Consider the following 57237-nt stretch of genomic DNA (forward strand, 5'->3'; position numbering starts at 1 on the left):
TAAAGATGCTGTCAATTTTTGTTTTGATATCACAAGCGGTGCTTTAACGCGTCAAGAAGGCAGTGGGGATGCGGTGGTATTGGCTGAGGGGCTACAAACTGGTAGCGACTTCTCGCTCGACACAGAATCACTCTCGCGCTCTAACATGTTGAGGATTCACTATCGCTTTGCTCAAGGTAATGAAGTGTCCGTTTACAACCAGCATATTCAGGTGATGAATGCGCCCTAACTTTCATCCTTCACCCCATGCACAGCGCGGAAGTATGCTCATTATTGCGGTGTTCGCAATGACGGCGATGGCTGCGCTGGGAGCTGCCCTGATGCAAATTAACTGGTCGCAAAAAGACACGACGACGCGCGAAGTATTGGGGACGCGTGCATGGTTTGCCGCCAACAGTGGTACAGAGTATGCGATGACAAAGTTGTTTCCGCTTGCCACAGACCCAGCGGCTACCGATACCGAAGCGGTTGTCGCCCGGCAAGCATGTAATACGCTGACGGTTGCAGGAAAGCCCATTAACTTTTCGGCTGCTGGACTGAATGGTTGCTCCGCGACCGTCGGTTGTGACGTGGTTGCGGGCGATGTTGAGCAATACTTGATCACCAGCAAAGGCCAATGTGGTAGTGCGCAATTCGGCGTGGTTCGTGTTCAGGAAAGTTGGGCAAAAGGAGTCGAGTGAAAATGAAAAAGTATCTTGTACTGCTTTTGGCTCTTATGTCTTTTTATACTGCGGCGAATAAAGTCGACAACCTTTTCCCCGGGCCTGTGCAGGCCCCGAAAGGTATGAGTAAAACACAATTTTCGTTTCACGGTTCGAATGCTAGCGTAGAGTGGTTTGGCCAAAATAAAATTAACGTTGGCTTCGAGGGCTATCACAACTCTATATGGGCAAACAATTTATGTACTGATGGGTTTAGTAAATTCATTTGTACACATGAACCGAACCATCGAGCCACTAATTTAGAATTAAAGCTTCTCAGTTCAAAAGAATATGGGAAAGTGTCGGGCTCTTGTCAGGCTGAAACGAAGTGTACGCTTGGTCCATCAAGTAATAAATTTTCGAGTTATAGGGTTAATAATCGGTCGACACTTATTCTTGAAGCGGGAACATATTACTTTGGGTCTTTAGACTTAAATAGCCAAGCAAATATCGTTGTAAATGGTGTGGTTAATATTCATCTAAACCAGTTTTCAGCATGGGGTGACAACGATGTGAATGCGAATGGCCAGCCTAGAAACTTGGTCTTTTATCATCACAATCAAAAAATTGAAGAGAACTATGACCCTTATGCTGCGCCAACCGTTCCTAAAGAGGACAAGTTTACCTTTAATACGACATCAAATATAAAGACATATATTTACTCTTCAGGTGTGGTTGAAATCCCCTTCGGTGGACGGTTGTTTGGCTCGGTTACTGCTCGACAGCTATTCATGCTGGGAGAATCGGAAATAATATATTCAGGGGAGTTGTATGGAGAGCAGCTTCATATTTCACCTGAAACCTATGCGGCTTCTGCTTGCGAAAAAATCGCAATTTCTTTTAGCGTCAAAGACAGTAATGGGAATTTAAATTCGCAGGCTGAAGGGCTGCTCAGTGTGGCTATTTCTTCTAAAAATGATGATGCATGTTGGATTAATCCCAATGACGCCAGTGATACCTGTCATCCTAAAAGAATAGACAACGTAATGCTGAAAGACGGTCAGGCAAGCTTGCTTCTCGCTGGTATGGGAGGAAGTATTGATGTTGTTGGTTCTTTTGTTCCTTCCTCGATTAACGTCAAAGAATTGATCGGCTCTGCGGGTCCATACTCTTTTTCTCCCTCCGGTTATACGGTTAATAACGGCCGTCCGATTGAAATTATTGCGGGTAAAGGTGCCTCTGCACCAATAAAGGCAGTGAAATCAGTGGGAGCTGGACTTTGCGAAACGGAAGACAGCATTCAAGGCAAAATCTTCTTCACCACGACAACGAATTATGAACGCCCAAAGAGCGGGACTAAAAAGGCTCTTGTTAATGGTAATGAAACAGATGATCCAAATGGTGTGACGGGGGTTGACTTTAAAAATGGCGAAGGCCAGTTAGAGGTCAACTACTTTGATGCTGGACATGTCAGTGTCGACTTAGAGGTTGCCTTATCCCCAAATGCGGATGATGCATTAGATGCAGAAAATCAGCGTCGACCTAAGCCTGAAACCCCACCAGAAAAAGGACGAGCCAATATTTATGCGCGCCCATATACATTGGCGATTTGCAATGCGGGTACAGTGCTTCCCGACGAGGAAGATATCGGCTTAGAACGTCCATTTTTGAGAGCAGGAGAACGTTTCAATCTTGCTCTTAGGCCTATCATTTGGAGTAAAGACCATATGGTAGGCCCTAAAGCGGCGAGCATCATTCCATGGCGAAGTGAGCACTGTTTGGTTAATAAATGGGCAGACACACCGAATTTTTGGAAGAGTGATGCACCGCCAACGACAGTCGCACTCAGCCCTACTGCTGCCATTAGCTCTCCACCCGGAGGGGAGAGTGTGACAATTGGTGAATTTTCAAAAGCGCATACGGAAGCCGTGAATGGCCGATATAAATTTACCGGTATTGCGGTTGACGATGTTGGCACCTATCGGTTCTATTCCAAGCTAGGTTCGACGTATTTGGGAATGGAAGTGACGCCAAGTGAACGCGAAGTTGGCCGATTTTATCCTTCGCACTTTGGCATCGCATCCGAGTTCAAACGTGGTGTTGACGCAGCGTATGATGAAGACGGTAATGGCTTCACCTACCTAGATCAGCCCTTCTCGGGTGAGTTCAGCATTCACGCCATGGATATTAACGATAAGCCTGTCAGTAATTATCACCGCTATACTGGGGCAACGGATAAAGCTAAGTTTGAAGACTGGGTGATTGACTCAGTTGAACACTACCCTTACGACGGGACAGATCTTAGTTCGCGTTGGGATGGTGCCCGTTTAAACAGCGCGCGATGGGCTGCGGGTACGGGTGGGGTCAGCGAGGTGAAAGTTTCTGGCAACATGATGATACGAAAGGGCAATAGGGAAGATGGACCCTTTGCGCCACTGCGCTTTGCTGTGGGCGTTGCGACGAACGACAGAGATAATACGGCATTTGAACTATGTGCCAACGACAGTGATTTAGGCTGTTCGAAATCAGTAATAAAACCCGGTGAAACCACATTTGGAGCACAAATCGCAGAAGGCCCATTTTTCTTCGGCAGGATGCGAATTGGTGGTTTTACCGAAACGCAGGATTTTTCTGGGGAACAAATGCTGCCTGTTATCGTCGAATACTGGAACGGTAGCCATTTTGAGACCAATGTGAGAGACAATGCTTCTTTTGTCCATCTTGCTGGTAGTCTCCGAGATCAACTGGTCAGCAACAGCAAAAACATTGAAACTCAAATCCAGTGGCAAAATGGCTCAACGGCAGAAGGCAAAGAGTCTGTATCACAAGGTGTATATAACCTTAAAGTCGTGCCACAGCAGGGCAATAAGGCGGTCCCATTTCGGGAGCAGTTCCGATTCTGGCAATGTCTGGCCGTTGGCTGTGAAGTGGATGAAACCCCAATATCCGGTTTTATCGAGCAACCTTGGCTGCAATATGGCTGGGAAAGTGCCACTGAATTGAAAAAAACCTCTGGCTTGGTAACGTACGGGCATTATCGAGGAAGTGATCGACTTATCTATAAAGGTGAAAAAAGCATCACTTTGACAGGGGAATGAAAAAAAAAACTGATCTCATTCAGGTTTGTAGATCATCACCTTGCCGCGCCCCGTCTGCGTTGGTACATTTAGCGGAATTTGAAGAATTTTATAGCTTGCAGGATTAACCGAAGACTATGTTCAAGAAACTTCGTGGCATGTTCTCTAACGATCTGTCTATTGATCTAGGAACAGCAAACACGCTTATCTATGTTAAAGGGCAAGGGATCGTTCTTGACGAACCGTCTGTTGTCGCAATTCGCCAAGATCGTGCAGGCTCTCCAAAAAGCGTTGCGGCAGTCGGTCATGAAGCAAAGCAAATGCTGGGCCGTACGCCGGGTAATATTGCTGCTATTCGTCCGATGAAAGATGGCGTAATCGCTGACTTTTACGTGACTGAGAAAATGCTGCAGCATTTTATCAAAACCGTTCACGACCACAGTTTTATGCGTCCTAGCCCTCGTGTGCTGGTAGCTGTTCCTTGCGGCTCTACGCAAGTTGAGCGTCGCGCAATTCGTGAATCAGCACTGGGTGCTGGTGCACGTGAAGTGTATTTGATTGATGAGCCAATGGCGGCAGCAATCGGTGCAGGTCTGCCTGTGTCTGAAGCGACGGGTTCGATGGTGGTAGATATCGGTGGTGGTACCACTGAAGTTGCTGTTATCTCGCTGAACGGCGTTGTGTACTCTTCATCTGTTCGTATCGGTGGTGACCGCTTTGATGAGTCCATCATCAACTACGTGCGTCGTAACTACGGCAGCTTGATTGGTGAAGCAACGGCAGAGCGTATTAAACACGAAATCGGTTCTGCGTACCCAGGTGATGAAGTGCGTGAAATCGAAGTGCGCGGCCGTAACCTGGCTGAAGGCGTTCCACGTAGCTTTACCCTGAATTCAAATGAAATTCTGGAAGCTTTGCAAGAGCCTCTAACAGGTATCGTTTCTGCTGTGATGGTTGCCCTTGAGCAATGTCCACCAGAGCTGGCGTCAGACATTTCTGAGCGCGGTATGGTTCTGACCGGCGGTGGTGCACTGCTGCGTGATTTGGACCGCCTACTGACTGAAGAAACAGGCATTCCAGTTGTTGTTGCAGAAGAGCCGCTAACGTGTGTTGCACGTGGTGGTGGTAAAGCGTTGGAAATGATCGACATGCACGGTGGCGATCTGTTCAGCGAAGATTAATATCTTCTTGCAAGGTGTCTTGGTGCCCACCATGAATAATGGGGTACCAACTCGCCCAATTACAGGTTGTAACTGAATGAAACCAATATTTGGCCGTGGGCCATCTCTACAATTACGCCTGTTGTTTGCTCTTTTGGTATCAGCCAGCTTAATGCTGGCTGATAGCCGTCTAGGTGCGTTTACAAACTTCCGTTATGTACTGAACTCCGTGGTCGCTCCGCTGCAATACGCATCGAATGTACCGCGAGATATGCTGGACAATCTGTTCCGACAATTCACGTCACATCAGCAACTTCTTATCGATAACGCCAAACTGAAAGAGGAAGTGTTAACGCTTCGCTCTGGCCAGCTGTTGTTTGATCAAATTGAGCAGGAAAATCAGCGTCTAAGAGAGTTGCTGGGTTCGCCATTTGTTCGCGACGAACGCAAAATGGTGGCGGAGGTGATGGCGGTAGACTCCGACCCTTACAAACACCAAGTCATGATCGATAAAGGTCGCACAAACGGTGTGTATGAAGGCCAGCCCGTGATCAATGAGCGGGGGATCGTCGGACAAGTTTCTTACGTCGGGGCACACAACAGCCGTGTTTTGCTGATCACTGATCCAACGCATGCGATCCCTGTTCAAGTGGTCAGGAATGATGTGCGGGTTATCGCAGCAGGACGTGGACAGACAGATAACATTCAACTCGAAAACATACCAAGCAGTGCGGACATAGAGCCGGGTGACATGTTGGTGACATCCGGATTGGGAGGCGTCTTCCCTGAAGGCTATCCCGTCGCCAAAGTGACATCGTTTTCGTTTGATAACCGTCGACCTTTTGCACAAGTTGATGCAAAGCCTGAAGTGCAGTTTGACCGCCTACGATACCTGTTGCTGGTTTGGCCGACCAATGTGGATAAAACAGAAGCCCCAGAGGCTGATGTCCCACAGCAAAATGCACCGAGTAACGCCGAACCCGTAGAACAACAAGAGAAGACAGATGGCTAATTCAACATTGCGTGGCCACGCACTTATTTGGCTATCGTTTATTGTCGCTCTTATTCTACAGGCGGCACCCTGGCCGGGAGAACTCGCGCCATTTAGACCGTCATGGGTTTTGCTTGTGGCTTTTTATTGGGTGCTGGCACTCCCGCATCGAGTGAATGTAGGTACCGCACTGGTATTAGGCTTATTGTGGGATCTGATGCTGGGTTCCACCTTGGGCGTGCGCGGACTGATGATGTCTGTGCTGGTGTATATCGTTGCTCTGAACTTTCAAATGCTGCGCAATATGTCACTGTGGCAGCAAGCTGCGATTTTGTCGCTGCTGACGTTGGCGGGCAAAGTCCTCGAATTTTGGGCGGAATATTTAGTTTCAGATGTGAAGTTTGATCCGACGCTTCTTTGGTCCGGTGTGCTTAACTTCTTACTGTGGCCTTGGTTATTTTTACTGTTACGGCGGGTACGTCGTCAGTTTTCGATTAAATAAAGTGGTGAGCCAATGGCCGATCTTCAACTTTATCTCGCATCTGCCTCTCCCCGCAGGAAGGCATTGCTGGAACAATTGAATCTTCGTTTCGAAGTATTGCGGGTCGATGTTGAAGAGCAACGCCAAGCTCAAGAAGAAGCGGTGGACTATGTCCGCCGTTTGTCCTTTGATAAGGCCATGGCGGGTGTTCATGTATCACCTCTCAATCTTCCTGTTCTGGGCTCTGACACCATCGTTGTGTGCGATGGTCAGGTCATGGAAAAACCAGAAAACATCGAACATTCTCATCAAATGCTGTCGTTATTATCGGGACGTAAACATCAGGTAATGACCGCAGTTACGCTGGCCGACAGGAACCAATCCCTGACTACGCTTGTCACAACAGATGTATGGTTTAAGTCGCTGTCTTTAGAAGAGATAGATGCTTATTGGGAAAGCGGAGAACCTTGTGACAAGGCTGGAAGCTACGCTATTCAAGGTCTCGGAGGCCGTTTCGTTACTCGCATTGAAGGTAGCTACCATGCAGTGGTTGGTTTGCCTCTTTATGAAACAGACGCTCTGTTTAACGAATTTAAAAAATTAAGCGGTGAAAACCTATGAATACAGAGTTGCTAATTAATGTAACGCCGACAGAAACGCGTGTCGCCATGATTGAAGGTGGCAATCTTCAAGAAGTGCATATCGAACGAGAAGCCAAACGTGGGATCGTGGGCAATATTTACAAAGGCAAAGTCAGTCGAGTCTTGCCAGGAATGCAAGCTGCGTTTGTTGATATTGGCCTGGATAAAGCCGCGTTCTTGCATGCCTCCGATATTGTTCCTCATACTGAATGTGTGGCAGAAAACGAAAAACAGCAGTTTCAAGTTCGTGATATATCAGAGCTTGTTCGCCAAGGTCAGGATATTGTCGTTCAAGTTGTTAAGGATCCATTGGGCACGAAAGGTGCACGCTTAACCACTGACATTACCTTGCCATCACGTTATCTGGTCTTTATGCCAGGGGCCTCTCACGTGGGTGTCTCTCAGCGAATAGAGAGTGAAAAAGAGCGTGATCGTCTGAAAAAAATCGTGGGCGAATACTGTGATGACTTAGGCGGGTTTATTATCCGTACCGCTGCAGAAGGCGCGTCGGATGAAGAGATGTCGCATGATGCAGCATTTCTTAAACGCCTTTGGAATAAGGTGATTGAGCGCCGCTCTAAGCGACCTTCGAAGTCCATGCTCTATGGTGAGCTGGGTTTGGCACAGCGTATTCTGCGTGACTTTGTGGGTACAGAGCTCAATATCATTCGTATTGATTCAAGAACCGGTATGGAAGCACTGCGCGAGTTTACCGAAGAGTTTGTGCCTGAATTAAGCGATCGCATTGAGCTCTACACAGGTGAACAGCCGATCTTCGATATGTACGACACCGAGAACGAAATTCAGCGTTCATTGGATCGTAAAGTTGAGCTCAAATCGGGTGGTTACCTCATCATCGATCAAACTGAGGCGATGACGACCATTGACATCAACACGGGGGCATTTGTTGGCCGTCGTAACCTCGAAGAAACGATTTTCAATACCAACATTGAAGCGACACGTGCCATTGCTCGTCAGCTTCGCCTGCGTAATCTTGGCGGCATTATCATTATCGACTTCATTGATATGAGTGCAGATGAGCACCGTCAGCGTGTTATTCAGTCTTTAGAATTGGCATTGGCGCGCGATCGCGTCAAAACCAACATCAACGGCTTCACACAGTTAGGTCTGGTAGAAATGACGCGCAAGCGCACCAGAGAGAGCATCGAGCATGTACTTTGTGGTCAATGCCCAAGCTGTGAAGGCCGAGGTACGGTGAAAACGATTGAGACCGTATGCTACGAAATTCTGCGCGAAATCACCCGTGTTAACCGCGCCTATGATGCTGATAAATTTGTGGTTTATGCATCACCTGCGGTTGGCGAGGCGTTGGAAGGTGAAGAATCTCATGCTGTTGCGGAGCTTGAGGTGTTTATCGGAAAGCAAGTGAAAGTGCATGTCGAGCCGCTCTATGCACAAGAGCAGTTTGACGTCGTGATGATGTAATGAGTAGCAGCTGTTGATGGTGAGATTTGCCCGTCGGATAGCGACATCAATCAAGTGGGTGTTGGTAAGTATGCTGGTGCTTACCGCAATAGTGACAGGCGCAATGCGCCTGCTTTTACCTCACTTGGATACTGCCAAAGCACCGATGCAAAAATGGGCGAATGAGGTCAGCGGTTTTTCCGTAGACTTTAGCTCGTTCAAAGGCCATTGGCGGAACCTTGTCCCTTCTTTAACGCTTCATGATCTGTCGTTGTCGACAGCGTCTCGTCATCACACGGTATTAACGGCTGACAGCATTGATATTCAGATTGACCTCTGGGGATCGCTGACGACGTGGGAACCGACATTTTCTACCGTAAGCATTGATGGCTTGCGCCTTGATTTAACCCAATTACCTGCTCGAAACGACAAAGAAGAAACTGGGCTTAAAAAACAGTTAGAGCAACTGTTTTTAGTCGGACTAGGACATTTTTCGGTTCATGACGCCCGGTTGATAGTGATGTCGCCCTCTGAGGAGCGACAAACGATTGCCATAGAATCTCTGCTTTGGGATAACCAATCCGGTAAACATCACGTTCAAGGCGTGGTAAGTGTCGAAGGAACATCGCTCAATCAGGTTGATATTCGGGGGGTATTCACTGAAAACCGAGGTCTGACTTCGCTTGATGGTGAGTTTTATGTCAAGGCCGAGGACGTTTCACTCCAAGAGTGGGTCAGTAACTACATCAACCCAGAGTTTAAGCTTTTCAGCGCGACGGTCGGGGGAGAGGTATGGCTGACCGTCGAGCAGGGATTACCCCAAAAAGCCCTGTTGAACATAGCTGAGACAGCGATGGCATGGGGTCCGAAATCAACAGCGATTGAATCTCAAGGACGCACTCGAAGTTTGTCTATCGCCCAAGGTCAGGTTTTTCTCTCCAGCACCAGTGAGAATGAATGGCAGCTTGCAACACATGGTTTTGCAATCAAATCGGGTGAAAGCCTTTGGCCTGATCCGCAAGTGAAATTAAACGTTAGCCGTGATAACTGGCGACTGAATGTCGGCGAGGCGGACATTCAGCTTCTTACGCCATTGACTGAAATCGTGGCATTACCTGAAGGCGTCGAGAATGCGCTGCAGTGGCTTGCGCCAGCCGGGCATGTTCGTGATATACGTGTCGCGCAAAAACAGGGTGAAGATGTCTCGTACTCGGCGTCTGTTAGCAAGCTAGCCTTTAATCGTTGGAGCTACCTGCCTGAAGTGCATAAATTGGATATGGACATTCTCGGCGTTGGCACCAAAGGTAAAGCGGTGTTGTCGATGAAAGATGACATCCTGCCTTATGGAAACTTCTTCCAAGCGCCATTGAATATCAAACACGGTGACGTATCGATTTATTGGGACTACAACGATTCGCGGACGGTGATTTGGTCTGATCATGTGGCAGTTGCGGCCCCCCATATTAACGTCCTCGGCGAGTTTCGTTTGGATCTCCCTCATAGCGGTGAACCATGGTTGGCATTTTACGCCGAGGCTAACGCCAATGATGCGGGTGAAACCTGGCGATATTTACCGACGTTGGCACTGGGCTTTGAGCTGACAGATTATCTTTCATCCGCGATTCGTGGCGGGCAAGCAGATCATGCAAAACTGGTGTGGTTTGGTGACTTCGAGACCTTTCCATATTTAAAAAATGAAGGTGTTTTCCAAGCGTATGTGCCGATCAATAATGGCCAGTTCAGCTTCGATACCCAGTGGCCGACGCTTACCGACTTACGCTTAGATCTTCTTTTCCAGAATGACTCAATGTTCTTGGATGCCTCCAATGTTCGCTTGATGAAAGCGCGTGGATATAACGTGAAAGGCGAAATACCATCATTCAGTGAAGATTACTCAAAACTGCTCATTAACGCCGATATTCAGGCGACAGGTGATGAGCTGCATAAGTATATGCTTGCAACTCCATTGGTGGACTCTGTAGGCGCTGCATTGACCCAAATTCAGGTAGGTGGGGAGGTCACTGGCAGCATCGATCTCAATATTCCGCTTAACGGTGATGATGTCGATGTGAAAGGCTCTGCGCAGTTGAATAACAATGTCGTATCGATTGTCAGCCCTGAGATGACACTGAACAAGGTCAACGGCACTATCGCGTTTCATAACGATGTTGTCTGGTCAAAAGGCTTTGACGCCATCTTATTGGAGCAGCCAATTCACGTTGGCTTTAACGGTGAAACAGAGTCAGACAACTACCTGATTGATATTGATATTAAAGGGAATTGGCAGGCGGACAAGTTGAAGTCTGCGTTAACACTGCCCGATTTGGATCTGGTAGAAGGTGAATCCTCATGGGACTTGGATGTCGGTGTTGCTCTTAAGGATATCGGTTTCACGTATGACGTTAAGCTGGATGCTGATCTGGCTAAAATGCGCATCGATTTGCCGGCGCCACTTGATAAGATTGCTTTGCAAAACAGCAAAGGAACGTTAAGAGCATCGGGGAATGGAGAGCGTTTGGTTGGTCAAGTGACGCTGCCAAATGTGAAATATCAGGCCGATGTGGATATTCAAGGGGCGTTGCCGGAAGTTTTACGCAGCCGCTTAGTAGTTGGTGATGGAGAACTGTCTTTACACCCTTTGCTGGGTAACGCAGTAAGCATTGATGTCTCGACCTTGGATCTCGCGTCTTGGAAAACGGTCTTATCACGGCTTCAAGAGGCTGAAAGTCAGAGTGACAAATCGTTTCCTGTTATTGTCCCAGAGCCCTCTCGCGTGAATGTTAAAGCGAAGAAATTACTTGCTGGGGAGTTGACCCTGAACAAGTTCTCAATGGCGGCTCGCGAGAAAAGTGACGGCTTCCATATTTTGGTTGGTAGTGAAGAGTTGGCGGGTGATGCATGGTGGGACGGTAAAGAGCGACTTACGGTCTCTATCGAGCACCTTTTCTTGAATGTTGATTTAGAAAAGGGAGCCGAAGAGGATAGTGATGCTACCCGAAAAACCAGCTTTGCCAGCAACACTGACAGAGCCATCATGGCGAAGATTCCCTCAACCGATCTCGTGATTGACGAGCTCTGGGTTCAAGGTTATCGCTTGGGGCGTGTTGAAGCCCAATTGTTGAAATCAGATAAAACGCTGACACTTTCTAAAATGTCGATTGGCAGTGGAGATACGCGACTCACAGCAAACGGGAAGTGGCATATCTCGGAGAAAGGACTTAACGAGAGCCAGATTAAGTTTGATATCAAAGACGCTAATAGTAGCGACTTGATGGGGCGCTTTGCTGTGTCTGGCGGGATCCAAGATGCCAGCTTTATGACAAAGTCTAACCTGAGCTTTAACGGTACGCCGTGGTCCATAAATTTATCAACCCTAGATGGCAGTGTAGAAACGAAGCTGGAAAATGGTTATGTCAGTGGTGTCGGCGGTGCAGGACGCTTGCTAGGCCTATTCAGCCTTGATTCGATTTTGAGAAAAATGCAGCTTGATTTTTCTGGGGTATTTGAAGACGGTCTTGCTTTTGATGAGATAAGTGGCAGTGCAGCAATCACGAACGGGGTCGTGGTCACTGATAATATTCAGATGAATGCGCTGGCAGGTGATATGTTTATTAAAGGGATAGCAAATTTGGTGGAAAATCAGGTAAATGCTGATGTCCGCTTTGTCCCGGATTTAACATCTGGCATTCCTGTGTTCACCGCTTTTGCTGTTACGCCACAAACCGCACTCTATGTACTTGCAGTTACTACCGTGATTTCGCCAGTCGTAGATGCGTTTACCCAAGTCAGGTATCAGGTAACCGGGTCAATTGATGATCCCGTCGTCAGGGAACTGTCTCGTATTACGGGAGAGGTGACGTTACCTGAGCAGGCTACTGAACGTCTGCGAACCGAACAGCAAGGGAGCAAACCATAATGACCAAATTTGGCGTTGTACAAATGAACTCGGGCGCGATTGCGGAAGACAACTTCGATGTATTGGAGGGGCAGTTAAAGCAATTACGCGCGCAAGGCGCACGCCTTGTCGTCACACCTGAAAACACGCTGGTATTCGGAAAAAAGGAAGACTACGAGAAATACGCGGAGCACCTTGGCCATGGCCCGCTTCAAAAGAAGCTTTCTCAGCTCGCGTTTGAGCTCGGTATCTGGTTGGTTATCGGGTCTTTCCCCATTCGCAATAATGACGGAACGCTCAGTACGACGTGCTTGGTCTACGATGCGGCCGGAAACTTGCGTGCTTCTTATGAGAAGCTGCATATGTTCGACGTTGATATCGCTGATAATCATCGCAGCTATCGTGAATCAGACACCTTCAAACCCGGTCAAGAAATGGCGCTTGTAGACACGCCTTTTGGCACATTGGGCCTGTCTATTTGCTATGACATCCGCTTTCCTCAGTTGTATACCGCATTGCGTCAGCGTGGCGCAGACATCATTGTCGTTCCTGCCGCATTTACCAAAGTGACCGGAAATGCACATTGGGAAGTATTGCTTCGTGCTCGTGCCATTGAAACGCAATGCTGGGTGCTGGCAGCCGCACAGTGTGGTGCGCATGAAGGTGGGCGTGAAACCTACGGACATTCGATGATTGTCGATCCTTGGGGGCAGGTTTCATGCTCGCTGAACGACCATATCGGTACCGCGTGGGCCGACGTCGACCTTGCGACCAACAGTGCGATTCGCAGCAAAATGCCTCTATTGCAGCATGCTAGGTTGCAATGCGCGATGAAATAGCGCAGTCTCGAAACATCTATATCCCTGCCACTTTATTTGTTGCAGGGCATCCTATTTTCAGTGCTAAAGAGCAGTTAATTCATGAGTCTGGAACACGTCGAAGAAACGATGCTGCACCTTTCAGGTATCAGCAAAAGTCAAATTAGCCAAACGTTGGAGCATTTGGCTGCACGAAATATCGATTACGGTGATGTGTATTTCCAGTCATGCTGGCATGAGTCGCTCGTATTGGAAGATAGCATCATCAAAGATGGGTCGTTTAATATCGATCGTGGTGTGGGTGTTCGCGCTATTACGGGTGAGAAAACGGGCTTTGCTTACTCGGACCAAATTAATGCCGATGCGTTGATGCAAAGCGCAACAGCTGCGCGTGGTATCGCCGATAAGGGCGGAAAACTTAACGTTTCTGCTTTCTCGACGAGACAGTATCCAGAAATATATCAAGCGATTGATCCTCTACATAGCATGTCAAAGCAGGAAAAAATCGCCCTGCTTAAAGAAGTGGATGTATATATCCGTGCAAAGGAGCCGCTGATCCAGGAAGTGTCTGCGAGCATTAGTGGTGTTTACGAGCAAGTGCTGATTGCGGCAACCGACGGTACATATGCCGCGGATATTCGCCCGCTTGTCCGCCTTTCTGTCAGCGTATTGGTAGAAAAAGATGGCAAGCGTGAACGTGGTGCTGCGGGTGGCGGTGGCCGTTTTGGTTACGAGTACTTTGTCAGTGATGAAGATGGAAAAACCGTTGCGATGCATTATGCCGATGAGGCGGTGCGACAAGCGCTGATTAATCTGCATGCCAAGCCAGCGCCAGCAGGTAGCATGCCTGTAGTATTAGGTGCAGGTTGGCCGGGTGTATTGTTGCACGAAGCTGTAGGGCACGGGTTAGAAGGCGACTTTAACCGTAAAGAATCGTCTGTCTTCACCGGTCAAATTGGCGAGCAGGTGACCTCTACGCTTTGTACCATTGTAGATGATGGTACGTTGAAAGACCGCCGAGGCTCACTGAACATTGATGATGAAGGTGTGCCTGGCCAATATAACGTGCTTATCGAGAACGGTATCTTGAAAGGTTACATGCAGGATAAACACAATGCACATTTGATGGGCGTTGCTCCAACGGGTAACGGGCGTCGAGAGTCTTACGCACATCTGCCAATGCCTCGCATGACGAACACTTATATGTTGGCGGGCGAAAGCACACCGGAAGACATCATTAGCAGCGTAGAATATGGCTTGTATGCACCAAACTTTGGCGGTGGTCAGGTAGACATTACGTCGGGTAAGTTTGTGTTCTCAACCAGTGAAGCGTATCTGATTGAAAACGGTAAAGTGACGACCCCTGTGAAAGGTGCGACATTGATTGGTAGCGGCATTGAAGCGATGCAGCAGGTTTCTATGGTCGGTAATGATCTGAAACTGGATCGTGGCGTGGGTGTCTGTGGTAAAGCAGGTCAGAGCGTGGCGGTCGGTGTGGGACAACCCACACTCAAGCTAGACGCGATGACCGTGGGTGGCACCGAGTAAACTCACCACCACACAGAGAAAAGAGATCGCAAAGAAAAAGCCGGAACACAGTTCCGGCTTTTTCTTATTCCGCGTCTTCTGCTCTTAGAGCTTTCAGAATCTGGAAAATTTCACGAGAAGCTTTAGGCGGCTTGTTACCTTCCAACTCTTTCTTCGCCTGACGCGCCAGTTGGCGTAGCTTTTGACGATCGGCCGTTGGATGAGTAGCAACAACGTCATTGATCGCTTTGTCGCCTTCGGCAATCAAGCGATCACGCATTTTCTCTATTTTCTTCAATTCAATAGACTGCTGGCTGTGCTTGTTACGCAACAGATCAAGTGCCGCTTGAATTGGCTCAGGATCACGAGTACGCATCATTTTTCCGATCAACTGCAGTTGACGGCGTCTTGCTTCTTTTTCAAAACGCTGTGCATCAATGACCGCATCGCGAAGATCATCATCTAGAGGAAACTTCGCCAAAATACCCGGCTTAAGAGAAACCAGCTCTTCACCCAGTTTTTGCAGTTCTTCCATGTCACGCTTCATCTCGGATCGGCTAACCCAGATGATTTCTTCTTCCTCTTCCCAAGGCTCTCTTTTATTCTTGCGGCCCATATTCAATCCCGAGGTTATCGCTTACTTTAACGGCGTAGTGTATACCGAAATCGGAAGAACAAGAAATACTGAACAATTCCTAAGCCGACATCCCTTTTTATTTGAAGTTATGCGTCGCCTATCAAAAGGGACTTTTCTGTGAGTAAATACCGTGTTTCCCTGAGTTTTTTAGGCCCGCAGGGCGGAGGGAGTGGTATGCTTAGAATTAACAAACATTATGTGATGAGTTTATGGACGTGAAACAACAGGTTGCTCAGCAGCGTGCCGAGCTCGAAGTCGCAGTATCGCGAGCTCTGGAGATGGCGAGTAAAAAAGCCGATGCAGCAGAAGTCGCGATTACCAAAACGACAGGTATCAGTGTCGCAACGCGCATGTGCGAAGTTGAAAGCGTTGAATTCAATAGTGATGGTGCTTTGGGGATCACTGTGTATCGCGGACAACGCAAAGGCAGTGCTTCGACATCTGATCTTTCGGAAAAAGCCATCGCAGAGACCGTAGAAGCGGCCCTCGATATTGCTAACTACACCTCTGAAGACCCTTTCTCAGGGCCTGCGCCAGCAGAGCTGATGGCATACGAATATCCTGATCTGGATCTTTTTTACCCAGATGAGCCCGAGCCTGATCATGCCGCAGAGAAAGCTATCGCGGCGGAGCGTGCAGCGCTGGATTACGATGGCCGTATTAAATTTAGTGATGGCGCAAGTTACGACAGTCACTACGGCGTAAGAGTTTACGGAAACAGCCATGGCATGCTGGGTAGCTACGCATCAAGCCGTCACAGCATCAGTTGTAGCGTGATTGCCGAAGATAGCAAAGGCATGGAACGTGATTACAGTTATACGGTTGCCCGTGATAAACGCGATCTTTGGACGCCACAACAAGTCGGTATTGAAGCGGCGAAACGCACCCTCATGCGTATTGAACCGCAGCGTATGAAAACCTGTCAGGTTCCAGTAATGTTTGCCGCCGACGTTGCGACGGGATTGCTCGGTCACTTAGTGATGGGGATCAGTGGCTCGAATTTATATCGCAAGTCATCATTTCTTTTAGACAAGCTCGGTCACCAAATTTTGCCTGAGTGGTTTTCGGTTTATGAGCGTCCTCACCTGTTGAAAGGCATGGCAAGCGCCCCTTTTGACAGTGAAGGAATGGTGACCAAAGACCTTGATATCATTCAAGGCGGCGTATTACAGACTTATCTAGCAACCAGCTATGCAGCGCGCAAGCTGGGTATGCAACCAACAGGTCATGCTGGTGGTATTCACAATTGGTTTGTGGGCAACACCGGACAGTCATTTGATCAAATGCTGAAAGAGCTGGGTACTGGCGTGCTGGTCACCGAGTTGATGGGTCAGGGCGTGAATGTTGTGACTGGCGATTACTCACGTGGTGCAGCAGGCTTCTGGGTTGAGAACGGTGAAATTAAGTACCCAGTGAGCGAGTTTACCATCGCAGGTAACCTTGCTGACATGTACAAGCAGATTGTTGCAGTAGGTGCAGACACAGAATACCGCAGTCAAATCCAGATGGGGTCGGTGCTTATTGAATCAATGAAAGTCGGCGGCGAGTAAATCGCGTCGCCCTTTGCACCCTGGCGTCGTTTGCTGCATATTTTTGCCCTAGTCACTTAGCCTACTAAGCTCCCAGGAACAAAAATACTTGCTGCCTCGCCAGGGCACAAATGGCTTAGCGATTGCAGCCATATATTTCAGGGATTCAAAAGCTTGAGGCCTAGCTACAACGAAATTGGCTTAGCAAAAAGTGCTTAGCATCAGTCCATGAAAAGAAAAAGGCTTTCGAGAGAAAGCCTTTTTTTCGTTATACGAGGAAGAGGGTAGCCAGTCCGAGGAAGACGGAGAGACCAACCATGTCGGTGATGGTGGTGAGCGCCATACCGCCTGCCAATGCAGGGTCGACTTTCATCTTTTTCAGCAATATTGGCACGGTTACACCGGCGACACCCGCGACAAAAAGATTTGTCAGCATGGCAGCGGCGATAATGCCACCCAGCATGAAGTCGCCCTTCCATAGCACCACAATACCACCAATGATACTCGCCCAAACCACACCGTTGAGTAAGCCAACGAGAGCTTCTTTGCTGAGTAGCCAACGGGTGTTGGAGTCACCAATATGGCCAACGGCGAGACCGCGGATAACAAGTGCGACGGTCTGGTTACCGGCAACACCACCCATTGAAGGGACGATGGTCATCAAGACGGCGATGGCTGCCATTTGCTGAAGCGTCGCTTCAAATAAGTTTGAGACGGAGGCCGCAGCGAGGGCAGCAAGCACATTACAACCTAGCCAGATGCTACGGCTGCGTGCTGATTTCAGCACGGGTGCAAACGTGTCTTCTTCGTCATCAAGACCTGCCATACTCATCATGGAGTGTTCAGCATCTTCACGGATGATGTCCACCACGTCATCGATAGTGATACGGCCAACCAGGTGATGCTCTTCATCAACAACAGGTGCAGATACCCAGTTTCGACGCTCAAAGATGCTGGCGACATCGCTGTCTTCCATGTCCACCGGAATCGCATCGTCCACGTCTTCCATGATATCGAGCACTTCGGTATCAGGTTGGGTGGTCAAAAGTACGGTGATGGGGAGTTCACCGATGAGACGGCTGTTTTCATCAACAACGTAAAGGGCATCCGTTGCTTCTGGCAGTTCACCTTTCATTCGAAGGTAGCGAAGAACCACGTCGACAGTAACGTCTGAGCGTATGGTTACCACGTCGGTATTCATCATACCGCCGGCGGTGTCTTCCGGGTATGCCAGCGCTTGTTCTACGCGCGCACGATCCTGCGCATCCATCTGGGATAGAACGTCTTGTGAGACCTGTTCAGGCAAGCTTCGCAGTAGGTAAGCGACGTCGTCAGTGTCCATGCCTTCCGTTGCAGCAGCAAGCTGATCCGGTTGCATGTGTACCATGATCCCGTCTTTAACGTCTTCAGACAGCTCTTCAAGGATCTCACCCTGTTCTTCGGGATCGGTTAATTGCCAGAGAACCAAACGGCTCTTTGGTGGGGAAGCCTCTAGAAGGTGGGCAATGTCTTCCGGTTCCATGTCCTCAAGCATGCGGCGGACATGGACGAACATACCGTTTTCAAGGGCGCGACTAACTTCCTGCAACGTTTGGTGCGTTTGGCTAGGCTGTTCTACTTCGTAATTCTCTGCCATGGAATTGTCCGTTTGACGACGGGTAACGCAATGACATGAATATTAACGCAATCTACGGGCAGTGTCTTTGGACAATTGCCCGTGTAGGAAAGTTGAGACGGGATGAGAAGGGGAAATAACGAGAGACTTAACTCTCCTCGTCAAATCCAGCTTCGATAAGCGAGGTGACAGCATGGAGTGCTTGCTCTGCCTGCTCTCCATTTGCGGATATCTGGATTTGTTCGCCTTGGCTGGAGTCCAACAATAAAATGGCCATGACACTGTCAGCGGTAACGGTTTGATCATCCTTAGAAATCGTCACTTCAGCGTCAAAACTTTGTGCCAGTTCAACCAGTTTGACCGCAGCACGAGCGTGTAAGCCTAATCGATTACGGATCAGGACTTCTTTGCTAAGTTGACTCATAGATTCCCTTCAAGTGTGCGGTGACGGATCTGAACTTGTTGTCCATGAGCGGCAAAGTAATCACCCAAAAACTGGGCAATATATACGGAGCGATGCTGTCCACCGGTACAACCGATTGCCACGGTAAGGTAGCTGCGGTTGTTTTTTTCAAATGCAGGCATCCAAGATTCGAGAAAACTTTTGACCTGAGCGATGAGCATTGCCACGTCTTGTTCTGAGGCGAGAAACATCTTCACGGGTTCATCCAGTCCGGTTAGCGGACGAAGTGCAGGATCCCAGTGAGGGTTTGGCAGAAAACGTACGTCAAACACATAGTCTGCATCAGAAGGGAGCCCATGTTTGAACCCAAATGATTCAAACACCATCACCAAGTCGCGATTGGTGCGGCCAAGTACCAATGATCGTACGGCTTCGCTAAGATCATGGACGGAATGCGAGGAGGTGTTAATGACTTTGTCCGCGCGCTCTTTTAACGGTGTCAGGAGGTGTTTTTCCTGCTCTATCGCTTGTTCAAGTGTGAGGTTATTGCGAGATAGGGGGTGCAAGCGACGCGTTTCACTAAAGCGTTTAACGAGTTCTTTGTCATCGGCATCGAGGAAAAACAGGTCAATATCCAGATCTTTCGGTAACTTCGCCAAAGTGTGGGAAATTTCATCGGGATCATCAGGCATGTTTCGAATATCAATACTTACTGCGATCTGTGAACCGCCACCGAGTTGTTCTGCCACAAACTGAGGCAGTAAATTAACAGGAAGATTGTCGACGCAGTAGTAACCCAAGTCTTCCAAAACACGAAGTGCAACGGATTTCCCTGAGCCGGAACGTCCACTGACGATTTTCAGCTGCATGAGTGCGATTCTCTATCCGGTTATAATGTCGTAAAGCTCTTGGTCGGAGCTGGCGTGGCGAAGTTGACGGCAAATGTGTTTGTCACCAAGCTTTTGCGCAATGAGAGACAGTGTGGTGAGGTGTTCTTTACATTGATCGTCAGGTACGAACAACGCAAAAAGCAAATCGACAGGTTGGTTGTCGATCGCGTCAAACTCAATTGGTTCAGCGCATTGAACCAACACACCGACAGCGTGATCACTGTTGAAAATGCGTCCGTGAGGTATGGCAATACCATTACCAATACCCGTACTGCCCATTTTTTCCCTGCCAAGCATGCATTCAAACAACTTTTGAGGGTTTTGATCTAACTCGGAGGCAGCGAGCTCGCTTATCAATTCAAGTGCACGTTTCTTACTTGAACAAAGGACTGCACTTTTGGTGCAGTCCAATTTAAGTACGTCTTTAAGTTCCATGATTAATGGTGATTCAACTTTTCTTTGTGTTTGGTTAACTGCTTAATCAGCTTATCAGTGAGTGCGTCTATGGCCGCATACATATTCTCTGAATCGGCTTTCGCGTGAATTTCGCCATTATTGACATGCAAGGTCGCTTCGGCAATCTGCTGCAATTTTTCGACATTAAGCACAACGTAAACGTTATTGATGTGATCAAAGAAACGCTCAAGTTTATCAAACTTAGTCATCACATATTCACGGAGAGAGTCTGTAACTTCGACGTGGTGACCGGTCAGATTGATTTGCATAAACATCTTCCTTCTGGTTGAGACGCCTAGATAAGGCGCTTGCGCTGATTTGACGGAGCGATACCCAGAGACTCACGATATTTCGCAATCGTTCGTCGTGCTACCTGGATCCCTTGCTCCGCCAGCAATGTGGCAATTTTACTGTCGCTGAGTGGCTTCGCCGGGTTTTCTGCGGCGACCAACTTTTTCACCAGCGCCCGTATTGCCGTTGAGCTGCACTCACCGCCATTGTCGGTACTGACATGGCTAGAGAAGAAGTATTTCAATTCAAAGATACCCCGCGGGGTATGCATGTACTTTTGTGTGGTAACGCGCGAGATGGTGGATTCGTGCATGTCTACGGCAAGAGCGATGTCGTTCAGTACCATGGGCTTCATGGCCTCTTCACCATACTCAAAGAAATTTTGTTGATGTTCTACGATGCAGCGAGCGACTTTTAAAAGGGTTTCATTTCGGCTTTCTAGGCTTTTAATCAACCATTTAGCATCTTGGAGATGACTGCGGATGAACTGACTGTCTGCAGCACTACAGCCATTTTTAGTTAATGCAGCATATTGCTGATTCACTTTTAGACGCGGCACGCTGTCAGGATTAATTTGAACGACCCATTTACCACGATCTTTGAACACCGAAACATCAGGGATAACGTATTCAGCCTCATTGGTGACAATGAGGTTGCCAGGCCTTGGTTCCAAACTGTGGATGAGGCGCATAACTTCTTTTAAGTCTGCTTCACGTAGTTTGGTTTCTTTCATGATCTGACGAAAATCGCGGTTTGCCAACGAGTTCATGTGGTCTCGAAGCACCAAGCGCGACTCAGTAAGCCACGGCGTGTCTTCTGCAAATGCAGCAAGCTGTATTAGTAGGCACTCTTGCAATGAACGCGAAGCGACACCAAGAGGGTCGAATTGTTGAACGCGTTTTAGTACCGCTTCAACCTCGTCAAGTTCAACCTCTTCGTCTTCAGCACCCAAGCTGTCGAGGATGTCTTCGCAAGAGATAGTGAGGTAGCCTTTGTCGTCAACGGCGTCAATGATGGCGGTTGCGATGGCTAAATCGACCTCGGTAAATGGTGTCAGCTGAACCTGCCAGACTAAATAGTCATGCAAGGTTTCTGTGGTTTCACCTTGGTAAACGGGAATGTCGTCGCCAAGGGAAATACCCGTACTCCCTGTATTGGCGCTGTAAACATCGTCCCATGTCGTGTCGACGGGTAAATCATCGGGCATTTCTTGTTGGTTCAGTGCTTCTGCACTGTCTAATGAATCAGAGCTGTCAGCAGAGACGGTCGCGTTATCGCCGTTTTCAAATTCTTGTGCGCTGTCACCGTCAATGTTGTTATCGGACGAGTCATCTTGTTCGAGTAGAGGGTTTGCTTCGAGTGCTTCCTGAATTTCCTGCTGTAAATCCAGCGTCGACAACTGGAGCAGGCGAATAGCCTGTTGCAGTTGCGGCGTCATGGCAAGTTGTTGGCCAAGTTTAAGCTGGAGCGAGGGTTTCATAGTTATTCTGGCACCTTTATTTCTTTTGTCAGTGCATGATCTGAAAGTAAATACGCCAACCGTATTTCTTAACTATAGCCTGAACTGGTCCCCGAGATAGACTCGTTTTACATGCTCATCATTTAGCACTTCATCAGGAGTGCCATGTGCGATCAAGTGTCCCTGGCTAACAATATAGGCGTGCTCACAAACACTCAGTGTCTCACGTACGTTGTGATCGGTAATTAACACGCCCAAACCTCTGTCTCGCAGGTGCTCGATGATTTTTTTGATATCGATAACCGAGATAGGGTCAACACCCGCAAAGGGTTCATCCAGCAAGATGAATTTTGGATTCGCAGCTAGAGCGCGAGCGATCTCAACACGACGACGTTCGCCACCTGACAATGCCATACCCATGCTGTTGCGGATATGTTGGATGTTGAACTCGTCGAGCAAGTCCTCAGCTTTATCCTGTCGCTCAGCTTTAGACAGCTCTTTGCGGGTCTGCAAGACAGCCATCAAATTGTCGTACACACTGAGTTTACGAAAGATGGATGCTTCTTGTGGAAGGTAACCAATCCCCATTCGAGAACGATTGTGCATCGGTTGAATACTGATGTCTGTTTCATCGATATGAATAGAACCTTCATCACGAGCGACCAAACCAACAATCATATAGAAAGAGGTGGTTTTGCCTGCGCCGTTAGGACCCAATAGCCCAACAATTTCTCCGGATTTAACTTCCAAGCTAACATCGGTAACGACTTTGCGCCCGTTGTAGCTTTTGGCAAGGTTTTTAGCGGTAAGTATGGCCATGAGGCATTAATTCTTTTCTTGTTGTTTCGTTTGCGGCTGCAAAATCGTGGTCACACGACTGCTCTTATCGCTTTCTGCCATAAGCAATTGCTTATCAATGTTGTAGGTAATCTTCTGACCTTCAATCTGGTTGCCGCCTTCTTGCGTTAAGACAGCATCCTTGGTCATGGTCAAAAAGCTTTTACCTACTTCGTAGCGAAAATCAAACGCTTTGCCATCAATTTTTTTGCCGTCATCCATCGTTTGTTGGAATGTGGCTGGCGCACCGTAGGCGTCAATGATCTCAGAGCCTTCGGTACCAGATGGACGTGTAACGACCACTTTTTCTGCACTCAATCGAATGGAACCCTGACGCAGGAACACATTGCCAGTGAAAACCACTGTGTTGGTTTTCATGTCCAAATTCTGTGAGTCTGAGTCAATATATATTGGCTGCTCGGAGTCTGATGACAGAGCGAGGGCACTGCCTGACAGCAACATCATTATGATGGCAAAGATGCTATTTCTTTTCTGATTCATACCTGCTCTTCACTTGTTCAATCAGCTCCATCTGATGGGTGCCAAAGTTTCCTTTAACGCGTTCGCCGCGAGTTTGAAGACCTACGCCGGTAATTTCTGTTTCTTTGTCAGACCAGAAATCGCGGGTTTTCAGATCCAGCGTCAATTCGTCAGTGGTGACGACTTTAATTTGGGCATCGGGTAACAGGTTAAAGATCCTGACACGGCCTGTCATCACCAGAATTTGGTTATTGTCCAAAACAGCAAAATCTGAACTGACACGCCATTCTTCATCTGCGCCGTCTTTATATGTCCACAGTACAGGTTCGTTAAAATGGGTTTCGTCCAGTTTCTGGTAGTGCTCCAGGTAGGTCGATTTCAGCAAATAGTTGCGAATGCCTGCCTGGTTGTAGCTAGTCGAAGCGACATTCTCTGAAGTAAATAAGGGTTTTTCTGCATCCGGTGCAACCTGAACCTCTTCCTGCCAATAGTGTTGGCTGAGCAGGTAGTATCCTGCGTAGCCACACACGGCAAGCAGGAGAGTGACACCGAGATGTCGGAATATCATATACTCAGCCCCTTGTGTATATCGAGTTCACCGCGCGCTTCTAGGATCAAATCACAAATTTCGCGAACGGCACCATACCCCCCTAAGGTGCGGGTGACAAAATCTGCTCGCTGTGCCAATAGAGGATGCCCATCATTGACACATACCGACAGCCCGATTTGAGACATGACGGTCCAATCAATAAGATCGTCACCAATATACGCGGTTTTCTCTGCCGGAATGGCGAGCTTTTTCACTAAATCCAAATACGCCGAGGCCTTATCGTCTTGCCCTTGGTAAATATGTGTAATACCCAGCGCTGACATGCGACGCTCAACAATGGCGGATTTTCTGCCCGTGATAATGGCGATTTCAACACCTGCATTCATCAAAGATTTCACACCGTAGCCATCACGGGTATGAAAAGCTTTAAGCTCTTCACCATCATTGCCCATGTAGACGCGTCCATCAGAGAACACGCCGTCAACATCGCAGATCAGTAGTTTAATTTCAGCGGCACGTTTAAAAAGAAGGGTCTCGACCGGGCCGTAAAGGGTTTCTGTTGTTTCTGTCATTACATGACCCCAGCTTTCAGTAAATCGTGCATATTCAGTGCGCCAATGAGTTTGCCATTTTCAGCGACAAGCAACCCATTGATTTTTTTCTCTTCGAGGGTTTTTAACCCTTCGGCTGCCAGCAGATCGGCACTGACTGTTGTTGGGTTCTTGCCCATGACATTACCGATCGCGGTGCTGTGGATATCAATGCGTTGATCAAGTAGACGGCGCAGATCACCATCGGTAAAAATGCCTTTAAGTGTATCGTCGCTTTCTACCACGGCGGTCATACCCAGCCCTTTGGCGGACATTTCAAGCAAGGCGTCTCGGATGGTGCTGTTCGGAGACACTTTAGGCAGGGCATCACCCGTGTGCATAATGTCGGCAATGCGAAGCAAAAGCTTGCGACCAAGCGCGCCACCTGGGTGTGATAGAGCAAAGTCATCGGCAGTGAAGCCTTTTGCTTGCATCAATGCCATGGCAAGCGCGTCACCCATCACGAGTGTCGCTGTGGTGCTGGAGGTTGGTGCTAGGTCTATCGGGCAGGCTTCTTTATGTACCTTGATGCACAGATTGACCTGTGCCAGACGCGCCATGGTAGATGACGGGTTGCTGGTCATGGTGATTAAAGTGATACCGCGACGCTTCACAACGGGCAGCAGCGTAATAATCTCTGAGGCTTCACCTGAGTTTGAAATCGCGAGGACAACATCGCCTTTTTCAATCATACCCAAGTCGCCATGACTGGCTTCGCCGGGGTGAACAAAAAAGGAAGGGGTGCCGGTGCTTGCCAGCGTTGCAGCAATTTTAGTACCGATATGCCCTGACTTGCCCATTCCCATTACGACCACTTTACCGTTGGCATTCAGGATTAATCTGCATGCCTCAGAAAAGTCGTCGTTAATGTACTGTTCGAGTTGCTCAATGGCTTCGAGTTCCGTTTTTAGCGTCGAGATGCCAGCTTGGCGAAAATCAAACTCAGTCATAATGACTCCGTATTAAGCGGCAACGTGAGATAACAAATAGCCTTGGTAACCTACAAAACACGTGAGTAAGGCGATGCCTTCCCAGCGGCGAATAGTGCGTGATTTACCAACCGCGAATATAAAGAGCAAAACCGATATCGCCAACATGACGTAGAAATCGCGTCCCATTGCCAGCGGATTCAGCTCCGATGGTGCGAGAAGACCGGGTAAGCCCATAACTGCGAGGATATTAAAGATATTTGAACCGATAATATTACCGACAGCAAGGTCATCCTCTCCTTTCATCACTCCTGCTACTGATGCAGCCAGCTCAGGAAGGCTGGTACCTACTGCGACGATTGTCAAACCTATGACCAGATCACTCATGCCAAATGCTTTTGCAATCACGACAGCGGAATCTACCACCATGTCAGCGCTGAATATCAATAGAGCTAACCCGATAACAATCCAAATCGCCGCTGAGACATTGCTGACACCCTGCGGGATTTCAGCTTCCTGCTCAACTAACATCGGGTCTTCTGCACCGCTATCTTTACCAAATTTCATCATAAGAAGAAGGAAGGCAGCGAACATCACCGCAAGCGCAACACCTTCCCCAAAACCGAGATAGTTATCCCACAAAATGGCTCCAGCAATAATGGTGACACCCAGCATAAGCGGGAGTTCACGACGAATAATGCCAGAGCTAATAGAAAGCGGCTTGATCAGCGCCGTAACACCGAGAATGAGAGCAATATTGGCAATGTTTGAGCCGAGCACGTTACCAACGGCCGTGTCAGTTTTTCCATCGAGGGCAGCCGTTGCGGATACCACCATTTCAGGGGCAGAGCTGCCCATCGCAAGAATTGTCATTCCAATGACAAGAGGAGAGATACCTACATTGCGGGCAATTGCGGCTGCACCGTAAACTAATCTGTCAGCACTCCATACCAACAAACATAGGCCTACGACTAATATGGCGGTCGCTTCAAACATTTAAATACCTTCTAAAATCGATAGGGCGAAAGCGTGAAAAGGGCAATTTTGACCGCTATTGGGATAAATGTGAAGAAAAACGGCGTTATCTCTTGATGTTAAGAGGTGACATTTTGTTTGCAGGCAAGATTATAGGCGCGATGGAGCGTTCAAATTAGCTGACCAGTGTGAGGTGGTTATTGTTTGATATAAGACTTTGTCGTTTTTTGTCAGTGGCACGGCGTTATTGTGTTGTCTTTATTAAAGGACAATGCATGCCGGGATTCTGAACGTATCTTAACCGAAACTTTGCAAATGAATACTGTGCAATTACTTGTTTTGCCCCCCCAAGCACTCTATGATCAGTCACTTAATGTTCAATAAAATCAGCACTAAGGCATTCGATGAGTGATGAGAATCTGGTTGAAGTACGTGAACTGACTTTCTCTAGAGGAGAAAGGATGATCTTTGATAACGTCAGTCTCACGGTGCCGGTGGGTAAAGTCACAGCCATTATGGGGCCATCAGGCATAGGTAAAACCACGTTACTGCGCCTGATTGGCGGTCAGTTGCTGCCTGAGTCCGGTGACGTCATGTTTGGCGGACAGAATATCCCCACACTTTCTCGATCTCGTCTTTATGAAGTGCGCAAGCGTATGAGCATGTTGTTTCAATCGGGCGCACTGTTTACTGACATGACAGTGTTTGAAAATGTTGCTTTTCCACTTCGCGAACATACTGAGCTTTCAGAGTCCTTAATTAAAACCATCGTCTTACTCAAGCTCGAAGCCGTGGGCTTACGGGGCGCTGCTGATCTGATGCCAAGTAGCCTTTCCGGCGGGATGGCTCGTCGCGCCGCACTGGCTAGGGCAATTGCGCTTGATCCAGAACTCATCATGTATGACGAACCGTTTGTTGGACAGGATCCTATAACGATGGGCGTGTTGGTTTCCCTGATACGAAATCTAAATCAGGCATTAGGTTTGACATCCATTGTCGTGTCTCACGATGTGCCAGAAGTGATGAGTATTGCTGATCACGTATATTTATTGGCAAATGGAAAAATCATTGCCTCCGGATCACCGCAATCGTTGCGTGAGAATGACGACCCTCGTGTTGTTCAATTTCTCAAGGGTGACGCAGATGGACCCGTCCCTTTTCGTTATCCCGCAATGGATATAACTCAGGAGTTGTTCTCGTGATAGTGAATATGGTTCAAGCGTTAGGTGCTCGCGCCATGTCGGTGTCGCAAGCTATGGGGCGCGCAACATTTGTCTTGGTTGGGGCACTCGTAGGAAAGCCTCAACCCAAGAAAATGTTCCCGCTTCTCATCACCCAGCTTTATTCCATTGGCGTCCGTTCATTGGCCATCATCATGGTGTCAGGCCTGTTTATCGGCATGGTACTGAGTCTTCAAGGCTATCTTGTTCTGGCGGATTTCGGTGCAGAAAGTGCGTTGGGACAAATGGTGGCTTTATCGTTATTGCGCGAGCTTGGCCCTGTGGTAACAGCGTTATTGTTTGCAGGGCGAGCAGGGTCTGCACTGACGGCAGAAATTGGCTTAATGAAAGCGACCGAACAGATTTCCAGTCTTGAAATGATGGCCGTTGACCCTCTTCGTCGTGTGGTAGCGCCGCGATTTTGGGCCGGTGTGATCTCAATGCCTTTGCTTGCCATGATTTTTATGATGGTAGGCGTTTGGGGGGGGCAGTTAGTGGGTGTCGATTGGAAAGGCATCGACTACGGTAGCTATTGGTCAACCATGCAATCGTCCGTGGAGCTAGGCTACGACATCGGACAATCTTTCGTAAAATGTGTGGTATTTGCCATCACAGTCACTTGGATTGCCTTATTTAATGGCTACGATGCGATTCCTACTTCTGAAGGGATCAGCCGAGCCACAACGAGAACCGTCGTGCACTCTTCTTTAGCAGTGCTTGGTCTGGATTTTGTCCTTACAGCGCTGATGTTTGGGAGTTAATCAATGCAGCAAAATAGAAAAACTGAATTTTGGGTTGGAACTTTCGTTCTGGCAGGTATTGCTGCCATTTTGTTGCTGATATTTCAGGTGGCGGATATCAAAAGCTTTACCCGAGCTGATCATTACACGCTGGAAGCACACTTTGACAATATTGGTGGCTTGAAAGTACGTTCCCCGGTCAAAGTAGGTGGTGTGGTTGTTGGACGAGTGAGTGATATCACCCTGTCTGCACCCGATTACATCCCGACAGTAACAATGGAAATTGATAGCCAATATGGATACTTCCCTGAAACCAGTTCAGCGGCGATTTTGACGTCAGGGCTAATCGGCGAGCAATTTATTGGGATTCGCCCCGGTTTTATAGATGAGGATATCCTGTTACTGAAAGATGGTGACTTATTAGAAGATACGCGTTCAGCCATGGTGTTAGAAGACCTCATTGGTCAATTCCTTTACAGCGTGGGTGGAACGGAGGAGTAAGCAATGATGAAAAAGTGGCTAGCAGCAGCCTCCACATTGGTCCTAATGTTTTGCGCACCTTTTGCGTCAGCAGCCGATGTGGATTCGATGAATCCTTATACATTAATTAATGGCGTCGCAGACAGTGCTTTCAGCCGTCTTAAAGCGGATAAAGACACTTATCAAGCCAATCCGGAATTGCTTCGCCAAGTGGTTGTAGAAGAGCTAATGCCGCACATCAATGTTCGCTTAGCTGCGTTGAAGGTACTTGGGCCTAGAGCCAATAAGGCGAGCAAAGATCAACGTGACCAGTTTACGGCGGCATTTTATGATTATTTGGTTGCCTCCTACGCGCGGATCTTAACGCAATACACAGATCAAAATGTCACGGTAGAGCCAGAAAAAGCCATCGATCCGAAGCGCAAAGTGGTGTCAGTACGCGTAGATATTGTCGACAGTTCTCGTCCTCCAATTCGTCTTGATTTTAAATTGCGTAAAAACGGTAAAACGGGCGAGTGGCAAGGCTTTGATGTTGTGGTTGAGGGTGTCAGTATGCTCGATACCACGGCGAGTGAGTGGAGCGGACAACTACGTAAGAAAAATGGTATAGAAACAGTGGCTAAAGAGATGGTGCAGCGAGCCAAAGCACCTATCACGAAAGAAGAGACAGAATCGTGAATGCACCACTGTCGATAGAACGACACACAAATGGACATTACTGCTTGTCAGGAGAGCTTGATCGTGACACAGTGCCCCCATTTTGGAAGTGCCGTACCAACTGGTTACCCGAAGGGAAAACAGTAACGCTAGACCTCGCTGCTTTGCAGCGTGTTGATTCGGCAGGTATGGCCATGTTGCTGCATTTGCAGCAGCTACTCAATGAGAATCATCAATCGCTGATTCTGCGTAACGTCCCTGAACCGCTTAGGATGTTACTTACACTGAGCAATGTAGAAAGTCTTTTCGCTGACGTTATTGAGTCAGCTCAAGAGGAATGATTGTGGAACCTACAGAAATTAAAGCAATTCTTGAAGATGCCTTGTCACTGGACGAAATTCTTGTGAAAGGTGATGGTAGTCATTTTGAAGTGGTTGCTGTGGGTGAATTGTTTGACGGCATGTCGCGTGTGAAAAAGCAGCAAACAATCTATGGACCACTGATGGAACACATCAGAACGAATGCCATACACGCATTAAGCATCAAAGCGTTGACCCCAGCAGAATGGGCACGCGATAAAAAACTGATGCAACCGCTATAAGTCCACGAGGAACAGCATGCAAAAATTCCGTGTCCACGGTGGTGGCCCACTGCGTGGTGAAGTCACTATTTCAGGCGCAAAAAACGCCGCACTTCCTATTCTATTCGCTGCACTGCTTGCTGAAGAGCCCGTAGAAGTTGCGAATGTTCCCAAGCTTCGCGATATCGACACCACGATGGAGCTACTCAGCCGTTTAGGTGCGACAGTCACGCGCAATGGCTCTGTGCATGTAGATGCGAGTGAAATTACTGAGTTTTGTGCACCGTACGATTTGGTAAAAACCATGCGTGCGTCTATTTGGGCTCTGGGTCCTTTGGTTGCACGTTTCGGTAAGGGACAGGTTTCTCTACCGGGTGGTTGTGCGATTGGTGCGCGTCCTGTGGATTTACATATTCACGGTCTGGAGCAACTGGGTGCGAGAATCACCCTCGACGAAGGCTATGTAAAAGCACACGTTGATGGTCGTCTGAAAGGCGCGCATATCGTCATGGATAAAGTGAGCGTTGGTGCCACTGTAACCATCATGTGTGCTGCGACGTTGGCTGAAGGCACGACGGTTATCGAAAACGCCGCACGTGAACCTGAGATTGTTGATTGTGCGAACTTCCTGAACATGCTGGGTGCGAAAGTATCAGGCGCGGGGACAGACAGCATCACGATTGAAGGGGTAGAACGTCTAGGTGGCGGTTACCACGAGGTGGTTGCAGACCGTATCGAAACGGGTACCTTCCTTGTTGCTGCGGCCGTCTCTGGCGGTAAAGTCACGTGCCGAAATACATCAGCAAAGTTGATGGAGTCGGTACTGGCAAAACTCGAAGAAGCGGGTGCATTGGTTGAAACGGGTGAAGATTGGATCTCGCTGGACATGACGGATCGTGAACTGAAAGCAGTCAACATTCGTACGGCGCCACATCCTGGTTTCCCTACGGACATGCAGGCACAGTTCACGCTGTTGAACCTGATGGCGAAAGGCACGGGTATCATCACCGAAACCATTTTCGAAAACCGCTTTATGCATGTGCCTGAGTTACAGCGTATGGGCGCACATGCTGAAATCGAAGGCAACACCGTAGTGTGCGGTGATTGTGACGGCTTGAGCGGTGCACAAGTGATGGCGACAGATCTTCGCGCGTCAGCGAGCCTTGTTATCGCAGGTGCTATTGCTAAAGGTGAAACCATCGTTGATCGTATTTACCACATTGATCGTGGTTATGAGCACATTGAAGGTAAACTGAAAGGTTTGGGTGTGCACATTGAGCGTTTTAGCGAATAAGGCAATCGCCAAACAGAAAAAGGTCACTTCGGTGACCTTTTTTTATATATAGGGTTTCTTTTTATCGGGCGGGATCTTCACCGATAGTAACCATCACTTCGATCGGCTTGCCGTCACGGATGAGTTTGAAAGGAACTTCAGTGCCTGGACGAGTATCAGCAACGATATCAAGCGCATACCTGAAGCTATTGATTGGTTTTCCGTCTATTTCAACGATAAGGTCGTTCACCTTAATGCCTGACTTTTCGGCTGGGCCATCCGGAGCAAGGCTCGCAATTAACACGCCACGGACTTGTTCTGCATCGAGAAGTCTCGCCATGACTTGGTTCACTTCTCGGCCTTCGACACCAAGATAACCGCGAATAACGCGTCCATCTGCAATCAACTTTTGCATGATTTTTACGGTAAGCGTATAGGGAATAGCGAACGAAATACCATAGGTATCAATGTCAGTAGTTTGCTGGAATGAAGCCGTGTTAATGCCTACCAACTCTCCTCGACTATTCACTAACGCACCGCCGGAGTTGCCGCGATTTATAGCTGCGTCCGTTTGAAGAAAATCCTGACGCTGATTAAAACTCATGCCTGGACGACCTGTGGCGGAGATGATGCCAAATGTGGTGGTTTGTCCGAGGTTATAAGGGTTGCCTATCGCCAGTACGATATCCCCAACCGACGGGTCGTAACTGTCATTAAAAGGAATGACAGGCAGATCATCGAGATCAACTTTTACGACAGCGAGATCGGTACGAAGATCTTTCCCCACCAACTGTGCGGTACTGATCCTGCCATCTTGTAAGGCAACAATGATCTGATCAGCGCGAGCCACTACGTGATAGTTCGTCACGATGTAGCCTTTGTCACTCATGATTACGCCAGATCCTAACCCTTCAGCATTCAATTGAAGGCGATTCTCATTGCTGTATCTTCGGGTGTAGATGTTGACGACGGCTGGTGATGCTCGGCGCACGGCGTAATTGTAGGAAAGCAGTGATTCGTTAGTTTCAAACTGAACGAGTGCAACATCAGGGAAGAGTTGGCTGGTTCTCAGAGAGGGAACGGCAAACAACAGAATGACAGCGACAAATACGCCGTAAACTGCTGAACGCGCTAAAAGTGACAGCATGGTCATTCCCTACACCGACTAAAATCCGAGGTGCAAAGCATAGCATTGAAATAGCGACAAGAGTAGAAGAAGAGAGGGAGGATCAGGAACCTAAAATTGATTCAGGTCCCTGATGTGACTTAGGTTATATCAACGGATCACTAAATACATTGAAGCGCCATTTCGTAGGATATTCAGTGCCAGAGCGCTAGGCTTGCTTTCGAGCTCTTTGCGAAGGTCTCCTAGGTTTTTCACCTTGTTTCGGTTAAGACCTACGATGACATCGCCTTCTTTCAGGCCATAGCGTGCAGCCGTGGAATCCTTCTCAACGTTAGAAACGCGAACGCCTTTCACTTTACCTTCAGCATAGTTTTCTAGCTCGGCACCTTTTAGGGCTTCATGCAAAGTTTCCGCTTTGGCTTTGGCCAGCGTTGCTTCTTTGAGCTTTGCCGTGACCGTTTTCTCTTTGCCATCGCGGATAATACCCAGTTTCACGTTCTTGCCAGCCCCAAGGGTGGCAATTTTCGCCCGCAACTCGCCAAATGTGCGAATGTCTTTCCCGTTTACGGATACGATAATGTCGCCAGCTTGAATACCCGCAGCTTGAGCCGCTGAGTCTGGGACGACTTGGCTGACAAAAGCACCATGATTCGTTTCATAGCCAAATGCTTCTGCCAGTTCATTGGTAAGCTCACCGCCTTGCACGCCTAATACGCCACGTTTTACTTCGCCAAACTCAAGGATCTGGTCGACGAGGTTTTTTGCCATGTTGACAGGAATAGCAAAGCCGATGCCGATGTTACCGCCATTCGGACCTAAGATAGCTGTATTGATACCAACCAGCTCACCATTGAGGTTTACCAGCGCACCACCGGAGTTGCCGCTGTTAATAGCAGCGTCCGTTTGAATAAAGTTTTCAAAGTTTTCTAAATTCAGGCCGCTACGGCCAAGTGCAGAAATGATACCGGAAGTCACGGTTTGACCTAGGCCAAATGGATTGCCGATAGCAATGGCGAAATCGCCCACACGCAGATTGTCTGAGTCAGCCAGTTTTATTTCTGTTAATTCATCCGCTTTTTCTAGCTTCAGCAACGCCACATCCGACATGCTGTCACTGCCAATCAGTTCAGCGTCATATTCACGTCCATCGTGTAATTGGACTCGGATCGTATCAGCACCATCGATAACGTGGTGGTTGGTGACGATATACCCTTTGTCGGCATCAATGATGACACCCGATCCCAAACCGCGGAAAGGTCGCTCCTTAACCTGTTCAGATGGAAAATCAGGGCCAAAGAAAAAGCGGAAAGATTCAGGAATACGCTGGGTTGAGGTATGGCTACCTTCTACAGCGATGCTGACGACGGCAGGGCTGACGGTTTCAAGCATGGGTGCCAAACTAGGCAAACTTTCGCCCGCTACAGCACTAGGCAGTGCCGCAGTAGCTGGTAAAGCAGTAATAGTCGTGCTAGCAGCGAGCGCTAATGCACTCAATGTAACTAAAGACGTTCTTTTCATAAACACACTCCCCACAATAGGTACGAAGTAAGAGTGGGGGTTGTGTTAAAAAGTTCAATACCTAAGTGTACCGAAACTGTGACAAAGCTAACTAGCTTTGCTTGTTTGCTCCGCATTTTTCAGCAAACCCGATGCACCATCGGAGTAATCTCGTGGCTGCTCTTGAGATGAAGAATCTTCCGTTACTTCTGAGATTTTGCTGATGCGCTTAGCAAATGGATTGTCTTGTTCTGGCAGGTTTGGCATAAGCTCTGCGGATGTCGAAGCCATGTGTTGATATAGCTTACTGTAGTCGCGAGAGATACTGTCTAACAGTTCGGCACTTTGGGCGAAATAATCAACAAGCTCTTGGCGATATTGCTCCAGCTCGTAGCGTGATTTTTCCAACTCTTTTTTTAGGTCTTTTTGTTGAGCGTTATCGCGCATTGTAAGGCGGGCGATGATGAAGCCAACGACAATGCCGATGATCACAAAAACAAGCGTGTTGATCCAAGCCATAAGTACTCCTTAACTTTCTATAACGGTTTGGATGTAATGCAATTTTTTGCACGCAACGTGTCGAATGAAAAGAAATTGCATACTCCAGAAGGCTCGGTTTTTACTATACATGGCAAAAGATACGCGTGGTACTATTGATTTTGAGAACATAATTGCCACGAGTAAGAGTTGGGTTCAGGGAATGACACCGATAGAGCAATATGAAAAAGATCTACAACGTCCGGATTTTCTTGAGGATGCCTCGCAAAAGCTGGCGGTATTGAAGCTTGAGGATTTGTACCATCGGCTAGTTGCACGGCAACAAGTCGCAAAAGAACCAGAAGGTTTTTTACGGTCTTTGTTTAAGAAACGGAACGAGAGTATCACACCAGAGAAAGGTTTGTATTTCTGGGGTGGCGTTGGTCGAGGGAAAACTTACCTCGTTGATACATTTTTTGAGAGCCTGCCGTTTGATAAAAAACTGCGGATGCATTTTCATCGCTTTATGCACCGTATTCATCACGAACTCAGATTGCTTGATGGCGAGCAAGACCCGCTGCAAAAAATTGCCGACAAGTTAGCCCTGGAAGCTGACATTTTATGTTTCGACGAGTTTTTTGTGTCGGACATTACAGATGCGATGATCTTAGGCACTTTACTTGAGGCCTTATTTGAGCGAGGTATATGCCTTGTGGCAACATCAAACATCGTGCCTGATGAACTCTATCGTAACGGCTTACAGCGAGCCCGTTTTCTTCCCGCCATCGCCCTCATTAACCTACATTGCGATATTGTGAACGTAGATGCGGGCACGGATTACCGTTTGAGAACCTTAGAACAGGCAGAGATCTTTCACTTTCCTCTCGATGAAGTGGCCGAGAGTAATTTAAAAGACTACTTTTACAAGCTTTCCACTGAGCCTTGCTTCGAAGCGCATGACATTGAAGTCAATAATCGAACACTCAGGGCTGAGCGTGAAGCTGAAGGTATTGTCCATTTCGACTTTGCTACCTTGTGTGATGGACCCCGAAGCCAATCTGATTACATTGAAATTGCGCGGCTATATCATACTGTTTTGTTGGCAAATGTACCTCAAATGGGTGCGTCTAAAGACGACGCTGCTCGCCGCTTTATAGCGATGGTGGATGAATTTTACGAAAGGCACGTAAAACTCATCATTTCAGCAGAGGTTTCCCTGCCTTATCTGTACACGGATGGGCGTTTGATGTTTGAGTTCAAGCGTTGCTGCTCGCGGCTTAAAGAGATGCAAAGTCACGATTATCTGGCACTTGAGCATCTTCCCTAGGGGACGAAGCGTATTGATAGTATTGATATTCATCAGTCGGAGAAAAAATCGGGACTTTTTTTGAAAAAAAGGTGATTTTTTCTCCACCCTTCCTTATAATCCTGCGACCCACCGTTACTGTTGAAAGGCGTAAGCCGAGGGTACACCACTCGAAGGGGTGCTGAATGAACTCTTAACAGTGGGAGCAGCAGCTCCTTAAGTGAAATCTAAATTTATCGGGTAATTGTTAGCATGAAAACTTTCGTTGCTAAACCAGAAACTGTAAAACGCGACTGGTACATTGTTGACGCAGAAGGTAAAACTCTGGGTCGTATCGCGACTGAAATCGCATCTCGTCTACGTGGTAAGCATAAGCCGGAGTACACTCCGCACGTTGACACTGGTGACTACATCGTAGTTATCAATGCGGAAAAAGTTACTGTAACTGGCGCAAAAACGACTGACAAGATGTACCATCACCACTCTGGTTACATGGGCGGCATCAAGTCAATCAGCTTCGACAAGCTGATCGCGAAGAAACCAGAAATGATCATTGAATTGGCTGTTAAAGGTATGCTGCCACGCGGTCCTCTAGGTCGTGCAATGTTCCGTAAACTGAAAGTTTACGCGGGCGCACAGCACAAGCACGCGGCACAACAGCCGCAAGTACTGGACATCTAAGAGGATTTAACAATGGCAGAACAATACTACGGCACTGGTCGTCGCAAAAGCTCCGCAGCTCGCGTGTTCATCAAGCCGGGCACCGGTAACATCGTAATCAACAAGCGTTCACTGGAGCAGTACTTCGGTCGCCCAACCGCTCGCATGGTTGTTCAACAACCTCTTGAGCTGGTAGAAATGACTGAGAAACTGGACCTGTACATCACTGTTACTGGTGGTGGCATCTCTGGTCAAGCGGGTGCAATCCGTCACGGTATTACTCGTGCACTGATGCAATACGATGAGACTCTGCGTCCTACTCTTCGTGCAGCTGGCTTCGTCACTCGTGACGCGCGTAAAGTTGAGCGTAAGAAAGTTGGTCTACGCAAAGCACGTCGTCGTCCACAATTCTCTAAGCGTTAATTCGCTTCCGGTTTATCCGGGAATTCTGGTCACGAAAAAGCCTGGCAATTTGCCAGGCTTTTTTATTGCCTATTTCTACCTGTTTTTCCCTTCCCCCAAGGTCGATTCCCTCCATATCTCCGCGTTAATGGCTTTTTGAGGAAATACACTCATTTTTGGCTTTTGGTTAAAAATAACGGTGTATACCTCACATTTGTTACAAAAAGGTAGCTTTATCTTGTCAGGAAGTGGGGTTTTCCTTATCATTTAGGCGACGTGTTCGTAGGTTATTATTGGATAATCGGCGAGAGTTTTACGTAAGTTAGAATTCTTTTTGAGATAGCCGTACGCTCCAGGGACGCATAAGGACAGTTATAAAAATCCATGCGGGAGCACATGGGAGAATGTTGGATGAGCAATGCGCCAGTTAATTCCGGCCGACGTCGTTTCCTGACTTTGTCTACCGCAGTGGTAGGCGGTGTAGGTGCAGTGGCCGTCGCTGTACCGTTTATAAAGTCTTGGAACCCAAGCGCCAAAGCTAAGGCTGCCGGTGCTCCGGTCGAAGTCGATATTAGTAAAATTGAAGAAGGCCAGTTGGTTCGGGTCATATGGCAAGGTAAGCCTGTTTGGATTGTTCGCCGTGGACAGGAGTCGCTAGCGCAATTAGATGAGATTGCCGACAAGCTGCGTGACCCTGAGTCGATAGAACCGCAGCAGCCTGAATATATTAAAAATACCTATCGTTCGATTAAGCCAGAGCTTTTCGTCGCGGTTGGACTTTGTACGCATCTGGGTTGCTCTCCAACCTATCTGCCGGACAGTTTTGGTGAGCAGGTAGAAGGTGTCACGTCAGGCTTTTTCTGCCCATGTCATGGTTCCAAATTTGATATGGCGGGTCGTGTATTCCAAAGTGTTCCTGCACCACTTAATCTTGTTGTCCCTCCATACACGTATCTCAATGATAACCGTATTCTGGTGGGTGCTGATGAGGGGACTGCGTAATGGAAAACTTACTGAACTGGTTTGAGAAACGCCTACCTGTGATGAATGCTTACAAGAAGCATTTGTCCGAATACCCAATGCCTAAAAACTTCAACTTCTGGTACCTGTTTGGCTCATTGGCCATGTTGGTATTGGTAAACCAGCTTTTAACGGGCATTTGGTTAACCATGAGCTACAACCCTTCTGCTGAAGGGGCGTTTGCTTCTATCGAGTACATCATGCGTGATGTGGAATACGGTTGGTTGCTGCGATATATGCACTCCACCGGAGCGTCTGCATTTTTTGTGGTCGTATATCTACACATGTTCCGTGGCCTGATTTATGGTTCTTATCAGAAACCCCGTGAGCTGCTGTGGATCTTCGGTATGCTGATTTTCCTCGCGCTGATGGCTGAAGCGTTTATGGGTTACCTGCTACCTTGGGGGCAAATGTCTTACTGGGGCGCACAGGTCATCATTTCACTGTTTGGTGCAATACCGGTTATCGGTGATGACTTGACCTTGTGGATCCGTGGCGACTATGTTCTGTCCGGTGCTACGCTGAACCGTTTCTTTGCCTTGCATGTTGTTGCGTTGCCTATCGTTATCTTACTGTTGGTTGTGCTACATATTCTTGCTTTGCATGAAGTGGGCTCAAATAACCCTGACGGTATTGATACTAAGCTACCTAAAGGTACAAAAGGCGAAAGCTATCAGACCCAATTCCCATTCCATAAGTACTACACCAAAAAGTACGACATCATTGACTCTGTTCCTTTCCATCCGTATGGGACAGTGAAGGATCTGGTGGGTGTAGGCTTCTTCGGTATTCTGTTCGCGTACGTCATTTTCTTTAATCCAGAGATGGGCGGCTATTTCCTTGAGCCACCTAACTTTGAAGCAGCTAACCCCATTAAAACACCTGAGCACATCGCACCTGTGTGGTACTTTACCCCGTTCTATGCCATCTTGCGCGCAGTTCCGGATAAGCTCGCCGGTGTTGTGTTGATGGGGCTAGCCATCGTTGTTCTCTTCCTGCTGCCATGGCTTGACCGCTGTAAAGTGCGTTCATACCGTTACCGCAGCAAAATCCACTTGGCGAACATTGTTCAGTTCACAATCTCTTTCGTTGCTCTCGGTATTTTGGGGGCGCTACCAGCGACACCAGTTTATACCTTGATGGCCCAGATATTTAGCTTTGGTTACTTCATGTTCTTCGTAGCATTGTTCTTCTACAGCAAAAGCGAAGCAACGAAACCATTACCGGAGAGGGTGAGTTACAAATGAAGAAGTGGATTGTAATGTTTTTTGCTCTGCTGCCTTCTCTGGCGATGGCAGCGGGCTCAAGTGTCCCATTGGATGCAGCGAACAACAATTTGTCAGACAAGGCATCGCTGCAAAACGGTGCCAAGTTGTTCATGAATTACTGTTTTGGTTGCCACGCTACCCAATACCAGCGCTATGAGCGGATCTCCGAAGACTTGGAAATCCCAAAAGAGTTGATGTTGGAAAATTTGGTGTTTGATAGCAATGCCAAAATCGGTGATTTGGTGACAAACGCCATCACTGTGGATGATGCGTCAACCTTCTTTGGTGCGCCTGCACCCGATTTGACACTGGTTGCGCGCGTTCGCGGTACCGATTGGATTTACACCTATTTACGCTCTTTCTACCAAGATGATACGCGTCCTTTTGGCGTGAACAATACCGTCTTCCCAAGTGTGGGTATGCCACATGTACTGGAGGAGCTCCAAGGCACACCGGTTAAGCAATACAAAACCGTATTGGTTGATGGTGAATATGTCGAAGAGTTTTTGGGGATTGAATCCTTAGGTAACGGCGAGCTAAGTCCTGAAGAGTATGACGATGCAGTTCGCGATCTGGTTAACTTCCTTGAATACTCGGGTGAACCGAACAAGCTTGAGCGTCAGCAAATGGGCTACTGGGTTATTGGATTCATCGTGATTTTCTTGATTCTAGCCGTCTTGCTGAAGAAAGAGTATTGGCGAGATGTTCACTGATCGGTTAATCTAGTGAGTTGCTGATCCACAATGGGGGCAGGTGCTCCCATTGTTTTTTCTATAGATGAAATATTCTGGAGGGGTTAATGGCTGTTGCTGCCAATAAACGCTCGGTGATGACGTTGTATTCAGACGCATCAGACATGTATAGCCACCAAGTGCGCATCGTTCTTGCAGAGAAAGGTGTGACCTATGAGATTGAGCTTGTTGATCCAAACAACCTGCCAGAGGATTTACTGGATCTGAATCCGTACAATTCGGTTCCAACGCTGGTTGATCGTGAACTGGCGTTGTACAACGCTAACATCATCATGGAATACCTGGATGAGCGTTTTCCGCACCCACCATTGATGCCTGTATACCCAGTTGCTCGCGGTAACAGTCGTCTGATGATGTACCGTATTGAGCGCAACTGGTACACACTTGCTGAGAAAATCGAAAAAGGCAATGCGGAAGAAGCTGATCGTGCACGTCGTCAACTGCGTGAAGAGCTGTTGGCACTGGCTCCGGTATTTGCTGAATACCCATTCTTCATGAGTGAAGAATTCAGCCTTGTTGATTGCTACCTTTCTCCGCTGCTGTGGCGCCTACCTGTTATGGGTATCGAACTGAGCGGTCCTGGTGCGAAAGAAGTGAAAACCTATATGGCTCGTGTATTTGAACGCGATTCATTCTTGGCTTCACTGACTGAAGCTGAACGTGAAATGCGTCTGGCCCAGTAATGGATGATATTAATCTGACGCCACGTCGCCCGTACTTGCTGCGAGCGTTTCACGACTGGCTGCTGGATAATGATTTAACACCGCATTTGGTGGTTGATGCGACATTGCCCAACGTGAATGTACCGTTTGAGTATGTTCAGGATGGCCAGATTGTATTAAACATAGCTCCACGTGCGGTAGGTAACCTTGAATTGGGTAACGACGAAGTGCGTTTTAATGCGCGCTTTGGTGGTCGTCCGATGACAGTCACGGTTCCTCTTTATGCTGTTGTTGCGGTTTATGCGCGTGAAAACGGTGCGGGAACCATGTTCGAGTCAGAGCCTGCGTATGAAGCGGAGCTTGATGGCATTGAAGTCATTGATGATGAGTCTGAAGCTGTATTAGATGCAGTGGAAGAAACGCTCGATGCTAACGATGCACAACAAGAAGAGGCGCCGGCAAGGCCGAAAGGCAGGCCGACACTTACCGTTGTGAAATAAAAAAAGCAGCCACTAGGCTGCTTTTTTGTTTCTTACCCAAAATACGTCAAGGTGTGGTTTTCATAGGTTTTGGCTCGTAGTACTGAAAGCCTTTTATAACCTGTTTTACACCACTGATATTTCGTGCAATTTCTGTTGCTTCATTGGCTTGTTCATAGGTCACATAACCCAGTAAAAAGACTTCGCTATCTTCAGTAATCACTTTGATATTCACATTATTAAGCTTTTTACTACCAATCAGAGCTGACTTGACTTTGGTGGTCAGCCAGGTGTCTTTGCTGACATCGCCCAGAGAGAGTGGTTGCTTGATGCGGATTTGGTCATAAATCGTATCTACACCCTTTATCTCTCGAATTTTCTGGACCAGTGAGTTTCGCAGCACTTCTGTATTTGCCTGACCGATAAGTAACAGTTTACCGTCATAAGAAACGGCGTTAATGCGTGTATTGCCTTGATAAGGCGCCTTATTGACGACGCCTGCCACTTCCATGGCTAAGTGGGTGTCGTTAAGCTCGGTTTTTGTCGTTCGGGTATCCTGCTCATATATCGTAGAACAAGCACTCAAACCCAATACTGCCACTAGTATAAGTGCTCTTTTCATACGCTATTCTCCGTGAGTTGGGAACAGATGTTGGTCAATCAGATCACACAAGGTATGAAGAGTGACGAGGTGAACTTCCTGCACACGTGCAGTGCGCTGAGAAGGAATACGTATCTCAACATCTTGCTCGCCCAACAGACCTGCCATTTCACCGCCATCTTTGCCAGTGAGCGCAACGATGGTCATATCTCGCGTTACCGCAGCTTCCATTGCCTTAATAATGTCTTTGCTGTTACCACTGGTGGACAGTGCAAGTAACACGTCGCCGCCTTGGCCAAAAGCGCGAACCTGCTTGGAAAAGACTTCATCATGGTGGTAATCATTTGCAACGGCGGTCAGTGTCACGGTGTCGGCAGTGAGAGCCAGTGCAGGAAGGCTAGGTCGCTCGGTTTCGAAACGGTTGAGCAAACAAGAGGCAAAGTGCTGAGCATTCGCTGCTGAGCCACCATTACCACAGCAAAGGATCTTATTGCCATTGAGCAAACACTGCACCATTACCATTGCGGCCTTTGTAATTTGCTCTGGTAAGGCTTCCGCCGCAGCGATTTGTGTTTGAATGCTTTCGGTAAAGCTCTCTCTGATGCTGTCTAGCATTGATTACCCTTCAATAAATATGTTTTTAATCCAGTTTACCGAGTTTACATCGCCTTCAAAAGCGACGATATCAAATCGAAACTCGGTCTGTGTGGCTGACAGTCCTTTTTGCGATAACCACTGGTACGCAGACTTCAGCATTCGTTGTTGTTTTTGGTGGTTAACGGACAAGGCTGCCCCGCCAAATTGGCGGCTTTGACGATACTTTACTTCGACGAACACCAAGCAGCTTCTATCGCGCATGATAAGGTCGAGCTCGCCACGTTTAAATCGTACATTCTTTTCTAGAAACACCAAACCTTGCCGCTCTAGGTAGCGGTAGGCTTGTGTTTCGTAATGATCTCCTGATTGTTTCTTACTTAATCGAAACAATCCCCTGATCTCCGAATTTTGCCCACGATACCGTGCGGTTAACGGTGCAGTAGTCGCCAAGCGTGAGTTCACCCGATTGTCCTTCGAATCGGTACTCTGGTAGCACCTGCATTTGTGGTAGCGCTTCGATCAATGCGTAAGCGTCCATGCCCAGCGCGTATAACCGTGTCATGCCATTGTCCAGATTCGGCCAAAGCTGGTGGAAACGTTCTGATGCAGGGTGGTTTGGTTCAACCAGCAGTGGGACATCGCTAAATTCAATTCCACGCAGCTCTCCAATTTCACCGACGCCTTTTACGCGATTGTTACTGCGTGAACTGGCGTACAGTTTTGGTGGTTGCACATCAGGGTTAATGGCAACCTCGATAAACGGCTTCAGCAATGTTAGTTCACCCGCATTTGCAACAAGGTAAACGGCATCGACGTCGCGACGGCTGCGCTGTTCCGCTTCTAGATCTAGCCCTGTCAGCTGTTTCATCTGTTGGATACGAGCCTGACTCTCTGTTAGACCAAACACGCGTTGCACGGTTTTTTGCATGGCAGCGCGGTTTTTAAAGAACTCTACTTCCGCAGGCTCCCCATTCAATGCTTCCCATTGTTTGGAGAATGCTTCGCTTACGCGTTTCCCAAACCCATTATTAGGTGCGATAACCAATGGATATTTTTGGCCGTTCTGGGCGATGTGTATTGCAGCTTGCTGCGCTTCTTGTTCTGGCGACAGCGTGAAGAAGCAAGCATTGGCTTCCCCGTGTTCTTCGTTGGGGATGTTCAGCGCCAAAGTCGGAAAGCTGTTATGGCTGTCGGCAAGGAAAGATTCAACTTTGTCTTTTTGCAGTGGGCCAATGACAAATTGAACCCCGTCGGCTTGCATGGCGGCAACGATGTCAGTCATCGGTGCCGCATTGGTGTCATAGAACTTCACCGCAGGGGCTTTTTCTCCGGATGTATCATCGAGCAAGCCTTGAACTAAGCCGTTACGAATTGCTTCGCCTTGCGCGGCAAATTTGTCGCTTAACGGGAGCAATACGCCAATGCGCTCAGGGCGAAGAATTTCCATGGCTTGCAGGGTGGCTAAGTCTGTAGGCAAGTAGCGAGATGCCGGGTGATCAGGGTTCGCCGCTAGCCATTCGTTTAGTGCTTCTTGCTGACGTGCAGGGTGGCCGGCATAAGGGCGCAATTGCGTCACAAGGTCAATCCAACCAGTCAGCGTTTGGTTGCCAGCTTTCGATAGCGCATTAAGGTCAGGCAGTGGCATTTGAATCAAGCTTTTCCAGACTTTGTCCCAATTCTTCTGTTTGTCGTAGGTATCGGTCAAATATGGAGATGCTTCGGCCCACGCAAAAACCGCACCGGGTTGGTTACCAAGCTGCTCATAGAGCGCACCTTTAAGTTGGTAGTAGCGTTGATATTGAACAACAGGCAGTTGCCATGTTGGCAGGAAATTGAGGCTATCCAATGCAGCTTGCGGTTGCCCTTTCTTCTCTAACAATACAGCGCGATTGAGTTGCCATTCAGACAATTGAAGCGGAGTCAGCGGAAGCTTCGATAATCTGCCAACCAACACGTCAGCCTGCGCAAATTGATTCTCTTCAATCAAGGCCTTGAGTGCGAGCAAGTACCAGTCGGCTTTTTGTTCACCCGTCGAGGTTTCAGCTTGCAGCAGATAAAATGTCGATGTCTCCCGAGCAGGGGCTGTGATGTCATACTGAGGACCTTGCTCCACTGGAGGCGTCGTCTGACATGCAGAAAGCACCAAAGCCAGCGCGATTGGTGAGAGAAGTCGTGATACACTTTTGCACTTATGGGTTATTTTACGCATGAACATCTTCTGTCCGTAACTTGTTGCCCTCTATATTAATCACCGAAGGGTTGTGAAACAAATGACTGATGAAACTTCAACCATGGTTGACGTCTCAACTTTATATATCGTACCGACACCGATCGGAAACCTTGGTGATATCACTCAACGTGCGCTAGAGATTTTGCAGCATGTTGACATCATCGCTGCCGAGGATACCCGTCATACGGGTAGGCTGCTGTCCCATTTTGGCATCACGACCCGAACTTTTGCTCTGCATGACCATAACGAGCAACAAAAAGCGGATATGTTGATTGAAAAATTGGTCAGCGGGCAGACCATCGCGTTGGTTTCTGATGCGGGCACGCCGTTGATATCAGATCCAGGATACCACTTGGTGACGCGTTGTCGTCAGGCGGGTGTTAAAGTTGTACCACTTCCGGGACCTTGTGCGGTGATCACTGCACTGAGTGCGTCGGGTTTGCCATCAGACCGTTTTAGCTTCGAAGGATTTCTACCACCGAAGAGCAAAGGTCGTCGTGATAAGTTCATGGAAGTTGCAAGTGATCCTCGCACCATGATTTTCTACGAATCCCCGCACCGCATTCTTGATACCTTGGAAGATATGCTGGCTGTGTTGGGCGAAGAGCGACAAGTCGTTTTGGCGCGTGAATTGACAAAAACCTACGAGACAATTCACGGTGCGCCGTTAGGTGAGTTGATTCCATGGCTGAACGAAGACAGTAATCGTATTCGTGGTGAGATGGTGTTGCTTATTGCGGGACACCGAGCGGAAAAAAATGATTTGCCACCAGAAGCGACGAAAGCGGTAACGTTGCTGGCTAAAGAACTTCCGCTGAAAAAAGCAGCAGCTATTGCTGCGGAATTATACGGTGTGAAAAAAAATGCACTGTATAAGTGGGGCTTAGAGAGTTTGGAACAATAAGTTATCGAGTTTAGGCTGGATCCTGCGCGGGGACTTCTATATAATCCGCCGCCTGAGTTGGCTGGGTAACCGCTGCTTCGTTGATGTCCCTCGGGAGACTGACGGGGGGGAGGAAAGTCCGGGCTCCACAGGGCAGGGTGCCAGGTAACGCCTGGGGGGCGCAAGCCTACGACCAGTGCAACAGAGAGCAAACCGCCGATGGCCTCTATGTTCCGCAAGGAGATAGGGGGCACAGGTAAGGGTGAAAGGGTGCGGTAAGAGCGCACCGCGCGACTGGTAACAGTTCGTGGCACGGTAAACTCCACCCGGAGCAAGACCAAATAGGTCCCTATTGGCGCGGCCCGCGTTGGGGACGGGTAGGTTGCTTGAGCCTGTGAGCGATTGCAGGCCTAGACGAATGGTTACCGCCGTTTTACGGTACAGAACCCGGCTTACAGGCCAACTCACTAAATCCTATGGTTATGTTTAGTGATAAACACGACCAAAGAAGGCGAGCATTAGCTCGCCTTCTTTATTTTAGAAACCCCGTATACCACAACGATTTTTTCGTCTCCCACGCCGATTTTTCTAAGAGGTTCTTTTGGTATACAGAAAGTCCTCCCGAAAAAGGATGACGTCTGGTTAAAAAAACAGCGCCGATAATTGGCGGGCAAGCCTTTGATCTAGAATGCAGTTCACAAAATTGTGAACAACATCATCTCTTTACTAAGCTTGACTTTCTTTTTGCCTGCTACGTACACTTCTAAGTGGGAAATAGTGGAAGAAAGTGGTTAATTTTGGGATAAAGAGGGAATAAGTGGTATGTTGAGGGGCGTCAGCGCAATCTCATTCGACACCAAAGGTCGAGTGGCATTACCGAAGCGATATCGAGAAGAACTCGATACGCTCTGTGATGGCGTGTTTGTATGCACCATTGATCATCAGTTACCATGCCTGCTTGTTTATCCATTGCCCGAATGGGAGCGCATTGAAGCCAAATTTTCTCGCCTATCTAGCCTCAATCCGGCAGAGCGCCGATTGCAGCGATTGCTTTTGGGCCATGCCTTTGAGTGTGAGATGGACGCACAAGGTCGACTCTTAATTTCTCCAACGCTTCGTGACTATGCGGGGCTGAGTGGGAAAGCCATGCTGGTTGGACAGTTGAACAAATTTGAATTGTGGAACAGCGATAAATGGCAGCAACAGATAGACCAAGATATTCAACTTCAAGCGGAATCAGCAGAAGCATTGAGCGAGCGGCTCAGTAACTTCTCGCTATAGGTACCCAAGATTATGTCAGAGCAGTTCTCACACATTTCCGTCCTTCTCCATGAATCTATCGAAGGGTTAGCCCTTAAACCCGATGGAATTTATGTTGATGGCACCTTTGGCCGTGGCGGCCACTCACGCGAGATTTTATCGCGATTGGGTGAAAATGGCCGTCTTTACGGTATTGATCGCGACCCTCAAGCGATTGCCGAAGCGGCAACAATCGATGACCCTCGATTCAATATCATTCAAGGTCCTTTCTCTGGTATTCAGCAATATGTTGAAGAGCTAGGTTTGAGTGGCCAGATCAATGGTGTTTTATTCGACCTAGGCGTTTCATCACCTCAGCTTGATGATGCAGAACGTGGTTTCAGCTTTATGCGTGACGGCCCGTTGGACATGCGCATGGATCCAACATCCGGTGTTTCAGCGGCACAATGGCTTCAAGAAGCTGACGCAGATGATATTGCGTGGGTGCTCAAAGTATTTGGTGAAGAGCGTTTCGCTAAGCGTATTGCTCGCGCCATTGTTGAACATCGTGAAGATGAAGAAAAAGAACCACTGACCCGCACATTGCAACTGGCCAAGCTGATTGCCAATGTCGCGCCATCACGAGACAGAAAAAAACACCCAGCGACCCGCAGCTTCCAAGCCATTCGTATTTATATCAACAGCGAGTTGGATGAAATAGAAACCGCGTTGCAGGGGGCGTTGAACATCCTTGCACCGGAAGGGCGTTTATCGGTGATTAGCTTCCATTCACTGGAAGACCGCTTGGTGAAGCAATTCATTCGTAAGCAAAGCAAGGGGCCCGCTGTGCCTCATGGGTTGCCTCTGACGGAAGAGCAAATCAGAGCACTGGGCAGTGCCAATATGAAGCCAGTGGGCAAAGCACTGAAGCCAACTGATTTGGAAGTCACTGACAATACTCGTTCTCGTAGCTCTGTGTTGCGAGTGGCCGAAAAGCTAGGTGACTAATGGCGCAGTCACCAGGATTTACAAAACAGATTATTCGGGACTTGACCTCTGTGGGTCGAGTCCCGTTGTTCTTATTGTTTCTGGTCCTGTTGTCAGCGTTGGCTGTGGTGTATGTCACACAACAAACGCGTTCAGTGATTGCGCTTCAAGATCAGCTTTTAATTGAACGCGAGCGTCTTGATGTTGAATGGCGCAATCAAATTTTGGAAGAACATGCGCTGTCGGAACATAGCAGGATAGAAGAAATGGCGAGACGAGATCAGGACATGATTCGTCCCGACAATAATCGCGAAATCATAGTGAGCCAATAGTGATTAAGGGAAAAAACAAACCTAAAAATCCTCGGGCGACAAAAAAGGTGCCAACACTGATCAAATGGCGCTTCGTGATGGTTTGCATCTGCATTTCTTTGGCTTTGTTCGGGCTGATAGCACGCGCGGCCTACATTCAAGTGATCGAACCTGATCGCCTTCGTTATGAAGGCGATTTGCGTTCTGTCCGCGTTAAAGCTCTCCCTTCCTCTAGAGGCATGATTTCTGACCGAAATGGCGAGCCATTAGCCGTGAGTGTACCGGTTCAGGCGGTGTATGTTGACCCCGTTACTGTCTTTAAAAACGGTGGTTTGGCGGAAAAAGATCGTTGGTACGCATTGGCAGATGTGCTTGGGCTTGATCGTCAAGAGATGCTGGCACGCATCGACAAGAACAAGAAAAAGCGTTTTATCTATCTTCAGCGCCAAGTTGGCCCTGCAATGTCTGAATACGTGAAAAGCCTCAAACTGCCGGGAATTGGTCTGAACGATGAGTCTCGTCGCTTTTATCCTACCGGTGAGGTTAGTGCTCACTTAGTTGGGGTGACAGGCATCGACGGACGCGGCCTAGAAGGCATTGAGCGCGGTTATGATGGTTGGCTGAGTGGCGAACCGGGGCGACGAACGGTGCGCAAAGATCGCTATGGTCGTGTCGTTGAGAACATCTCTCTGGAAGCCAAAGAAGAAGGCAAGCCTCTTGAACTGAGTATCGATCAGCGCCTGCAGGCCATTTCCTATCGCGCGATCAAACAAGCGGTCGCAGATTACCGCGCTACCTCTGGTTCCCTGGTTATGGTGGATGTGCGAACTGGTGAGGTGCTGGCTATGGTCAATGCTCCCTCGTACAACCCGAATAATCGCTCCGATCTGAAAAGTTTTAAAATGCGTAACCGTGCCATCACGGACGTCTTTGAACCCGGCTCGACGATTAAACCGCTGGTGGTACTGGCTGCGCTCGAAAACGGCGTAGCCGATGAACACACCATTATCGATACTGGTAACGGTATTATGTCGATTGGTGGGGCGCGTGTTCGAGACTCTTCTAAGGTCGGAAAAGCCGATCTTCGTAAAATCCTGAAAAAGTCGAGCAACATTGGCGTCAGTAAATTGTCTTTATCTATGCCAGTGGAAGCGTTGCTGGGATTATACAGCAGCTTCGGCATAGGTGATGCAACGGGTGTGAATCTGATTGGTGAATCGTTTGGCCTATACCCCAACCGTCGTCGTTGGTCTGACTTTGAACGTGCCACGCTTGCCTTTGGTTACGGTTTATCCATTACCCCTGCACAGTTGGTACGTGCTTATGCCACGTTAGGAAGCATGGGCGTGAATCGACCGCTCTCTATTTTGAAAACGGAAGCTGTCGTACCTGGCAAGCAAGTCGCTTCGCGTGAAAATGCCCGCAAGGTGCTGGATATGCTGGAATCAGTGACGGAAACGGGCGGAACCGCACACCGTGCGGCAGTGCCGGGTTATCGCGTCGGCGCAAAAACGGGGACGGCAAAAGTTGCCGTAGCGGGTGGCTATGGTGATGAATACATTGGATACACGGCGGGGATTGCACCGATCAGCGACCCACGCATAGCCTTGGTGGTGGTTATCAATGAACCGCAAGGTGATAAATATTACGGGGGCCAAGTTGCGGCACCTGTCTTTTCTGAAGTGATGAAAAGCGCATTACAGATTTTAAATATTGCACCGGATGCGGAGCAGTCCCAGTTACAACTTGCTAATACAAACAGGCAGAACTGATGCCGAATACAAGTCTTAAAAATCTTTTGGCACCCTGGTATCAACTAGAACAGGATGTCGTTATCTCAGGGCTGAAATTAGACAATCGTCATATTCAGGCTGGAGATGTTTTTGTTGCCGTTCAAGGGCACGCGTTAGATGCGCGTCGGTTTATTTCAGACGCAATTGCTGCGGGGGCTGTTGCCGTTATCGCTGACGATGGCGATACCAATGCCCAGTTCAGCCTTGAAATGCACAGCAATGTCCCCGTTATTGCTTTTCCGCATTTGAAATCCACGCTTTCTGAAATATCTGCGCGCTATTTTCAACAGCCAAGTCAGGCGATGACCGTGATTGGTGTGACAGGGACGAACGGTAAAACAACCATTAGCCAGCTTGTGGCGCAGTGGATTGATTTACTCGGTGGCAAAGCGGCAGTGATGGGGACAACAGGTAACGGTTTTTTATCTTCTCTTGAGCCAGCCCCCAACACAACGGGTAGTGCTGTGGATATTCAGGAACAACTAGCCCGCTTTTACATTGAAGATGCCTCTCACGTTGCAATGGAAGTCTCTTCCCACGGATTGGTGCAAGATCGCGTGAAAGCGGTGGCATTCGATGCGGCGATATTCACTAACCTTAGCCGTGATCACCTTGACTACCATGGCACCATGGAAGCGTATGCCGATGCTAAATTACGTCTATTCACGCACTATGGAACACCCGTATCTGTTATCAATGCGGATGACGGCGTCGGTGCTGACTGGCTCAAAAGCATGCCAGAAGCCATTGCAGTGTCGATGTCGCCAGAAGGTGTTGCCTTTCATCAGGGCCGCAAGCTTTGGCTGACTCACGTTGACTATGCAACCAGCGGTGTGAGTATTGTGTTTGATTCTCTCTGGGGGCAAGGGCATTTCACCGCACCGCTTGTGGGCGAGTTTAATGTCATGAACTTGCTATTGAGTCTGGCAACCCTGTTGGGGTTGGGATATGACAAAGCGGCATTGATGGCCTCAGCATCACAACTTCAGGCCGTTATTGGTCGTATGGAAGTTTTTCATCACCCTGACAAACCTATGATGGTGGTGGATTATGCTCACACTCCCGATGCGCTAGAGAAGGCACTCCATGCTTTGCGTCGGCATTGTGAATCAAAGCTTTGGTGTGTTTTCGGTTGTGGTGGTGATCGCGATACAGGCAAACGCCCTATGATGGCAGAGATTGCTGAACGCCTTGCGGACAACGCTATTGTGACTGACGATAATCCGCGCTCAGAATCACCACAGATTATCGTTGGAGACATGTTGAAAGGCATGGCGAACCCAGAAAGCGCCATTGTACTTCATGATCGCGCTGAAGCGTGCCGTTACGCCTATGAGCATGCATCGAAAGATGACGTGATTTTGGTTGCAGGCAAGGGACACGAAGATTATCAGGTTCTTGCCTCAGGCACTGTTCACTATTCAGATCGTGAAACCGTACAAGCACTGCTGGAGGGAGAAGTATGATTCCAGTTTCATTGAGCACACTGCGAGACGTGCTAAAAGCAGATCTTGTTGGCCAAGACGTAGCGATCGATGCGGTTTCAACGGATACCCGCACATTGGGTGACGGTGCTCTGTTTGTTTCGCTCATTGGCGAGCGATTTGATGCACACGATTTTGTCGAAACAGCGAAAAACAATGGCGCTTCAGCCCTGCTTGTTTCGAAGCCTATAGAGATTGATTTACCTCAGTTGGTGGTAGAAAACACCACCCTGGCACTGGGGCAGCTCGGTGCGTGGGTGAAATCACAGTGCAATGTGATGACCATTGCACTGACAGGCAGTTGTGGCAAAACCACTGTCAAAGAGATGCTGGCTGCCATTTTGTCGCGTAAAGGACAGACCCTTTATACCGCAGGCAATTTTAATAACGACATCGGTGTGCCATTGACCTTGCTGCGTTTACAGCCTTCAGACGATTTTGCTGTGATGGAGCTTGGGGCGAACCACGCCGGAGAAATTGCGTATACCACGCAACTGGTAAAACCTGACATCGCTTTAGTGACCAATCTTGCCGCGGCGCATTTAGAAGGATTCGGCTCTTTAGCCGGTGTGGCTAAGGCTAAAGGCGAGATTTATGAAGGTCTTGCGTCTGGTGCTGTCGCCATTGTGAACTTGGACAGTAACGGTGGTGATGCATGGACATCGGTGTTGGCGGATAAACGCGTTCAAACCATGACAGTGAGCGATGTGTCTGCTGATTATCATGCCAAGAATATTCAACCCCTTGAGTCCGGTTGTTATACCTTCGAATTGGTAACGCCTCTTGGTGAATTCCCGGTTTCACTTAGCCTGCCGGGCGAGCATAACGTGGCGAACGCGGTGTTGGCTGCGATGACAGCAATGAATATCGACGGTATTACCATTGACGATGTCATTGAGGGTCTGGCGTCAGTTTTGCCTGTGAAAGGGCGCGGTGCCATTAGTTTTCCCCGTCCAAATCTTCGATTGATCGATGACAGTTACAACGCCAGCCTTGCAGCAATGAAAGCGGCAGTTGATCTACTAGACGGTTTTGACGGTGAAAAAGTGATTGTACTTGCGGACATGGGGGAAATGGGTGAACACTCGGCCTCGGTGCACCAAGACTTAGCGGATCACTTATCAAAAGCATCGATTCAAACCATCATTACCCATGGGTCAGCAAGTGTCGTGATAAGCGCACAGTGTGGTGGCCAGCATTTCGAGAAAAAAGACGCATTGATTGCGCATGTAGTAGAGCTCATGAAAACAAAATCTGAAGTTTCCGTGCTGGTGAAAGGTGCCAACGGAATGAAAATGTGGGAAGTGGTTTCAGCCATCGAGGAGGCAGAAAAATGCTAGATTGGCTTTCAGATCTTCTGACACAACATTTTTCCTTTTTCCGTCTGTTCGATTACCTGACGTTCCGTGCGATCTTGAGTGTGCTAACTGCTCTTTTACTCTCCCTTTGGATGGGCCCACGCCTTATCGCACGTCTTCAAATGCTGCAAATTGGTCAGGTTGTTCGTAACGAAGGCCCGGAGTCTCACTTTAGTAAGCGCGGTACCCCGACGATGGGCGGGATCATGATCCTGACAGCGATCACCGTGACTGTGTTGCTTTGGGCTGATTTGTCGAATCCATATGTGTGGGCGGTACTGTTCGTGACTTTAGGTTATGGCGCCATAGGCTTCGTTGATGACTACCGCAAAGTAGTGCGCAAAAACACCGATGGCCTTATCGCACGTTGGAAATATTTCTGGCAATCCGCTATTGCATTGGTTGTGGCGTTTGCACTGTATGCCCATGGCAAGGACACTGCAGCGACACAATTAGTGGTGCCTTTTTTCAAAGATATCATGCCGCAATTGGGCCTCTTCTATGTGGCTTTCACTTACTTCGTTATTGTCGGGACCAGTAACGCGGTCAACCTGACAGACGGGCTGGATGGCTTAGCCATTATGCCGACAGTTATGGTAGCAAGCGGCTTTGCGTTTATTGCGTGGGCAACGGGTAACGTCAACTTCGCTGAATATCTGCACATTCCTTACATTAAAGACGCAAGTGAATTGGTTGTCGTGTGTGCGGCGATTGTAGGCGCGGGTCTTGGTTTCCTCTGGTTTAACACTTATCCCGCTCAAGTTTTTATGGGCGATGTAGGCTCATTGGCTCTGGGCGGTGCGCTGGGTACTATCGCGGTGCTGGTTCGCCAGGAGTTTTTGTTGGTGATCATGGGCGGTGTCTTCGTGATGGAAACCCTGTCTGTGATCCTGCAGGTAGGTTCGTACAAGCTGCGTGGACAACGCATTTTCCGTATGGCGCCTATCCACCATCATTACGAATTAAAAGGTTGGCCGGAGCCGCGCGTGATTGTGCGTTTCTGGATTATTACCTTGATGCTGGTTCTTGCGGGACTGGCAACGCTGAAGGTGCGCTAAATGAACGTGATTGCCGCAACAAAAAACATTGTGGTAATAGGGCTCGGTATGACCGGGCTCTCCGTCGTTAAGCATCTAGTGAATAAGGCTGACGGCGCGACCATTCGTGTCATTGATACGCGTGTGAACCCTCCCGGTGCCGAGCAATTACCAGCGGCGGTTGAGCTTCACGCTGGTGGCTGGAACATGGCTTGGCTCCTGAGTGCCGACCAAATTGTAGCTAGCCCGGGCATTGCACTCGCGACGCCAGAGCTTCGAGACGCAGCCGATCAAGGCATCGAAATTGTCGGTGACATTGAACTGTTTGCAAGAGACGTGTCAGCCCCTGTGCTTGGTATTACTGGCTCAAACGGCAAGAGTACAGTAACCAGTTTGCTTGGTGAGATGGCGAAAGCTGACGCTGTGAACGTCGGTGTTGGCGGCAATATTGGCTTTGCGGCATTAGATATGCTGGCCAGCAACCACGCGCTTTACGTGCTAGAGCTATCCAGCTTCCAGCTGGAGACGACCTCATCACTGAATATGGCCGCTGCGGTTTTCCTTAACCTGTCTGAAGATCACATGGATCGCTATGACGGTATGGAAAATTACCGCCAAGCGAAACTGCGTATCTTCGATCAGACCCAACTGGCGGTTTGGAATCAAGATGACGTGCAGACCAAAGCTCCGTCTTCAGTAGCAGCTGAGAGTTTTGGCTTTTCCGAAGGTGATTACACACTCACGCCACTCGATGGCGAAGAGTGGTTGACGGCAAAGGGCGAGCACGTGATGGCCGTGTCTGACATTGCACTGGTAGGTCGTCACAATGTGGCAAACTGTTTGGCCGCGATGGCGCTGGCTGACGCTGCAGGCGTATCTCGTAACGCACAACGTGCGGCAATGCGTGAATACACAGGCTTACCACACCGCTGCCAGCAAGTGATTAAACACGATGGCGTGCTTTGGGTGAATGACTCGAAAGCAACCAACTCTGCAAGCACCTTGGCTGCACTTGATGGGCTGCAACTGACGGGTAAATTACACCTTCTGGTCGGTGGCGATGGAAAAGGTGCTGAGTTTTCTTCTTTGAAGCCTGCGCTTGATAAGCTCGATATCGCGCTTTACTGCTATGGCCGTGACGGCGATGCGTTTACCTCGCTGGTGGCTGAACCGATCGTTGTTGAGACCATGCAGCAAGCCATGGATATCGCGGCTGAAACTTCGAATGCGGGCGATATGGTGCTTCTTTCTCCCGCGTGTGCAAGCTTCGATCAATTTCCGAATTTTATGGTGCGTGGAGAGATCTTTTCTGCGTATGCCAAAGAAATCGCAATACGCCATTCTGAGGAGAGAATCTCAGGATGATGGGAATCAAGTGGGAAGACATCAATGTCTGGCGGTGGGCAACGAAGCCGTCGCCAACCGCTTTGTATGACCGCCAACTGGTGTGGCTTTCTTTCGGGTTGATGATGGTGGGCCTGATCATGGTGTCATCCGCATCCATCCCTGTGTCGACGCGTTTGGTGGATCAGCCGTTCTACTTTGCAATGCGACAGGGTATCTACCTGTTTGGTGCCGTCATTATGGCGGGGTTCGCCATGCAAATCCCGCTGTCCCGCTGGCAGCAGCTAAGTATCCCTATGCTGCTTGTTTCTTTGTTTCTGTTGTTTGCTGTCCTGTTTGTGGGGCGTTCTGTTAACGGTGCCGTGCGTTGGCTGCCGTTGGGTGTCATTAACCTTCAGCCTGCGGAAGTCGCAAAACTCTCTCTTTTTCTGTTCATCTCTGGCTATCTTGTTCGTCGGCAAGGTGAAGTCAGAGAGAGTTTCCGAGGCTTTTTCAAGCCTCTCGCCGTGTTAGTTGTCATCGCAGTTTTGTTGCTGGCTCAGCCGGACTTGGGTTCGGTCATCGTCATGTTCGTGACCACGGTAGGCATGCTATTTATCGCAGGTGCAAAGTTATGGCAGTTTGGCGCATTGCTTGCAACCGGACTGGGACTGGTGGGGGCATTGATCCTTGCAGAGCCTTACCGTGTCGCGCGTGTCACGTCATTTCTTGACCCTTGGGAAGACCCTTTTGGTAAAGGTTACCAGTTGACCCAATCTCTGATGGCCTTTGGCCGCGGTGATTGGTGGGGGCAAGGCCTTGGGAACTCCATTCAGAAATTGGAATATTTGCCGGAAGCACACACGGACTTTGTCGTCGCGGTATTGGCGGAAGAGTTGGGGTTGGTTGGTGTAACTCTGGTTCTACTCATGGTGTTTGCCTTGGTGTTCCGGGCGCTATTTATTGGTAAGCGTTGCCTTGAAAATGAACAACTTTTTGGTGGTTACCTGGCGTTTGGTATCGGTATTTGGTTTGCGTTTCAGGCTTTGGTCAATGTGGGTGCTGCCGCCGGCATTATGCCAACGAAAGGTTTGACGTTGCCGCTGGTGAGTTACGGTGGCTCTAGTCTATTTGTTATGTCTACTGCGGTTGCGTTGTTGTTGAGGATCGATCACGAATACCGATTAGAAACCTCGCAAGCGCACCAGCGAATTGTGTCTCATGAAAAACGAAAAAGAACAAAAGAATAAAAAGTTGCTGGTCATGGCGGGTGGCACAGGCGGCCATGTTTTCCCAGGGCTTGCAGTTGCACAGAAACTTCAGCAACAAGGCTGGGAGATCCGGTGGCTGGGCACGGCAGACCGTATGGAAGCGGAACTCGTGCCAAAACATGGCATTGAGATCGATTTTATTCATGTAAAAGGGCTGCGTGGTGCTGGGTTTGCGCGTAAACTGCTTGCCCCTTGGATGATATTCAACGCGGTACTTCAAGCGCGAAAATATATTTTGGCGTGGAGGCCGGATGCCGTTCTTGGCATGGGCGGATACGTGAGTGGCCCGGGTGGTTTGGCCGCATGGCTATGCGGTGTACCCGTTGTACTTCATGAGCAAAACGCAGTAGCGGGGCTGACCAACAGTTGGTTGGCGAAAATTGCAACGCGAGTTTTACAAGCGTTCCCCGGCGCTTTTGTTGATAAAGACGTGGTGGGAAACCCTGTTCGTAAAGATGTATGCGACTTGCCAGCCTCTCCCGCTTACCAAGACGGTGAGCCTCTCAACGTGCTGGTGATGGGAGGAAGCCAAGGGGCGAGAATCCTGAACCATACCGTGCCAGAAGCGATCGCGTTAGTAAAACGTCCGGTTGTTGTGAGACATCAGGCGGGTAAAGGCGCAAAAGATGATACGCAAGAGCGGTATCAGACTGCGGGCGTCGAGCGCGTCGAGGTGACCGAGTTTATTGATAATGTTGCAGCGGCCTATCAATGGGCTGATTTGCTGATTTGCCGCTCGGGTGCATTAACCGTTTCAGAGGTGTCTGTGGCGGGTGTTCCCGCGATATTCGTGCCTTTCATGCACAAAGATCGTCAGCAGGCACTGAATGCTGAGCATCTCGTGGACAGCGGTGCTGCCTTGATGCTAGAACAGCAAGACCTGACAGCACAAAAGCTGGTAGAGATTTTAGAGAAACAGAATTCAACGTCTTTGACTGCGATGTCAGACGCGGCAAGAAAAGCAGCCATTGTAGATGCTGCGGTTCGCGTTGCTGATGTCATCAAAGAAGTCGCAAATTAAGAGAAGAGCGTGATGGGCAAGTTTGATAGTCATCAGTTAGAAAAAATTCGCACCATGGTGCCGGAAATGCGCCGTGTGAAACGTATCCACTTTGTTGGGATTGGCGGTGCAGGGATGTGCGGTATTGCCGAAGTTCTGCTGAATGAAGGCTATGAAATCACGGGATCAGATCTGTCTGAGAATGCGGTTACGCAACGTTTGGAAAG

The 57237-nt window shown here is 48.6% G+C and carries 59 protein-coding genes and 1 other RNA gene (2 of these 60 running past the window's edge); 40 read left to right on the forward strand and 20 right to left on the reverse strand.

What is annotated here, in order from left to right:
* The 11 genes from B5D35_RS01010 to tldD form a co-directional block, all read left to right on the forward strand.
* Positions 1–229, forward strand: partial view of a PilW family protein gene (locus tag B5D35_RS01010; RefSeq protein ID WP_078750764.1) — the final stretch only. It extends 518 nt beyond the left edge of the window; 229 of the gene's 747 nt are visible here — the last part of the coding sequence; its start codon lies beyond the left edge, outside the window; its stop codon occupies positions 227–229.
* Positions 219–680 (forward strand): MSHA biogenesis protein MshP, encoded by a 462-nt coding sequence (locus B5D35_RS01015; protein ID WP_078750765.1) that lies wholly within the window; start codon positions 219–221, stop codon positions 678–680. The genes B5D35_RS01010 and B5D35_RS01015 overlap by 11 nt, the downstream gene beginning before the upstream one ends.
* Positions 681–1165: 485 nt before the next feature.
* Entirely contained in the window at positions 1166–3739 is a 2574-nt protein-coding gene (locus B5D35_RS01020; RefSeq protein WP_244556471.1) for a DUF6701 domain-containing protein, read from the forward strand.
* 116 nt (positions 3740–3855) lie between these two features.
* Positions 3856–4899, forward strand: a complete 1044-nt coding sequence (gene mreB / locus B5D35_RS01025) for a rod shape-determining protein MreB (protein ID WP_002537278.1) — start codon at positions 3856–3858, stop codon at positions 4897–4899.
* 76 nt (positions 4900–4975) lie between these two features.
* A complete protein-coding gene (gene mreC / locus B5D35_RS01030) occupies positions 4976–5890 on the forward strand; it encodes a rod shape-determining protein MreC (RefSeq protein ID WP_078750767.1) in 915 nt (304 codons plus the stop codon).
* Positions 5883–6371 (forward strand): rod shape-determining protein MreD, encoded by a 489-nt coding sequence (gene mreD / locus B5D35_RS01035; protein ID WP_067419679.1) that lies wholly within the window; start codon positions 5883–5885, stop codon positions 6369–6371. Before mreC ends, mreD begins: the two co-directional genes overlap by 8 nt.
* 12 nt (positions 6372–6383) lie before the next feature.
* Positions 6384–6971, forward strand: a complete 588-nt coding sequence (locus tag B5D35_RS01040) for a Maf family protein (protein WP_078750768.1) — start codon at positions 6384–6386, stop codon at positions 6969–6971.
* Complete coding sequence (gene rng, locus B5D35_RS01045; RefSeq protein WP_078750769.1) at positions 6968–8437, forward strand: ribonuclease G; 1470 nt, start codon at positions 6968–6970, stop codon at positions 8435–8437. The genes B5D35_RS01040 and rng overlap by 4 nt, the downstream gene beginning before the upstream one ends.
* A 16-nt stretch (positions 8438–8453) precedes the next feature.
* Entirely contained in the window at positions 8454–12332 is a 3879-nt protein-coding gene (locus B5D35_RS01050; RefSeq protein WP_078750770.1) for a YhdP family protein, read from the forward strand.
* Complete coding sequence (locus tag B5D35_RS01055) at positions 12332–13150, forward strand: carbon-nitrogen hydrolase family protein (RefSeq protein WP_078750771.1); 819 nt, start codon at positions 12332–12334, stop codon at positions 13148–13150. Before B5D35_RS01050 ends, B5D35_RS01055 begins: the two co-directional genes overlap by 1 nt.
* A gap of 81 nt (positions 13151–13231) precedes the next feature.
* Positions 13232–14677 (forward strand): metalloprotease TldD, encoded by a 1446-nt coding sequence (tldD, locus tag B5D35_RS01060; protein WP_078750772.1) that lies wholly within the window; start codon positions 13232–13234, stop codon positions 14675–14677.
* A 64-nt stretch (positions 14678–14741) separates the two neighbouring features.
* Here the strand turns inward: tldD and yjgA are convergent, their stop codons facing one another.
* Positions 14742–15272 carry a ribosome biogenesis factor YjgA gene (gene yjgA / locus B5D35_RS01065; RefSeq protein ID WP_078750773.1) on the reverse strand — a complete coding sequence of 177 codons (531 nt, stop codon included), beginning with the start codon at positions 15270–15272 and terminating at the stop codon, positions 14742–14744.
* A 230-nt stretch (positions 15273–15502) separates the two neighbouring features.
* On the opposite strand from yjgA, the gene pmbA reads away from it, so the two are divergent.
* Entirely contained in the window at positions 15503–16843 is a 1341-nt protein-coding gene (pmbA, locus tag B5D35_RS01070; protein WP_078750774.1) for a metalloprotease PmbA, read from the forward strand.
* Between the two features lie 247 nt (positions 16844–17090).
* Here pmbA and mgtE read toward each other — a convergent pair whose 3' ends face one another.
* From mgtE to B5D35_RS01130, 12 genes are all read right to left on the reverse strand, one after another.
* Complete coding sequence (gene mgtE / locus B5D35_RS01075) at positions 17091–18458, reverse strand: magnesium transporter (protein WP_078750775.1); 1368 nt, start codon at positions 18456–18458, stop codon at positions 17091–17093.
* Between the two features lie 127 nt (positions 18459–18585).
* Entirely contained in the window at positions 18586–18861 is a 276-nt protein-coding gene (locus B5D35_RS01080) for an HPr family phosphocarrier protein (protein ID WP_078750776.1), read from the reverse strand.
* Complete coding sequence (gene rapZ / locus B5D35_RS01085; protein WP_078750777.1) at positions 18858–19709, reverse strand: RNase adapter RapZ; 852 nt, start codon at positions 19707–19709, stop codon at positions 18858–18860. Before rapZ ends, B5D35_RS01080 begins: the two co-directional genes overlap by 4 nt.
* Before the next feature lie 12 nt (positions 19710–19721).
* Entirely contained in the window at positions 19722–20165 is a 444-nt protein-coding gene (gene ptsN, locus B5D35_RS01090; protein ID WP_078750778.1) for a PTS IIA-like nitrogen regulatory protein PtsN, read from the reverse strand.
* A 2-nt stretch (positions 20166–20167) separates the two neighbouring features.
* A complete protein-coding gene (gene hpf / locus B5D35_RS01095; RefSeq protein ID WP_078750779.1) occupies positions 20168–20455 on the reverse strand; it encodes a ribosome hibernation promoting factor in 288 nt (95 codons plus the stop codon).
* Between the two features lie 26 nt (positions 20456–20481).
* The gene (locus B5D35_RS01100; RefSeq protein WP_078750780.1) at positions 20482–21957 is read right to left on the reverse strand and encodes an RNA polymerase factor sigma-54; all 1476 of its coding nucleotides are present in this window, start codon (positions 21955–21957) and stop codon (positions 20482–20484) included.
* A 72-nt stretch (positions 21958–22029) separates the two neighbouring features.
* Positions 22030–22755 carry an LPS export ABC transporter ATP-binding protein gene (gene lptB, locus B5D35_RS01105; protein WP_078750781.1) on the reverse strand — a complete coding sequence of 242 codons (726 nt, stop codon included), beginning with the start codon at positions 22753–22755 and terminating at the stop codon, positions 22030–22032.
* 6 nt (positions 22756–22761) lie between these two features.
* The gene (lptA, locus tag B5D35_RS01110; RefSeq protein WP_078750782.1) at positions 22762–23274 is read right to left on the reverse strand and encodes a lipopolysaccharide transport periplasmic protein LptA; all 513 of its coding nucleotides are present in this window, start codon (positions 23272–23274) and stop codon (positions 22762–22764) included.
* On the reverse strand, positions 23255–23821 hold the full coding sequence (gene lptC, locus B5D35_RS01115; protein WP_078750783.1) for an LPS export ABC transporter periplasmic protein LptC: 567 nt from the start codon (positions 23819–23821) through the stop codon (positions 23255–23257). Before lptC ends, lptA begins: the two co-directional genes overlap by 20 nt.
* Positions 23818–24375: a 3-deoxy-manno-octulosonate-8-phosphatase KdsC gene (kdsC, locus tag B5D35_RS01120; protein WP_078750784.1), complete on the reverse strand. Its 558-nt coding sequence runs from the start codon at positions 24373–24375 to the stop codon at positions 23818–23820. Before kdsC ends, lptC begins: the two co-directional genes overlap by 4 nt.
* Positions 24375–25346 (reverse strand): KpsF/GutQ family sugar-phosphate isomerase, encoded by a 972-nt coding sequence (locus B5D35_RS01125; RefSeq protein WP_425291106.1) that lies wholly within the window; start codon positions 25344–25346, stop codon positions 24375–24377. The genes kdsC and B5D35_RS01125 overlap by 1 nt, the downstream gene beginning before the upstream one ends.
* A gap of 9 nt (positions 25347–25355) precedes the next feature.
* On the reverse strand, positions 25356–26318 hold the full coding sequence (locus B5D35_RS01130) for a calcium/sodium antiporter (protein ID WP_078750786.1): 963 nt from the start codon (positions 26316–26318) through the stop codon (positions 25356–25358).
* 383 nt (positions 26319–26701) lie between these two features.
* On the opposite strand from B5D35_RS01130, the gene mlaF reads away from it, so the two are divergent.
* The 7 genes from mlaF to murA are packed head-to-tail and all read left to right on the forward strand — an operon-like array spanning position 26702 to position 31268.
* A complete protein-coding gene (gene mlaF, locus B5D35_RS01135; protein WP_078750787.1) occupies positions 26702–27499 on the forward strand; it encodes a phospholipid ABC transporter ATP-binding protein MlaF in 798 nt (265 codons plus the stop codon).
* An 8-nt stretch (positions 27500–27507) separates the two neighbouring features.
* Positions 27508–28278, forward strand: coding sequence for a lipid asymmetry maintenance ABC transporter permease subunit MlaE (mlaE, locus tag B5D35_RS01140; protein WP_139367712.1), 771 nt, complete (start codon positions 27508–27510; stop codon positions 28276–28278).
* 3 nt (positions 28279–28281) lie between these two features.
* On the forward strand, positions 28282–28758 hold the full coding sequence (mlaD, locus tag B5D35_RS01145) for an outer membrane lipid asymmetry maintenance protein MlaD (protein WP_078750789.1): 477 nt from the start codon (positions 28282–28284) through the stop codon (positions 28756–28758).
* A gap of 6 nt (positions 28759–28764) precedes the next feature.
* Positions 28765–29415, forward strand: a complete 651-nt coding sequence (locus B5D35_RS01150) for an ABC transporter substrate-binding protein (protein WP_078750873.1) — start codon at positions 28765–28767, stop codon at positions 29413–29415.
* A complete protein-coding gene (locus B5D35_RS01155) occupies positions 29412–29735 on the forward strand; it encodes an STAS domain-containing protein (RefSeq protein ID WP_078750790.1) in 324 nt (107 codons plus the stop codon). Before B5D35_RS01150 ends, B5D35_RS01155 begins: the two co-directional genes overlap by 4 nt.
* On the forward strand, positions 29732–29995 hold the full coding sequence (ibaG, locus tag B5D35_RS01160; protein ID WP_425291076.1) for a BolA family iron metabolism protein IbaG: 264 nt from the start codon (positions 29732–29734) through the stop codon (positions 29993–29995). Before B5D35_RS01155 ends, ibaG begins: the two co-directional genes overlap by 4 nt.
* 16 nt (positions 29996–30011) lie before the next feature.
* The gene (murA, locus tag B5D35_RS01165; RefSeq protein WP_078750792.1) at positions 30012–31268 is read left to right on the forward strand and encodes a UDP-N-acetylglucosamine 1-carboxyvinyltransferase; all 1257 of its coding nucleotides are present in this window, start codon (positions 30012–30014) and stop codon (positions 31266–31268) included.
* A gap of 61 nt (positions 31269–31329) precedes the next feature.
* Here murA and degS read toward each other — a convergent pair whose 3' ends face one another.
* The 3 genes from degS to zapG form a co-directional block, all read right to left on the reverse strand.
* Positions 31330–32394 (reverse strand): outer membrane-stress sensor serine endopeptidase DegS, encoded by a 1065-nt coding sequence (gene degS / locus B5D35_RS01170; RefSeq protein WP_078750793.1) that lies wholly within the window; start codon positions 32392–32394, stop codon positions 31330–31332.
* A 129-nt stretch (positions 32395–32523) separates the two neighbouring features.
* Positions 32524–33891, reverse strand: coding sequence for a Do family serine endopeptidase (locus B5D35_RS01175; RefSeq protein ID WP_078750794.1), 1368 nt, complete (start codon positions 33889–33891; stop codon positions 32524–32526).
* Between the two features lie 87 nt (positions 33892–33978).
* Complete coding sequence (gene zapG, locus B5D35_RS01180; RefSeq protein ID WP_078750795.1) at positions 33979–34389, reverse strand: Z-ring associated protein ZapG; 411 nt, start codon at positions 34387–34389, stop codon at positions 33979–33981.
* A 181-nt stretch (positions 34390–34570) separates the two neighbouring features.
* Between zapG and zapE the strand changes: the two genes are divergently transcribed.
* The 8 genes from zapE to sspB all read left to right on the forward strand — a co-directional run bounded on the left by zapE (position 34571) and on the right by sspB (position 40917).
* The gene (gene zapE / locus B5D35_RS01185) at positions 34571–35674 is read left to right on the forward strand and encodes a cell division protein ZapE (RefSeq protein ID WP_078750874.1); all 1104 of its coding nucleotides are present in this window, start codon (positions 34571–34573) and stop codon (positions 35672–35674) included.
* 231 nt (positions 35675–35905) lie between these two features.
* Positions 35906–36334 carry a 50S ribosomal protein L13 gene (gene rplM / locus B5D35_RS01190; protein WP_078750796.1) on the forward strand — a complete coding sequence of 143 codons (429 nt, stop codon included), beginning with the start codon at positions 35906–35908 and terminating at the stop codon, positions 36332–36334.
* Between the two features lie 12 nt (positions 36335–36346).
* Positions 36347–36736, forward strand: coding sequence for a 30S ribosomal protein S9 (gene rpsI, locus B5D35_RS01195; RefSeq protein ID WP_078750797.1), 390 nt, complete (start codon positions 36347–36349; stop codon positions 36734–36736).
* A gap of 390 nt (positions 36737–37126) precedes the next feature.
* A complete protein-coding gene (gene petA, locus B5D35_RS01200; protein WP_078750798.1) occupies positions 37127–37717 on the forward strand; it encodes a ubiquinol-cytochrome c reductase iron-sulfur subunit in 591 nt (196 codons plus the stop codon).
* Positions 37717–38982, forward strand: a complete 1266-nt coding sequence (locus B5D35_RS01205) for a cytochrome b (protein ID WP_078750799.1) — start codon at positions 37717–37719, stop codon at positions 38980–38982. The genes petA and B5D35_RS01205 overlap by 1 nt, the downstream gene beginning before the upstream one ends.
* Complete coding sequence (locus tag B5D35_RS01210; RefSeq protein ID WP_078750800.1) at positions 38979–39716, forward strand: cytochrome c1; 738 nt, start codon at positions 38979–38981, stop codon at positions 39714–39716. The genes B5D35_RS01205 and B5D35_RS01210 overlap by 4 nt, the downstream gene beginning before the upstream one ends.
* Positions 39717–39802: 86 nt before the next feature.
* Positions 39803–40438, forward strand: coding sequence for a stringent starvation protein SspA (sspA, locus tag B5D35_RS01215; RefSeq protein WP_078750801.1), 636 nt, complete (start codon positions 39803–39805; stop codon positions 40436–40438).
* The gene (sspB, locus tag B5D35_RS01220) at positions 40438–40917 is read left to right on the forward strand and encodes a ClpXP protease specificity-enhancing factor (protein WP_078750802.1); all 480 of its coding nucleotides are present in this window, start codon (positions 40438–40440) and stop codon (positions 40915–40917) included. Before sspA ends, sspB begins: the two co-directional genes overlap by 1 nt.
* Before the next feature lie 46 nt (positions 40918–40963).
* On the opposite strand, the gene B5D35_RS01225 is transcribed toward sspB, so the two are convergent.
* Genes B5D35_RS01225 through B5D35_RS01240 form a run of 4 tightly spaced genes read right to left on the reverse strand, consistent with a single transcriptional unit; the run spans position 40964 to position 44309 of the window.
* Positions 40964–41518, reverse strand: coding sequence for a BON domain-containing protein (locus B5D35_RS01225; protein ID WP_078750803.1), 555 nt, complete (start codon positions 41516–41518; stop codon positions 40964–40966).
* A 3-nt stretch (positions 41519–41521) separates the two neighbouring features.
* Complete coding sequence (locus tag B5D35_RS01230; RefSeq protein WP_078750804.1) at positions 41522–42112, reverse strand: phosphoheptose isomerase; 591 nt, start codon at positions 42110–42112, stop codon at positions 41522–41524.
* A gap of 3 nt (positions 42113–42115) precedes the next feature.
* Complete coding sequence (locus tag B5D35_RS01235) at positions 42116–42484, reverse strand: YraN family protein (protein ID WP_078750805.1); 369 nt, start codon at positions 42482–42484, stop codon at positions 42116–42118.
* Positions 42468–44309 (reverse strand): penicillin-binding protein activator, encoded by a 1842-nt coding sequence (locus B5D35_RS01240; protein ID WP_078750806.1) that lies wholly within the window; start codon positions 44307–44309, stop codon positions 42468–42470. Before B5D35_RS01240 ends, B5D35_RS01235 begins: the two co-directional genes overlap by 17 nt.
* A gap of 55 nt (positions 44310–44364) precedes the next feature.
* Between B5D35_RS01240 and rsmI the strand changes: the two genes are divergently transcribed.
* The 13 genes from rsmI to murC all read left to right on the forward strand — a co-directional run.
* On the forward strand, positions 44365–45228 hold the full coding sequence (rsmI, locus tag B5D35_RS01245) for a 16S rRNA (cytidine(1402)-2'-O)-methyltransferase (RefSeq protein ID WP_078750807.1): 864 nt from the start codon (positions 44365–44367) through the stop codon (positions 45226–45228).
* Positions 45229–45281: 53 nt separating this feature from the next.
* An RNA gene (gene rnpB, locus B5D35_RS01250) (RNase P RNA component class A) lies at positions 45282–45678 on the forward strand.
* A gap of 351 nt (positions 45679–46029) precedes the next feature.
* Positions 46030–46488 (forward strand): division/cell wall cluster transcriptional repressor MraZ, encoded by a 459-nt coding sequence (gene mraZ / locus B5D35_RS01255; protein WP_078750808.1) that lies wholly within the window; start codon positions 46030–46032, stop codon positions 46486–46488.
* Positions 46489–46500: 12 nt separating this feature from the next.
* The gene (gene rsmH, locus B5D35_RS01260) at positions 46501–47454 is read left to right on the forward strand and encodes a 16S rRNA (cytosine(1402)-N(4))-methyltransferase RsmH (protein ID WP_078750809.1); all 954 of its coding nucleotides are present in this window, start codon (positions 46501–46503) and stop codon (positions 47452–47454) included.
* On the forward strand, positions 47454–47765 hold the full coding sequence (gene ftsL, locus B5D35_RS01265; RefSeq protein ID WP_078750810.1) for a cell division protein FtsL: 312 nt from the start codon (positions 47454–47456) through the stop codon (positions 47763–47765). The genes rsmH and ftsL overlap by 1 nt, the downstream gene beginning before the upstream one ends.
* Positions 47766–47767: 2 nt before the next feature.
* Entirely contained in the window at positions 47768–49516 is a 1749-nt protein-coding gene (gene ftsI, locus B5D35_RS01270) for a peptidoglycan glycosyltransferase FtsI (RefSeq protein ID WP_078750875.1), read from the forward strand.
* Entirely contained in the window at positions 49516–51003 is a 1488-nt protein-coding gene (gene murE, locus B5D35_RS01275) for a UDP-N-acetylmuramoyl-L-alanyl-D-glutamate--2,6-diaminopimelate ligase (RefSeq protein ID WP_078750811.1), read from the forward strand. Before ftsI ends, murE begins: the two co-directional genes overlap by 1 nt.
* A complete protein-coding gene (murF, locus tag B5D35_RS01280) occupies positions 51000–52361 on the forward strand; it encodes a UDP-N-acetylmuramoyl-tripeptide--D-alanyl-D-alanine ligase (protein WP_078750812.1) in 1362 nt (453 codons plus the stop codon). The genes murE and murF overlap by 4 nt, the downstream gene beginning before the upstream one ends.
* Positions 52355–53437 (forward strand): phospho-N-acetylmuramoyl-pentapeptide-transferase, encoded by a 1083-nt coding sequence (mraY, locus tag B5D35_RS01285; protein ID WP_078750813.1) that lies wholly within the window; start codon positions 52355–52357, stop codon positions 53435–53437. Before murF ends, mraY begins: the two co-directional genes overlap by 7 nt.
* Entirely contained in the window at positions 53438–54781 is a 1344-nt protein-coding gene (gene murD, locus B5D35_RS01290; RefSeq protein ID WP_078750814.1) for a UDP-N-acetylmuramoyl-L-alanine--D-glutamate ligase, read from the forward strand.
* Complete coding sequence (ftsW, locus tag B5D35_RS01295) at positions 54778–55989, forward strand: cell division protein FtsW (protein WP_078750815.1); 1212 nt, start codon at positions 54778–54780, stop codon at positions 55987–55989. The genes murD and ftsW overlap by 4 nt, the downstream gene beginning before the upstream one ends.
* Positions 55961–57031: an undecaprenyldiphospho-muramoylpentapeptide beta-N-acetylglucosaminyltransferase gene (murG, locus tag B5D35_RS01300; RefSeq protein WP_078750816.1), complete on the forward strand. Its 1071-nt coding sequence runs from the start codon at positions 55961–55963 to the stop codon at positions 57029–57031. The genes ftsW and murG overlap by 29 nt, the downstream gene beginning before the upstream one ends.
* Positions 57032–57043: 12 nt before the next feature.
* On the forward strand, positions 57044–57237 hold the start of the coding sequence (gene murC, locus B5D35_RS01305) for a UDP-N-acetylmuramate--L-alanine ligase (RefSeq protein ID WP_078750817.1). Its footprint extends 1288 nt past the window's final position; 194 of the gene's 1482 nt are visible here — the first part of the coding sequence; it begins with the start codon at positions 57044–57046; the stop codon falls past the right edge of the window.

The organism is Enterovibrio nigricans DSM 22720, assembly GCF_900167155.1.
Taxonomy (GTDB): Bacteria; Pseudomonadota; Gammaproteobacteria; order Enterobacterales; family Vibrionaceae; genus Enterovibrio; species Enterovibrio nigricans.

Excerpts from the sequence above, each read along its gene's own strand:
- B5D35_RS01150 (WP_078750873.1), top strand. The coding sequence starts at position 28,765 with ATGAAAAAGTGGCTAGCAGCAGCCTCCACATTGGTCCTAATGTTTTGC.
- lptA (WP_078750782.1), bottom strand. The coding sequence starts at position 23,274 with ATGAATCAGAAAAGAAATAGCATCTTTGCCATCATAATGATGTTGCTG.
- rsmI (WP_078750807.1), top strand. The coding sequence starts at position 44,365 with ATGACTGATGAAACTTCAACCATGGTTGACGTCTCAACTTTATATATC.
- B5D35_RS01205 (WP_078750799.1), top strand. The coding sequence starts at position 37,717 with ATGGAAAACTTACTGAACTGGTTTGAGAAACGCCTACCTGTGATGAAT.
- murD (WP_078750814.1), top strand. The coding sequence starts at position 53,438 with ATGAACGTGATTGCCGCAACAAAAAACATTGTGGTAATAGGGCTCGGT.
- B5D35_RS01240 (WP_078750806.1), bottom strand. The coding sequence starts at position 44,309 with ATGTTCATGCGTAAAATAACCCATAAGTGCAAAAGTGTATCACGACTT.
- petA (WP_078750798.1), top strand. The coding sequence starts at position 37,127 with ATGAGCAATGCGCCAGTTAATTCCGGCCGACGTCGTTTCCTGACTTTG.
- B5D35_RS01040 (WP_078750768.1), top strand. The coding sequence starts at position 6,384 with ATGGCCGATCTTCAACTTTATCTCGCATCTGCCTCTCCCCGCAGGAAG.
- sspA (WP_078750801.1), top strand. The coding sequence starts at position 39,803 with ATGGCTGTTGCTGCCAATAAACGCTCGGTGATGACGTTGTATTCAGAC.
- mlaD (WP_078750789.1), top strand. The coding sequence starts at position 28,282 with ATGCAGCAAAATAGAAAAACTGAATTTTGGGTTGGAACTTTCGTTCTG.
- rsmH (WP_078750809.1), top strand. The coding sequence starts at position 46,501 with ATGTCAGAGCAGTTCTCACACATTTCCGTCCTTCTCCATGAATCTATC.
- B5D35_RS01080 (WP_078750776.1), bottom strand. The coding sequence starts at position 18,861 with ATGAGTCAACTTAGCAAAGAAGTCCTGATCCGTAATCGATTAGGCTTA.
- degS (WP_078750793.1), bottom strand. The coding sequence starts at position 32,394 with ATGCTGTCACTTTTAGCGCGTTCAGCAGTTTACGGCGTATTTGTCGCT.
- murA (WP_078750792.1), top strand. The coding sequence starts at position 30,012 with ATGCAAAAATTCCGTGTCCACGGTGGTGGCCCACTGCGTGGTGAAGTC.
- mraZ (WP_078750808.1), top strand. The coding sequence starts at position 46,030 with ATGTTGAGGGGCGTCAGCGCAATCTCATTCGACACCAAAGGTCGAGTG.
- mreB (WP_002537278.1), top strand. The coding sequence starts at position 3,856 with ATGTTCAAGAAACTTCGTGGCATGTTCTCTAACGATCTGTCTATTGAT.
- sspB (WP_078750802.1), top strand. The coding sequence starts at position 40,438 with ATGGATGATATTAATCTGACGCCACGTCGCCCGTACTTGCTGCGAGCG.
- zapG (WP_078750795.1), bottom strand. The coding sequence starts at position 34,389 with ATGGCTTGGATCAACACGCTTGTTTTTGTGATCATCGGCATTGTCGTT.
- lptC (WP_078750783.1), bottom strand. The coding sequence starts at position 23,821 with ATGATATTCCGACATCTCGGTGTCACTCTCCTGCTTGCCGTGTGTGGC.
- rng (WP_078750769.1), top strand. The coding sequence starts at position 6,968 with ATGAATACAGAGTTGCTAATTAATGTAACGCCGACAGAAACGCGTGTC.
- mlaE (WP_139367712.1), top strand. The coding sequence starts at position 27,508 with ATGGTTCAAGCGTTAGGTGCTCGCGCCATGTCGGTGTCGCAAGCTATG.
- kdsC (WP_078750784.1), bottom strand. The coding sequence starts at position 24,375 with ATGACAGAAACAACAGAAACCCTTTACGGCCCGGTCGAGACCCTTCTT.
- rplM (WP_078750796.1), top strand. The coding sequence starts at position 35,906 with ATGAAAACTTTCGTTGCTAAACCAGAAACTGTAAAACGCGACTGGTAC.
- B5D35_RS01130 (WP_078750786.1), bottom strand. The coding sequence starts at position 26,318 with ATGTTTGAAGCGACCGCCATATTAGTCGTAGGCCTATGTTTGTTGGTA.
- yjgA (WP_078750773.1), bottom strand. The coding sequence starts at position 15,272 with ATGGGCCGCAAGAATAAAAGAGAGCCTTGGGAAGAGGAAGAAGAAATC.
- pmbA (WP_078750774.1), top strand. The coding sequence starts at position 15,503 with ATGGACGTGAAACAACAGGTTGCTCAGCAGCGTGCCGAGCTCGAAGTC.
- B5D35_RS01225 (WP_078750803.1), bottom strand. The coding sequence starts at position 41,518 with ATGAAAAGAGCACTTATACTAGTGGCAGTATTGGGTTTGAGTGCTTGT.
- B5D35_RS01015 (WP_078750765.1), top strand. The coding sequence starts at position 219 with ATGCGCCCTAACTTTCATCCTTCACCCCATGCACAGCGCGGAAGTATG.
- murE (WP_078750811.1), top strand. The coding sequence starts at position 49,516 with ATGCCGAATACAAGTCTTAAAAATCTTTTGGCACCCTGGTATCAACTA.
- tldD (WP_078750772.1), top strand. The coding sequence starts at position 13,232 with ATGAGTCTGGAACACGTCGAAGAAACGATGCTGCACCTTTCAGGTATC.
- B5D35_RS01100 (WP_078750780.1), bottom strand. The coding sequence starts at position 21,957 with ATGAAACCCTCGCTCCAGCTTAAACTTGGCCAACAACTTGCCATGACG.
- ftsL (WP_078750810.1), top strand. The coding sequence starts at position 47,454 with ATGGCGCAGTCACCAGGATTTACAAAACAGATTATTCGGGACTTGACC.
- murG (WP_078750816.1), top strand. The coding sequence starts at position 55,961 with ATGAAAAACGAAAAAGAACAAAAGAATAAAAAGTTGCTGGTCATGGCG.
- mreC (WP_078750767.1), top strand. The coding sequence starts at position 4,976 with ATGAAACCAATATTTGGCCGTGGGCCATCTCTACAATTACGCCTGTTG.
- mraY (WP_078750813.1), top strand. The coding sequence starts at position 52,355 with ATGCTAGATTGGCTTTCAGATCTTCTGACACAACATTTTTCCTTTTTC.
- mreD (WP_067419679.1), top strand. The coding sequence starts at position 5,883 with ATGGCTAATTCAACATTGCGTGGCCACGCACTTATTTGGCTATCGTTT.
- murF (WP_078750812.1), top strand. The coding sequence starts at position 51,000 with ATGATTCCAGTTTCATTGAGCACACTGCGAGACGTGCTAAAAGCAGAT.
- B5D35_RS01175 (WP_078750794.1), bottom strand. The coding sequence starts at position 33,891 with ATGAAAAGAACGTCTTTAGTTACATTGAGTGCATTAGCGCTCGCTGCT.
- ibaG (WP_425291076.1), top strand. The coding sequence starts at position 29,732 with ATGATTGTGGAACCTACAGAAATTAAAGCAATTCTTGAAGATGCCTTG.
- zapE (WP_078750874.1), top strand. The coding sequence starts at position 34,571 with ATGACACCGATAGAGCAATATGAAAAAGATCTACAACGTCCGGATTTT.
- B5D35_RS01050 (WP_078750770.1), top strand. The coding sequence starts at position 8,454 with ATGGTGAGATTTGCCCGTCGGATAGCGACATCAATCAAGTGGGTGTTG.
- B5D35_RS01230 (WP_078750804.1), bottom strand. The coding sequence starts at position 42,112 with ATGCTAGACAGCATCAGAGAGAGCTTTACCGAAAGCATTCAAACACAA.
- rapZ (WP_078750777.1), bottom strand. The coding sequence starts at position 19,709 with ATGCAGCTGAAAATCGTCAGTGGACGTTCCGGCTCAGGGAAATCCGTT.
- mgtE (WP_078750775.1), bottom strand. The coding sequence starts at position 18,458 with ATGGCAGAGAATTACGAAGTAGAACAGCCTAGCCAAACGCACCAAACG.
- ftsW (WP_078750815.1), top strand. The coding sequence starts at position 54,778 with ATGATGGGAATCAAGTGGGAAGACATCAATGTCTGGCGGTGGGCAACG.
- ptsN (WP_078750778.1), bottom strand. The coding sequence starts at position 20,165 with ATGGAACTTAAAGACGTACTTAAATTGGACTGCACCAAAAGTGCAGTC.
- B5D35_RS01055 (WP_078750771.1), top strand. The coding sequence starts at position 12,332 with ATGACCAAATTTGGCGTTGTACAAATGAACTCGGGCGCGATTGCGGAA.
- lptB (WP_078750781.1), bottom strand. The coding sequence starts at position 22,755 with ATGGCCATACTTACCGCTAAAAACCTTGCCAAAAGCTACAACGGGCGC.
- rpsI (WP_078750797.1), top strand. The coding sequence starts at position 36,347 with ATGGCAGAACAATACTACGGCACTGGTCGTCGCAAAAGCTCCGCAGCT.
- mlaF (WP_078750787.1), top strand. The coding sequence starts at position 26,702 with ATGAGTGATGAGAATCTGGTTGAAGTACGTGAACTGACTTTCTCTAGA.
- B5D35_RS01210 (WP_078750800.1), top strand. The coding sequence starts at position 38,979 with ATGAAGAAGTGGATTGTAATGTTTTTTGCTCTGCTGCCTTCTCTGGCG.
- hpf (WP_078750779.1), bottom strand. The coding sequence starts at position 20,455 with ATGCAAATCAATCTGACCGGTCACCACGTCGAAGTTACAGACTCTCTC.